Below are 57,178 nucleotides of genomic sequence, written 5' to 3'. Positions count from 1 at the left end.
GGTCACCGGAGCGCGACGGTACAACCGAATACGGGGCTATGGCGCAGCTGGTAGCGCACCACACTGGCAGTGTGGGGGTCAGGGGTTCGAGTCCCCTTAGCTCCACAAGATCGCTACAGGCGGGAGTTCACGCTCTCGCCTGTAGTCTTCGGTGGCGGTCCCCGTCAGGGCCGTGCAAGGGGCTATGGCGCAGCTGGTAGCGCACCACACTGGCAGTGTGGGGGTCAGGGGTTCGAGTCCCCTTAGCTCCACCCTTCGGAAGACATTCCTCGCGGGAAACTCCTCGCAGCAGCTCTTCTCGTCGTTCTGCAGCGGCCCCGTGCGTCGCGAGGCCGCTGCATTCTCACGATCTCAGCCCGCCGAGCCGGTGGACGTGTACAGCGTCATGCCCCAGCCCACCGTCGTGCGCTCGGGTTCCGCGAGGCCGGCCGCCTCGAACAGTGCCACGTGGTCCTCGTGCGTACGACCACCGCCACCGGTGAGTGCGAAGTCGATGAGATCGTCCTCGTAGTCGTGCTCACGGGCGACGTCGTCGAGCACATTGCCGAAGACGAGGATCCGGCCGCCCGGCTTCAGTCCGGCCGCCGCCTGCTGCAGCACGTGCACGGCGTCGGCCTCGGGCAGTTCGTTCAACCGCCCGCTCAGCAGCACCGCGTCGACCGGCTCGGGCCGGGCTTCGAGCATGCTGCCCGGCGTATAGCCGACGCGCTCGTGCTCGCCGTGGACGCGACGCAGGACCTCGATCTCCGACGGCGCGGCCACCACGGTCGCCCGTGCCGACTGATTCGCCGTGACGAGGGCGTGGGCATAGGAACCGGCCGCCTCACCGGAGACCACGATCGTCGAGACCTCGGAGGGCACCTTCGCCGCGAGGGCACCGGCGAAGTAGACGGCCATCTCGGCCTCCTGCTCGTACCGGTCCGTCAGCAGAGCGGTGTCGTCCGCGACGCGCTGCGCGAAGCTCTTCCCGAACCGCTGCGCGTCGTCCCCGCGACCCGTGCGGACGGCGGCGAGGAGCGCGAGCATGCCTGCCAGTTCCCGCTGCGCGTGCACACCGTCGAGTCGCAGTTCCTCGATGTGGTGGTCGTCCTCGAGTTCACGGCCGACCCCGGTGAGCCGGAACCGGCTCTCGCCGAGATCCTCGGCCACCCCCACGGCGACGAGATAACGGAGCAGTTTGCCCAGGCCGGTGCGGTCGGTCCCGGTCTTGGCCACGAGCTCGTCGAGGGTGCGCGGCGACGCGTCGAAGGCCGTCGCCAGTCCGATGGTCGCTGCGACCCGCAGCGCGAAACCCGGTGCGATCTCGGCCAGTTCGTCGAAGCGGTCGCGTTCGTCCTCGGTCGCCTCGAAATCGGGGAGGGACGCGTCGGCCTCCGACACCGCGACCTCCTGACGACGCCAGTAGCCGGTGACCTCCACCTGTTCCTTGGGCAGGCCCTTCTCGTTGCGCAGCCACCGCCGGATCGGGGTGAGCGTGAGGGCCTCACCGGCCACCCACGCGAAGACCGTGCCCTCCCACCACTCGGCGGCCCGGAGGGCATCGAACAACAGGGTCGTCGTGCCAGGCTCGGCGCCGTCGCGGCTCAGCCAGGTCAGCTCCACCCCGTCGGGAACGGGAAGATCCTGCCGATGCGAGTCGTCGGCGATCTCGACGAAGATCCGGCCGCGTGCACCCGCCGGCCAGTTCTCGAGCCAGCGCCCGATGGCGGGTAGCGCCGTCTCGTCGCCCGCCACGAGCGTCCAGTCCACGCCCTGCGGGTGTCCGGCCGATGACTTCGGTCCGGCGATCTGAATCGTCTCACCGGGCTCCGCACGGTACGACCAGCTCGACGCGGGACCCACGCCGTGGCGCACGAAGTCCACGTCGATCTCGCCGGCGACCGGATCCCAGCGCCGGACGGTGTAGGTGCGCATGAGCAGCTTCGGATCGCGCGGCCAGTTCACCACGCCGTCGGCCTGGGTGGGGCCGAGGGCCTCGTCGAGTTCGGGATGCTTGAACATCAACTTGAACTCGTCGTCCACACCGTCGGACCGGAACGCCTCCACCGGGAATCCGTTCGACGCGACGTGCGCCTGCAACTGTTCGCCTCCGAGGGTCACCCGCCGCATCCCGGGGCTCACGTCCGTCACGCGGAGCACCTTCAGGTACCGGGTGGTGATCGGGAAGACCTCGATGGGGCGAAGACTACGGGCCATGGGTGCGTTCTCCTCGGCAGGGGATCGTGGACGGCGGAACGACCGGTCTTTCCGGCCGTGCGGTGACCTGCGTTTAGGCGAACCTTACTTCAGACGGCATTCGACTGCCGCGACCCGTCCTGGCCCGCGCGACGACCGTTCGCGTACATCTCGTCGACGAGACGGGCGTACCGCGCGAGCACGCGATCCCGGATCGGACGCCCGGCCGGGTCGAGATCGTCGGCCTCCGGCGGCGCGCTCACCGTGACGAAACGACGGATGCGTTCCCACGGATCCGAGCGGGCGTCGAGCTGCTCCAGCGCGGCCGCGACGACCGACTCCGGCGCGGTGGTGAACACGAGGCCGACGCAGTACGGGCGCAGCTCCCCGGCCACGACGAGTTCGCTGCCCGGACACACCCGCCGCCAGCGGTCGGCGAGCGCGGTGGGGCCGACGTACTTTCCGGTGCTGGTCTTGAAGGTGTCCTTGCGGTGACCGGTCACGACTACGAATCCGTCGGCGTCGATCTCGGCGAGATCGCCCGTGTGGAACCAGCCGTCGGCGTCGAGCGCGGCGGCGCTTTCCGCGGAATCGTCGTGGTACCCGGTCATCACTCCGGGACTCCGGATGAGGAGTTCGCCGGTATCGGCGATCCGGACCTCCGTGCCGCGCAGCGGCCGGCCGACCGTGCCGGGGCGGTGCGCGCCGAGCAGGTTCGCGCACGACGGTCCCGACGTCTCCGTGATTCCGTAACACTCGAGCACCGGTACACCGAGTTGCTCGAACCGCCGGGCGACCGCCTCGGACAGCCGCGCCGATCCGGAGATGACGAAGCGGAGCCGACCTCCGAGCTCGTCCCGTTCCAGCCGGGCGACCTTCTCGAGCACGTGCGGGACCGATCCCAGGAAGGTCGGCCGGACCGTCCGCAGATTCGCGGTGACCCGGTCGGCGCGACCGTCGACGGCGGTGCTCACACCTGTGTGCATGGCCATGAGCAGCAACGACCGCCCGAAGACGTGCGCGAGCGGCAACCACAGCAACTGACGGTCGGACGAGGAGATCATGCCGGTCTGCGCGATGGCACGGGCACCGTAGGTCGTGCCTCGGTGGGTCAGGCACGCGCCCTTGGTGCGGCCGTCCTCGCACGCCGTGTAGATCAGCGCGGCCTCGTCGTCCGGGGACAGCGCAGCGATCCGTCGCTCGACGACGTCGGGGTCGGTGCGCAGCAGACGACGACCTTCGGCGGCGAGCTCGTCGAGTCCGTCGATGCCCAGGATGTCGGTGACGGCGACGGGCCGGTCGGCGACGGTGAGGACGGCGTGCGCACGCCGGATCTGCGACCGCACCTCGTCGTCGCGGGTCGCCGGGTAGATCGGGACGGTGGCACCGCCCGCGCACGCGATCGCGAGGTCGGCGACGACGGTCCGATAACAGGTCGTCGCGCAGATCGCGACCCGCGATCCGGCTTCCACACCCCGGCCGATCAGTCCCGCCGCGAGGTCGAAGACCTCCCGTCGTACGTCCGTCCACGTCGAAGGTCGCCACCGTTCACCGTCCGGACGCAGGTAGGCGACGGAGTCGGGGGAGCGGGACACCCGGTCGAGCAGCAGACCGGGCACGGTCGCGGGGAACCCGTCGCGACCGTCGATCGCGGTCGCGGTGCCCGTCGTCGAGCGGGGGTCCGCCACTGTTCGCAGCACCTCCCACGGACGAGGAATCGAAGTCGCCCCAGTGGTCGGAATGTTACCGCCGGTCGGGGTCCGAGGGGCCGAAGTGGCGCAGTACGCGATGCACGCGTCGGCTGGGGCCGGGGCTCCTCCGGGAGGGCGCAGGTGGACGCCGATATCGTGGGCACGTGAGTCCCGCTGCCCGTCGCCCTGAGGTCCTGATCGCCGAGCTGCGTGACGTCCTCACCGGTCCGCTCGCGGAGATCGCGCAGCGATTCTCCCCCTATGTCGACGACCTCGCTCCGCACAGCGCCCTGGTGATCTTCACGAGGGAATGCACCGGCCGGCCGCGGAAGGTGGCCGGCGACCCGTCGATCGTCGACCGGGTGACCATCGCCGAGCTGGATCGGGTGCGGAACGAACTCGCCGCGGGGGAGATCCGCCGCGGCAGCTTCCGTCTCGCCGGTCGCGATCGTGAGGTGTGCGCGATCCTCGACGGCACCGACACGCTCCTGGTGCTCGTGCCGCGCGGGGGCCGGGCCACCTCCGCGGCCCTCGATCTCGTGCGGGCGGCATTCGGCGTGGTCGCCACCGGCATCCGGTTGCAGGTGCACACCGCCAGCCCGGCCTATCTCGCGGAATCGCGGGCCGCCTCCGCGGAACGGGCCCGCACCGTCGCCGAGCTCACCGAATCCCATGCCGTGACCCTCGAGACGATCCTCGCGACCCTGCGGTCGAAGGATCTCGACGACACCCGTGCCCGGACCACGGCGCGGGAGACGGCGACCGAGGCCTTGATCGGCCTGCGATCGGCGGTGGACCTGCACCGCGAACTCGCGGAGGAGGCGCTGACCACCGCGTTCGCCCGACTCCACGGCGAGCTGCGCGATCTGGTGCGGCACCGTCCGCTCGACCTGCAGATGGTCGCTCCGCCAGTGGGTGGACGGGGACTGCCCGGCGAGGTCGCACACGCGGCCCGCGCGATCGCCCGGGGCGCGGTGCTGGCGATGTCCGGTCAGGCCGACGCGACGCGGGTGCGCGTCGCGTGGACCTGCGACGACTCGACCCTGCTGGTGGACGTGCGCGACGACGGCCACGGCGAGATCGACGTCGTCGAACTCGAACGCCAGCTCCGCGACCGCGTCGAAACCCTCGGTGGTGGAATCGAATCCGAGTCGACGCCCGGTTGGGGGACACGGATCGCGGTGAGCTTCCCGCTCGACCTGCCGATCGCCGCGACGGACGGCCCCGCGCTCGATGCGCTCGCCGCGCTCGCGCCCCGGGAGATCGAGGTCCTCGAACATCTCGTGGCCGGACGGCGCAACCGCGTCATTGCCGAACGCCTCGGTGTGAGCGAGTCGACGGTGAAGTTCCACGTGGCCGGCGTACTACGAAAACTCGGCGTCAGCACTCGCGGTGAGGCCGCGGCTCTCGGTGCAGAGGCCGGGGTCCGCGCCGCGGGCTGACGCCGAGTTCTCGGTCGTCGGGTGGCCCGTCGAGGAGGGTCAGGCGGCCGGTGCCGGCGACGTGGTCGTCGTCGGGGCGACGGTCGTCGTGGGCGTTCCGGAGGAGGTGGTCGACCCGGCGCCCGTGGTGGTCTCGCCCGTGGCCGGAGTCGTGGTCTCCGACGGGGTGGGGACCGGAGCCGTGGTGGTCACCGGGGTGGGCGTGGCTGCCACGCCCGCTTCGGGTGCCGGCGGGGCCACCGGTGCAGCGGGGTCGCCTGCGGGAGCCGGGGCGCCGTCGACGGGGGCGGGCACGCTGCTGTCGGCGACCGTCGCATCGTCGGTCACGGTCGAGGACGGCGAGGTCCCCGGCGTGGTGGACGCCTCGGCGGTCTCGGCCTTCGCCGTCTCCTCGGCGATCATGAGCACCGCGGCCTGGTCGACCTTCTTCGGATCGACCTTCTTGCCCTCCTTGGCCTCGCGGGCCAGGTGCTCGAGCCAAGCGGCGGCGTACTCGACGGTGGACGTGCCCTTGCCGTCGATGTCGTCGTCCCAGTAGTCGAAGTGGTGACCGTAGTGGTCTCGGGTCTCTTCGTTGTAGCCGAAGGTCTGGTCGTACGGGTCGGCGAGCACCACCGCGAGGGTGTTCTCGTTGCTCCGGATGAACCCGACGACCTCCTTGACGATCTTCTCCGGCAGGTACGCGAGGTTCGACAGACGCTCTGCGGGGATGGGCGCCTCGGCACCGTCCTCACCACCGGTGGCGCCGGAGTCGGCGTCGGCAGCCACAGGCGTGGTGGGGCGGGCGGCGGCGGGATCGTAGCTCGGGTCGGAGACCTTGATCAGCACCTCGAGGAAGGTCTCGTCGGACCGCATCCAGTCCGGATTCGCCGAGATGTCGGCGAGGGCGAGCAGCGCGACCCGGCCGACGACCTGGGCCAGGTCGGCGCCGGTCGCGGGGGTGAGACCCTCGCGTTCCAGGGCGTCGCCGTTGACCTGACGGCCCACGTTCGCGAGCAGTTCGATCAGCGCGATGTTCTCGGGTGCCGAGCACGTGAAGTCGCCCTCGGAGCAGAACGACGCGACCTTGCCGGCGAGATGACCGAAACCGCCGTTCGTGTCGGGGAGGACGCCGCGGCCCGGGACGGGGTCGCCGCCCGGCTGGTAGGGGCGATCGAAGCCGTCGGGGTTCGCGCCGTTCTCCGCGCCGGGGAAGAAGCCTTCTCCGGCCTCGCGGCCTGCGTCGGAGAGGATGACCACGCCGCTGACGGCACCGGGATCGATGATGTCCCAGGAACCGTCCTCGCCCTGCTCCTGCGCACCGATCTCCATCGCGGCACGGCGCGCGACGTCGGCGCCCTCGCTGAAGCCGACGATGGCGAACTGGGTGTCCGGGCAGGACCGCCGGATGGCCTTCATGACCTCGATGGTGTTCTCGGCGCCCTTGTTCACGGCGTTCTCGTAGCTGGCGAGGTCGGCCGGGTACTCGATGTAGATGGCGGCGTAGCCCTCGCCGGCCTCGTGGTTCTCGAGCGGTGCGCTGATGACCGGCTCGACCCAGTGGCTGCTGTAGGCGCCCTGCTGGGCGGCAGGAAGGCGGTTGCCGTTCTCGTCGACGAGCATCTTCGACTCGTCGCGAGGGATGTCGCCGCGACCACCGATGCCCAGGCTGACCATGTCGTGACATTCGGTGGTCTTCGCCAGGCCGGCGAGATACGGGTCGGCAACGGTGGGGGTGTCCTGTTGCGGAAGCACGATCGCGGCCGCGGCCACGACTCCGAGCGCGGTGGGGGCGAAGACGCCGGCGAGAATCCGCCGACGCGACAGCGACTTTCGAAGTGCCATGGGCCTCTACCAATCCGTTTCTGACCGAGGAATTGCCGGCCCGTCGAAGTGCGACGGGTCGTAACGGATTTCGTGAAGGTCGCTCGCGGCGTTACATCGACACGAGTTTTCCGAGGTGGCGACGGAGAAATGCCGCCCGAGCGTCGAGTCGCAAAATCCAAGGGAAATGCGTTAATCGGACAATTCGAGTTCGCCGCTCAGCGCCTGGCCGTTCGGCCGGGTCGGGCCCGCCGAACGATCAGGAGCAGAGCGCCGCGGGAGTGGCTAGGGTCGGAATCACCGGAAGTCGGAAACACCGGACACTGCCGGTCGCATCACGAAACGGAGACACCATGTCGCAAACAGTCCGCGGAGTCGTCGCTCGCTCGAAGGGAGCGCCCGTCGAGGTCGTGCCCATCGTGATCCCCGATCCCGGACCCGGTGAGGTCGTCGTCGCGATCGCCGCGTGCGGCGTGTGCCACACCGATCTGCACTACCGCGAGGGCGGCATCAACGACGAGTTCCCGTTCCTGCTCGGCCACGAGGCCGCCGGTGTCGTCGAGTCCGTCGGTGAGGGTGTCGACTCGGTCGCCGTCGGCGACTTCGTCGTCCTGAACTGGCGCGCGGTGTGCGGCCAGTGTCGCGCCTGCAAGCGCGGTCAGCCGCAGTACTGCTTCGACACCTTCAACGCCACGCAGAAGATGACGCTCGAGGACGGCACCGAGCTCTCCCCGGCGCTGGGCATCGGCGCGTTCGCCGACAAGACCCTCGTCCACGCCGGCCAGTGCACCAAGGTCGACCCGAGCGCCGATCCGGCCGTCGTCGGCCTGCTCGGCTGCGGTGTCATGGCCGGTCTCGGTGCCGCCGTGAACACCGGCGGGGTCACCCGCGGCCAGTCCGTCGCCGTCATCGGCTGCGGCGGTGTCGGCGACGCCGCGATCATGGGTGCGCGCCTGGCGGGCGCCGGCACGATCATCGCCGTCGACCGCGACGACAAGAAGCTCGAGTGGGCCACCGACCTCGGCGCCACCCACACCGTCAACTCGACCTCGACCGACGCGGTCGAGGCCATCAAGGAATTGACCAACGGTTTCGGCGCCGACGTCGTCATCGAGGCCGTGGGCCGCCCGGAGACCTACAAGCAGGCCTTCTACGCGCGCGACCTCGCCGGCACCGTCGTCCTCGTCGGCGTGCCCACCCCGGACATGACCCTCGAGATGCCGCTCATCGACTTCTTCTCGCACGGCGGCTCGCTCAAGAGCTCGTGGTACGGCGACTGCCTGCCCGAGCGCGACTTCCCGACCTACGTCGACCTGTACCAGCAGGGACGCCTGCCGCTCGAGAAGTTCGTCACCGAGCGCATCGGCATCGACGACGTCGAGAAGGCGTTCGAGACGATGCACTGCGGTGAGGTCCTCCGTTCGGTGGTGGTCTTGTGAGCACCTCGCCGATCCGCGTCGACCGGGTCGTCACGTCGGGCACCTTCGCGCTCGACGGCGGTGAATGGGAGGTCGACAACAACATCTGGCTCGTCGGCGACGACTCCGAGGTGGTCGTGATCGACGCCGCGCACACCGCGCAGCCGATCATCGACGCCGTCGGTGGGCGGAAGGTCGTGGCGATCGTGTGCACGCACGCGCACAACGACCACATCACCGTGGCACCGGAACTGTCCGAGAAGCTCGACGCGCCGATCCTGCTCAACCCGGCCGACGACGTGCTGTGGGAGATGACCCACCCGGGCGTCGCGCACGGCACGCTCGAGGACGGGGAGCGGATCAGCGTGGCCGGCACCGACATCCAGGCGATCGCCACCCCGGGTCACTCGCCGGGCTCGACCTGCCTGTACCTGCCGGAAGCGGGTGAGCTGTTCACCGGCGACACCCTGTTCTCCGGTGGACCGGGCGCGACGGGCCGCTCGTTCTCGGATTTCCCGACCATCATCGGGTCGATCCGCGAGAAACTGTTCGTCCTGCCCGCGGAGACGAAGGTGCACACCGGGCACGGTGACGGGACCACGATCGGCACCGAGTCGCCGCATCTCGAGGAGTGGATCAAGCGCGGTAGCTGACGCCGCCGGTGCGCGGTTCCGGTGGCGATCGCCGCCGGAACCGCGCACGAGCGCACGACTAGTCTCACCATCATGGCGAAGAAGCAGATCCCGGTGATCGTGGTGGCCGGATTTCTCGGCGCGGGGAAGACGACGCTGCTCAACCATCTGCTGCGCAACACCCGGGGTGCGCGGATCGGCGTGATCGTCAACGACTTCGGTTCCGTCAACATCGATTCGATGATGGTGGCGGGGCAGGTCGACTCGATGGTCTCGCTGAGCAACGGATGTCTGTGCTGCGCAGTCGATGTCAGCGACATGGATGCGATGCTCGACAAGCTCGCCCACCGCTCGTCCGATCTCGACGTGATCGTCGTCGAGGCGAGCGGACTCGCCGAGCCCCGCAACATGATCCGGCTCGTCGCCGGCTCGGAGAACGAATACGTCTCCTACGGTGGCCTCGTCCTGGTCGTCGACGCGGTGGAGTTCGACGCGACCGCGGAGCAGCATCCCGAACTCGAACAGCACGTGGCGCTCGCCGATCTGGTGCTGCTCAACAAGACCGACCGGATCGACGGCGACGCCCACGACGATCTGCTGACCCGCCTGTGCCGGCTCAACTCCCGCGCCGCCGTCGTCTCGACCGATCACGGTCGCATCGACCCGGCGTTGCTGTTCGACATCCCGGAGCGGCCGGGGCCGCAGCCGGGGGAGCAGCTCACCCTCGACCAGTTGCTCTACGAGCAGGACGACCACGAGCACACCCATCTGCACGACGGCTACGACGCGATCACCTTCGAGTCCGCAGATGCACTGCACCCCCGCGTGCTGGTGGATTTTCTCGAGAACCAGCCCGCAGGGGTGTTCCGTATCAAGGGATACGTGCGAGTCGCTGCCGGATTGGACACCGGCAGCTATCTGTTGCACACCGTCGGCGACCACATCCGGTTCGAATCGGCGGGTCGCGGCGACGACGTGCCCGACGGGACGCAACTCGTCGTCATCGGTGCCGATCTGGACTCCGACGACGTACGCGAGCGCCTACGCCGCTGTGTGCCGACCGAACCGGTGTCCGCGGACGCGATGTACGCGATACACCGATTCACGCCCCGCTGAGGCGGAAGGCCGATTCACCCGGCTGACGCGGGAGGCCGGCCCTTCGGCTCAGCGAGCGGCGGAGGTACGGCGCTGGGGGCGACGACGGCCACCGGTGGCAGCTGCAGCGCCCTGACCGGCCGAACGCTGGCCGCCTGCCGCGCGCTGCCCACCGGAGGATCGCTGACCACCGGCGGAACGCTGTCCGCTCGACGAGGAACGCTGACCCGAACCGGAGCCCTGGCGGGGAGCCGACGAACGGCGGCTACCACCGTTGCGCTGCGGACGCGACGGCGCGGCAGCCTGCTTCGGGGCCGGCGCGACGTACGGCGCGATCTCGCCGACGAGCTTCAGCACGTGCTCGGAATCCGCCGTCACCTTGACGGGGGTGACGTCGATGGCGGCCTTGCGCATGATGGCCGCGAGATCCCGGCGCTGGTCGGGCAGGACGACGGTGACGACGTCGCCGGTGCTGCCGGCACGGGCCGTGCGACCGGAGCGGTGCAGGTACGCCTTGTGCTCGGCCGGGGGATCGACGTGCACGACGAGTTCGACGTCGTCGACGTGGACACCGCGTGCGGCGACGTCCGTCGCCACGAGCACCCGGGCCTCACCCGACGAGAACGCGGCGAGATTGCGGTCGCGGGCGTTCTGGGAGAGATTGCCGTGCAGGTCCACCGCCGGGATGCCGGAGTCGGTGAGCTGCTTGGCGAGCTTGCGGGCCTGATGCTTGGTGCGCATGAACAGGATTCGGCGACCGGTTCCCGAGGCGAGGGCGCGGACGAGGTCCTTCTTCGCATCCATGCCCGCGACGTCGAAGACGTGGTGGGTCATCGCGGCGACGGGGGAGGTGGCCTCGTCGACCGAGTGCATGACCGGGTTCTTCAGGAACCGCTTGACGAGCTTGTCGACGCCGTTGTCCAGGGTGGCCGAGAACAGCAGGCGCTGGCCGTCTTTCGGCGTCGCCGTGAGGATGCGGGTGACGCCGGGCAGGAAGCCGAGGTCGGCCATGTGATCGGCCTCGTCGAGCACGGTGACCTCGATGTCGTCGAGCACGACGAACTTCTGGCGCATGAGGTCCTCGAGGCGGCCCGGGCAGGCGATGACGATGTCGACGCCGCGACGGAGGGCCTCGACCTGGCGCTTCTGCGACACGCCACCGAAGATCGTGGTGACCTTCAGGCCGGACGAATGCGCGAGCGGTTCGATGGCCGCGGCGATCTGGGTCGCCAACTCGCGGGTGGGAGCCAGGATCAGGCCGCGCGGACGGCCGGCCGCCCGGGTGCTCCGGCCGGCGAGGCGAGCGGCGAGCGGGATCGAGAAGGCCAGGGTCTTACCGCTACCCGTACGTCCGCGTCCGAGCACGTCGCGACCGGCGAGGGTGTCGGGGAGGGTGTCCACCTGGATGGGGAAGGGGCTGGTGATCCCGGCGTCGTTCAGCGTGGCGACGAGCGGGCGGGGCACCCCGAGATCGGAGAATGATGTGGTCATGGAACAGCGCTGCCTTTCGATGCGGCGTGTGTGCACTCGACGGGCCGTGTGCCCGTGGTGCTGTGCGATCGCCGCAAGGAAGGCCGGTGCATCTGTGCGTACTGCATCTGTGCGTGCGGGCCGGGCACGATCCCGGGCCGCCGGTATCCCACGACGGTGGGCGTCGTCGTGACGCCCGAACCATGTCACCCTACCGCACGGGGTGCGTCGGTCCCCTGATGTGACTACAGACCTACCCATTCCGAGGCGCCCTCGGTGAAGTGCTGACGCTTCCAGATCGGCACCTCGGCCTTGATACGTTCCACCAGTTCGGCGCAGGTGGCGAAGGCTTCGGCGCGGTGCGGGGCGGCGACCGCCGCGACCAGCGCGAGATCGCCGATGGTGAGATCGCCCACTCGGTGCACCGCCGCGACCGGGAGCCCGGACTTCATCGCGACGTCCTCGCAGCACCGCCGCAGGAACGCTTCGGCATCCGGGTGGGCCTGGTACTGTAGCGCGGTCACCGACTGTCCACCGTCGTGATTGCGGACGACACCGGTGAAGAGCACCACCGCACCGTGTTCGGCGCCTGCCACCGCGGCGTCCACCGCTGCGGGATCGAGCGGCTCCGAGGAGATCCGGGCCAGTAGTTCACTCATGAGCGCCGCCTCCTGCGACTTGTGCCAACAGATGGTCGAGGATCGGGTCGAGGGCGGCGAGACCGTCCTTCACCCCGCCGGGCGAGCCGGGCAGGTTCACGACGACCGTGTGGCCGACGAGACCGGCGACGCCGCGCGAGAGCACGGCGTGCGGGGTGACCTCGAGTCCGCGCTGCCGGATCGACTCCGCGATGCCGGGCAGTTCACGATCGAGCAGGGCGAGAGTCGCTTCGGGGGTCGCGTCGGTCGGCGACGCCCCGGTTCCGCCGGTCGTGACGACCAGGGCAGGGCCGGGACGGACCGCGTCGGCGAGACCTGCCGCGATGTCGGCGTCCGCGTGGACGAGGGGGCCGCGGACCGTGAATCCCTTGTCCTCGAGCCACGACCGGATGAGCGGTCCGGTGCGGTCCTCGCGGGTGCCCGCGGCGACACCGGTCGACGCGACGACCACCGCGGCGGAGCGTCCGGTCTCCTCCACGGGCTGTTCGTCGGTGCCGGTGGTCTCGTCCCGGCCGGGTGCGTCGTCGCGGGTCCAGTGGCCGCGCTTGCCGCCCTCCTTCGAGATCAACCGCACACCGTCGAGAACGGCGGCCGGATCCACAGCCTTGACCATGTCGTGCAGGGTCAGGCCGGCGACGGCGACCGCGGTGAGCGCCTCCATCTCGACTCCGGTCGGGCCCTTGGTCTTCGCGGTGGCCTCGATCGTGATCGAGGTGTCGGTGAAGTCGAACATCACCTTCACCGACGACAGCGCCAGCTGGTGGCACAGGGGGATGAGCTCCCAGGTGCGTTTCGCCGCCGCGATGCCGGCGATGCGGGCCGTGGCCAGGACGTCGGCCTTGGGCATGTCGTCGGCGCGGACGAGCGCGACCACCTCGGGAGTGGTGACGAGTTCGCCTGCCGCCACGGCGATCCGTGTGGTGTCGGTCTTCGAGGAGACGTCCACCATGCGGGCGCGTCCCTGGTCGTCCAGGTGGCTGAGGTCGGTCACAGGATCCGTACTTTCACGAGGTCTCCGGCTTCGAGGGAGGTGGTGTCGGCGGGGATGTCGAGGAGCACGTCGGCGGCGGCGAGTCCGGCGACGAGATGCGACCCGTGCCCGCGGAAGGGGGTCACCCCGTTCTCGTCGAGTCGCCCGCGCAGGAACTGCCGGCGTCCCGGGATCGACGTGAGATCCTCGGTGAGCGGCAGGCTCTCGCACACGACGGGCGGATAGCCGGCGGCGGCCCGCAGTGCAGGTCGCGCGAACACCTCGAACGAGACGAGCGCGCTGACGGGATTGCCGGGGAAGGTCAGGATCGGCACGCCGTCGACCACGGCGGTGCCCTGAGGGCCGCCCGGCTGCATCGCCACCGAGACGAACTGCCCGCCCCGCGGCGCGAGCGTGTCCTTCACGACCTCGAAGTCGCCTTTCGACACTCCGCCCGAGGTGAACACGACGTCGGCGACGCCCACGGCGTGTTCGAGCATCGTCACGAACTCCTCCGGATCGTCGTGGCAGTGGTCGATGGTCACGACGTCGGCACCGTTGGCCGACGCGCTCGCGGCCAGCGCCGGTCCGTTCGAGTTGAAGATCTGGCCCGGCCCGAGTTCGCTCCCTGCGGTGACGAGTTCGCTGCCGGTCGAGATGATCGCGACCCGCGGTCGTGCGCGGACGGGGATCGAGGTCAGGCCGACGGCGGCGAGCGCGGCGATGTGACGGGCAGCGAGGACCGTGCCCGCGGGAAGCAGCAGATCGCCCTTGCGGACATCGGTTCCCGCCTCACGCACATAGGTGCCGGGCGTGACGCTGCGCTCCACGGTCACCGTGCCGACGCCGTCCGAGTCGGGAGTGGTCGCACGGGTGTCCTCGACCGGGACGACGGCGTCGGCGCCGTCCGGGACGGGCGCGCCCGTCATGATCTTCAGCGCGTGTCCCGGTTCGAGTGCCGCGACGGTGTCGCCCGCAGCCAGCACGCCCTGGACGGGCAGGTCGGTGGGGGTCGACGCGAGATCGCCGGCGCGGACCGCGTAGCCGTCCATCTGGGAGTTGCGGAAGGGCGGCAGGTCCAGCGGCGACTCGATGTCCTCCGCGAGGGTGCGGTGCAGCGCGTGCGCGAGCGGCACACGCAACGGGCTCTTCTTCCGCAACGGGTCGAGCAACGCCGCCACGTGCTGTTCGTGTTCCTCCACGGACCGCCTGCCGCTCGTCATGCCGCCATCCTAGGCACACGGGGGCCGTGTCCCGCCGCCGACGACGCGCCGCGTGTGCCCCGTCTGTCCGGATGCGATGTCACGGTCGGCGGTTGTGGGCATACTGGGCTGTATGAAAGCGATGGTCGTATGACAGCGGTGGACATGGGCATCCCGGTCGTGCGCGATCGCGCAGACGACGTGTCCGATCGGCCCGACGTGCCCGAGCTGCTCGATCGCTTCGGGCGCATCGCCCGCGACCTACGTGTGTCCCTCACCGAGAAGTGCTCGTTGCGCTGCACCTACTGCATGCCGGCCGAGGGACTTCCGGAGATTCCGCGCGACCAGCTGCTCACAAGCGCCGAGATCGTGCGTCTGGTGGGCATCGCGACCGGTCGACTCGGTGTCCACGAGGTGCGCTTCACCGGTGGGGAACCGCTCATGCGCCGCGATCTCGAGGAGATCGTCGCCGGATGTGCGCAGCAAACCCCGGGGCTGCCGATCGCGCTGACCACCAATGCGGTCGGTCTCCGGCACCGTGCGCGGGCGCTGGCGGACGCCGGACTGACCCGCGTGAACATCTCCCTCGACACCATCGACCGCGAGCACTTCGCGCGGCTCACGCGCCGCGACCGGCTCGATTCGGTGCTCGACGGCATCCGCGCCGCGGTGGCCGCCGGGCTGGGACGGGTCAAGGTCAACGCCGTCCTGATGCCGGAGACCCTCGACGGCGCGGCCGACCTGCTCGCGTGGTGCCTCGACGAGGGCGTGGAACTGCGGTTCATCGAGCAGATGCCTCTCGACGCCGATCAGAACTGGGCGCGCTCGCAGATGGTGCCGGCCCAGCAGTTGCTCGACGTGCTCGGGCAGCGGTTCACGCTCACGGAGACCGAACGCGAGGACCCGTCCGCGCCGGCCGAACGCTGGCTCGTCGACGGCGGACCGGCGACCGTCGGCATCATCGCGTCGGTGACGCGGTCGTTCTGCAGCGACTGCGACCGCACGCGGTTGACGGCCGAGGGAACGGTCCGGTCCTGCCTGTTCAGCGACCGGGAGACCGACCTGCGCGCCGCTCTGCGGGGCGGCGCCACCGACGACGAACTCGCCGCGCTGTGGCGCGGGGCGATGTGGAACAAGTGGGCCGGACACGGCATGGACGCGGCGGACTTCGCGCCGCCGCAGCGGAGCATGGGAGCTATCGGTGGCTGAGGTGACGACCGGGATCGAGGTGCGGTACTTCGCGGCCGCAGCGGATGCGGCCGGACGCGAGAAGGACACGATCGACCTGCCGGAGGGCGCCGATCTCGGCGCGCTGCGCGCGGTCCTCGTCGACCGCTACGGCGCCGATATGGAGCGGGTCCTGTCGGTGGCGGCCTTCCTGCTCGAACCCGGTGACGGCGGCACGGGCGAACTCACCCGGGACCTCGGCCGGCCGGCCGGGTCCCGAGTGGACGTCCTGCCGCCCTTCGCGGGTGGCTAACCCTCGCGCCACCAGGTGTCGAAGGGCGCCACGGGCATCACGCGCTTGTGCCGCGTGTCGAGGAACTTGGCCTCGAGGCGCTTGGCGAGGTCGTCGGTGACGTCCTTGCCCTCGAGATAGTCGTCGATCTCGCTGTAGGTCATGCCGAGCGCTTCCTCGTCGGGCAGCGCGGGACGGTCGTCCTCGAGATCGGCGGTGGGGATCTTGATCCAGGTGCTCTCGGGTGCTTCGAGTTCGCGCAGCAGCGCCGCACCCTGCCGCTTCGTGAGACCGGCCAGGGGAGTGATGTCGACGCCGCCGTCGCCGTACTTGGTGTAGAAGCCGGTCACCGCTTCGGCGGCGTGGTCGGTGCCGACCACAAGGTAGCCGAGTTCTCCGGCGATCGCGTACTGGATCATCATGCGTTCGCGGGCCTTGATGTTGCCGCGCACGAAGTCGCGCAGACGGGTCTCGGTGCCGTACAGCGCGCGAGCCGCTTCCGAGGCGGTCGCGTCGGCGCCGGGCTTCACATCCACACCGAGAGTGCGGTCGGCTCCGATGAATTCCAATGCGACGAGGGCGTCGTGCTCGTCGGCCTGCTTGCCGTAGGGCAGGCGGACCGCGACGAACTCCGCCGTGTGGCCCTCGGCGCGGAGCTTCTCCGCGGCGAGCTGGGCGAGCTTGCCGGCGAGGGTGCTGTCCTGCCCGCCGCTGATGCCGAGCACGAATCCCTTCGCGGGAGTGCTGCGCAGGTAGTCGGCGAGAAACTGCACCCGCGCGTCGATCTCGGCGCGTGGGTCGATGGAGGGTTTCACCCCGAGTTCTTCGATGATCCGATCGCGAAGGTTCGTCATCTTCACGACCCTAGCGTTCCCGTGTTACTGCTGCGATACAACGGAGAAGAGGGCGGGGCGAAGTGTGCGGTCGGGCAGACTCTTCGGGGTGAGCACCGGAGACGTCTTCCGCAAACACGACCCGCACGCGCATCCGGATTTCTTCCGGGCCGAAGCGGCCGGTCTTTCCTGGCTCGCCGAGGCCGGTATGCCGGTGGCGGCGGTGCGGTCGGTGAGCCGGCACCACATCGAACTCGAGCGCATCGTCGAGGCGTCCCCGTCCGCCGCGGCCGCGCGGGAGTTCGGTGCGGCACTCGCCCGGATGCACGACGTGGGCGCCGCCGGTTTCGGCGCGGCACCCGACGATTACGACGGACAGCTGTTCATCGGCCGCCGCCCCATGAGCCGCACCGTGCACGACACCTGGGGATCGTTCTACATCGCAGAGCGGGTGCTGCCCTTCCTGCGCATCGCGGTCGAGGCGGGCAGCGTCACCGACCGTCAGTGCCACGACATCGAGGCCGCGTGCGATCTCGTCGCCGCGGGAGCCTTCGACGACGAGGATCCGCCCTCGCGCCTGCACGGAGACCTGTGGAACGGCAACGTGCTGTGGTCGCCGCGCGGCGTCGTCCTCATCGACCCGGCCGCGCACGGCGGCCACCGCGAAACGGATCTGGCGATGCTCGCGCTCTTCGGTTGCCCGCACCTGGGCCGGGTCGTCGACGGCTACGAGTCGGCGCATCCGCTACGCGTCGGGTGGGAGCATCGGGTGCCCGTGCACCAGCTGCATCCACTGGCGGTGCACGCCGCGGGATACGGTGCCGGGTACGGGCGGGAGCTGCACCGGGCGGCACTCGCGACCCTCGAACTCGGAGGCAGTACGTGAACGGGATCCTCGTCGTATCCGCAACCCGCGCCGAGGCGGCGCACGTCCCGGAACGCTACGAGACGGTGATCACCGGGATCGGGAAGGTCGACGCAGCGGTGGCCGTCACCGCGGCGCTCGCGGCGTATCCGGCCGACACGCGGCCGCTCGTCGTGAACATCGGCACCGCCGGCGCATTGCACACCCACCACTCGGGACTGTTCCTGCCGTCCGCCGCGATCAACCACGACATCAGCAGCGAGATCCTGAAGAGCCTCGGTCACCCTGTGCAGGACGTCGTGCAGATCGACGACGGTGACGGCAGCGTGCTCGCCACCGGTGATTCGTTCGTCTCGGACGCCCAGATCCGCGACGCGCTGTCCGCGCGCGCCGATCTCGTCGACATGGAGGGCTTCGCGGTCGCCTGTGCCGCCCGCCGCATGGGCGCGCGGTGCCGGCTCGTCAAGCACGTGAGCGACCGGGCCGACGATTCGGCGCTCGACTGGCCGAAGCAGGTCGACCGCAGCGCACAGGAACTCGCCCGCTGGCTCGTCGAGCGTTACTGAACGATTCGCCCTCGAACGATCTCAGCGCCCGTCCGTACGTTCGGTGAGGGTGACGGTCACCGCGCCGGTGGTCAGGGTGAGCACCTCCCCGTCGAGAGTCCACCGGGGTGTGCCCGCGAACAGCGTCCGTACCCAGTCGTCGGCGCCGTCGCGCGGGGGAGGACACGCCATTCTCGTGGACGCGAGCGTCCCGGCGCGGATCCTGCTCCCGGACAGGTCGGCGGTGCCGGTGAACCGGTTGCATCCGGCGGACGCCGCGACCCGCTCCCGGGCGGGGAACGACAGCTGGAGCGGACCGCCGCCGGGGATCGGCCGCCCCTCGACCTGGGTCGAGACGTAACGGCGACCGATCGGGTCGGACGGCGACGACCCGAACATTCCGCACCCGGACAGCAGCGCACCGAGTGCGAGGACGACGACCACGCGGACTGCTCCCGGCATGGGTCTCACGGTACCGAGGAGGGATCAGCGGGCCGTGAACTCCAGTCCGTCGGTGCCGTTCGCCGCGGTGAGGGTCATCGACGAGCCTTGGACGGTGTAGGTGGTCTCACCTGCGAGCACGTTCAGGACGTGCGTCTCGATGTCGGCGAGCTCGGGATCGGCGCACGCCGCGCGGGTCATGGTGAGCGGTTCGAACAGGATGACATCGTCGCCGACCTCGGCGCTGCCGCCGAACTCGTTGCACCCCGTGTTCCCGGTGAGGGTGCCGTCGTCGGCCAGGGTGAGTGTCGGCGCGGCGTTCTCCAGGGCGACCGACCTGACGACGGCGTCGGCGGTGCGCAGCGAGGTCACCACCCACTCGGTGCCGGTGATCGGCAGATCGGGGTCGACGACCTTCTCGTCCTCGAGCGAGACCGTGATGTCGTCGCCGGTGAGCGTGAAGGTGTTCCCGTCGAGCGACCAGCGCGGCTCGGCGTCGAACAGCGTTGTGAGCCAGGCGTCGGCTCCCTCGCGTTCCGGCAGGCAGGCCATCATCGTGCTCGCCAGGTCCGATGCCTTCACTCGGCCGTCGGCCAGGTCCACGCCGCCGACGAAGCGGTTGCAGCCGGCGGTCGCGGAGATGCGTCCGTCCTCCGGGAACTCGACGACCATCGGTCCGTCGCCCGGAATCTGCGTGCCGGTCACGCTCGTCGAGACGAAGGTGCGGCCGGTGAGGTCCTCGGCGGAGTTGCCGTCGGCCGAATCCGACTCGGTGGTGCACGCGGCAGCCATCGCCGCCAGGGAGACGACCGTGAGCACCCGGAATGTGCGAATCATGCCGTTACGGTACGGCGCTCGACCCGGTTTCGTGGATACCTCGGCCGGTCACGACACGGTGTGCCAGTTCGGCCCAGTTGTCGGCGAGTCGGCGGAGCGGATGTCCCAGCTCGCGCCACTGGTGGAGCACGAGGGTGGCCTCGAGCGACGCGACCAGCGAGGTCGCCAGCAATCGGGTGTCGCCGGCGACTCCGGCGGCACGCAACAACGCGTCGATGTGGGCGAGCGAGACCAGGTGGGCGGGAGCGGTGTAGCGGGAGTCGGTGGCGGATTCGGCCGCGCGGAGCAGTTCGCCCTGCACCTCGACGAGTTCGATGCGCGCACGACCGAAGGCGATGAGCCGGTCCAGGGGATCGGCGTCCGGGCCGAGCGGCGGCGGGCCGAACAGGAAACCCTGCTGGAACTCGCGCTCGCTGTGGTCGAGCAGTGCCCGGACGAGCCCGGCGCGGGAGCCGAACCTGCGGAAGACGGTGCCCTTGCCGACCCCGGCCCGCGCCGCGACGGCGTCCATCGTCACGGCGTCGACGCCGCGCTCGGCGACGAGCAGGGCGGCGGCGTCGAGCAGACGGGAACGATTGCGCGCTGCGTCGCCCCGTTCGGAGAGTCGCTCGTCCGCCAGAGGAAGGGCCCGGCTGTTCGCCGCAGGCAGCGCCCGACCGTCCGCGTGTGGGAGGGGGCGAGTGTTCACAAGGTCACACTCTAGCGGGGCGAGGAATAAAGCGGACCGCGGTCCGTTTAACATTGCGTAGTCAACCACTTCGACCCGAGGATGTTCCCATGACCCGAGTTCTCGCCCTCGTCGGCAGCCTGCGTGACGGCTCCGTCTCCCGCCAGCTCGCCGAGACCGCCGCTGCGGTCGCTGCCGAGAACGTCGAGGTGACCCTCTACGAGGGCCTCGCCGACGTTCCCTTCTACAACGAGGATCTCGACGGCGAGGCTGCCCCCGCTGCTGCCGTGGCCCTGCGTGACGCCGCTGCCGAGGTCGATGCCGTGCTGGTCGTCACCCCCGAGTACAACGGCACCGTCTCCGCGGTGCTCAAGAACGCCGTCGACTGGCTGTCGCGCCCCTACGGTGCCGGCGCACTGAGCGGCAAGCCCGTCGCCATCGTCAGCCAGTCGCCCAGCCAGAACGCTGCGAAGTGGGCGCTCGAGGACGCGGTCAAGGCCATCGGCATCGCCGGCGGAACGATCGTCGAGGGCGGCTCGCTGTCGATCGGCGAGACCTTCGGCAAGTTCGGTGGCGTGCACGCCAAGGAGCACGCCGAGACCGCGCAGCAGATCGCAGCGGTCGTCACCGCACTGGCCGACGCCACCAAGGTGCTCGCCAACGCCTGATCGAGACGTCCGTCGTCCCTGCCGGTACCGCCGGCACCGAGAGCGGCCGGCGGACCGACCGACACCCCGGTGCCGGAGACCCGCGAGGTCTCCGGCACCGCGCGTATCCGCAGGGTCCGGCCGAGCCGCGGACGCTCCGCTCGTCGCATCTCGACGGTTCGATGACGCCTGCAGCGGGAATGCCCCGAACACAGCCCACTGTTCGGAGGTTTGCCCATGACAAGCGGGGATACGAGGACCGATACCGGCCACCGACCCGATCTCGACATAGTTCTCCACGTCGACGGGGTGGAGCGTCGCGTCCCGATCGACGTCCGCACCACCGTGCTCGACGCACTGCGCGACCGCCTCGGGATCACGTCCCCGAAGAAGGGATGCGATCTCGGTCAGTGCGGAGCGTGCACCGTGCTGATCGACGGCCGGCGCATCCTCTCGTGCCTGGCCCTCGCCGCCTCGCACGACGGCGCCGAGATCGTCACCGCCGCCGGACTCGGCGACGGGGAGATGCATCCGCTCCAGGCGCAGTTCATCGAGGACGACGCCTTCCAGTGCGGCTACTGCACCCCCGGCCAGATCTGTTCGGCCGTCGGCATGCTCGACGAGTTCGCCGACGGGGCACCGAGTCACGTCACGGCCGATCTCGACCGGGCACCCGAACTCGACGACGACGAGATCCGGGAACGCATGAGCGGCAATCTGTGCCGCTGCGCCGCCTATCCCAACATCGTCTCGGCGATCCGCACCGTCGCCGCCGGCGACAGCCGAATCGGTGCAGGCGACAGCCGACTCGATACGGAGGAGACGCGATGAGTTCTCTCCGTTACGAGCGACCGGCAGATCCCGCCGCCGCCGTCGCCGTCGTGCACGAGACACCGGGTGCGGTCTTCCTCGCGGGCGGCACGAATCTGGTCGACCACCTCAAACTCGGCGTCGCGAACCCGGACGTCCTCGTCGACGTCTCGCACCTTCCGCTCGACACCGTGGAGGAGACCGCCGACGGGGGAATCCGGGTGGGCGCCAATGTCCGCAACAGCGACCTCGCGGCGCATCCCTTCGTGCGGCGCAACTATCCGGTGCTGTCGCGCGCACTGCTCGCCGGTGCCTCACCTCAGCTCCGGAACACCGCGACCACCGGCGGCAACCTGCTCCAGCGCACGCGGTGCTCGTACTTCCGGGACGTGAGCACCCCCTGCAACAAGCGCGAACCCGGCAGCGGCTGCTCCGCCATCGGCGGATACACCCGCTACCACGCGATCCTTGGCGCCTCGGAGCACTGCGTGGCCACCCATCCGTCCGATATGGCGGTCGCCCTGCTCGCGCTCGACGCCGAAGTCCTCGTTCTCGGCCCGGACGGTGAGCGCGCCATCGCGGTGGAGGACTTCTACCGACTCCCGGGCGACACACCCGAGCGCGACACCGTGCTCGAACGCGACGACCTCATCGTCGGCGTACAGATCCCCGCAGCGCAGAGTTCGCTGTCCACCTATCGCAAGGTGCGCGACCGGGCGTCCTACGCCTTCGCGCTGGTCTCCGTAGCGGCCGAGACGACCGTCGCGGACGGGACGATCACCGGGTGCCGCATCGCATTCGGTGGGGTCGCCCACCGGCCCTGGCGGGCACACCGCGCGGAGGAAGCACTCCTCGGGCAACAGCCCTCCGACGAGGTCTTCGCCGCGGCGGCCGAGGCCGAACTCGCCGACGCGAGCCCCCTCGACGGCAACGCCTACAAGATCCCGCTGCTGCGGCGCACCGTGGTGGCGACCCTGCGCGAACTCGACGAACGACGGGAACGAGGTGGATCCGCATGAGCCCCGAGCCGATCCGAGCAGGTGGACGCTCCACCGCGCGAATCGACGGACCGGCGAAGGTCGCCGGGACGGCGCCGTACGCCTACGAGCACCCGGTCGACGACCCCGCCTACCTCGTACCGCTCACCTCCACCATCGCCCGTGGACGCGTCGACCGCATCGACACCGCCGCCGCAGAAGCGGTGCCCGGGGTGCTGAAGGTCCTCACTCCCTGGAACGCCCCACGTCTCACCGAAGAGGCCGAGGGCGAGTACTCCGTCCTGCAGACACCCGACGTGCTGTACCGGGGCCAGATCATCGGCGCGGTCGTCGCGGAGAGCTTCGAGATCGCCCGGGAGGCATGCTCGCTCCTGAAGGTCGAATACAGCGAGGAACCGCACGACGCGCTCTTCCGCGCCGACCATCCCGACGCGTACACGCCCGAGACCGTCAACGGCGGCTACGAACCCGACACCGACCGAGGGGACGTCGACGCGGCGTTCGCCCGCGCCGAGACGGTCGTCGATCAGTGGTACTCCACCCCCGAGGAACACAACAACCCGCTCGAACCGCACACCGTCGTCGCGATCTGGCGGAACGACGTCGTGCCGTCGAACAGTGAGACCGACGCACACACCCTGACGCTGTGCACCTCGACGCAGCATCCGCACGGTGTCGTCGAGACCCTCGCGCCGGTCTTCGGTCTCGACGCGGCCCGGATGCGGGTGGTCTGTCCGTACATCGGTGGGGGATTCGGTTCCAAGGGCGGTCCTCACGCGCACGACGTCCTCGGCGGACTCGCGGCGCGGGCCCTGCCGGGGAAGGCGGTCAAGTTCGCGGTCTCCCGGCCCGACATGTTCGGTTACGTCGGTTACCGCGCTCCGACCGCTTCGCACATCCGGCTCGCGGCCGACCGCGACGGCAGGCTCACCGGTCTCGTGCACGAGGCGTTCGCCCAGTCGTCCCGGGTCACCGAATTCGTCGAACAGGCGGGGGTGCCGCTGCGCAATCTCTACGACGTCGCCAACGCCCGTACGTCGCATCGCGCGATCACCCTCGACGTGCCGGCGCCGTTCTGGATGCGTGCCCCAGGCGAAGCGCCGGGCATGTTCGCCGGCGAGGTCGCGATGGACGAACTCGCCGCCGAACTCGGGATCGACCCGATCGAACTGCGCATCCGCAACGAACCCGAGTCCGATCCGGAGACGGGAAAGCCGTGGTCGTCGCGCCGGCTCGTCGAATGCCTCCGCGAAGGAGCACAGCGATTCGGATGGGATCCGTCCGACCGCGAACCCGGCACCCGGCGGCAGGGCAACACCCTGATCGGTACCGGCATGGCGGTCGCGACCTATCCCCACATGGTCAATCCCGGTTCGGAAGCCCAGATCCGGCACCTCGGGGAGGGGCGCTACTCCGTCCGCATCGGAGCCACCGACCTCGGTACGGGTGCGTGGACGACCCTGACCCTCATCGCAGCCGACGCACTCGGATGCCGACCGGAGGACGTGGACCTCGAGATCGGCGACAGCGCACTGCCCAACGGCACGGTGGCCGGCGGATCGTCGGGCACCTCGTCCTGGGGTACCGCGATCGTCACGGCCGCAGAGCAATTCGGCAAACGCTTCGGCGACGACCCACCGGTGGGTGCCGAACTGTCCGCGTCGGCAGCCGAGAACCGCGAACTCGAGCACTACACCGCGCAGTCCTTCGGTGTGCACTTCGCAGAGGTGTACGTCGACGCCGACACCGGCGAGATCCGGGTGCCCCGGATGTTCGGTCTGTTCTCCGTGGGACGGGTGATCAACCCACGTACGGCGCGTTCGCAGTTCATCGGCGGGATGTCGTTCGGGATCTCGATGGCCCTGTTCGAGGAGAGCATCCGCGACGCGCGTTTCGGGCACGTCGTCAACCACGACCTGTCCGAATACCACGTGCCGACACACGCCGACATCCGTGGGATCGAAGCCGATTGGCTCGACGACGAGGACCTCCACGCGACACCCATGGGGTCGCGGGGGATCGGTGAGATCGGGATCGTCGGCAGCGCCGCGGCGGTCGTCAACGCCCTGTGGCACGCGACCGGAGTGCGGGTCCGGAACCTGCCGGCCCGCCTCGACGACCTACTGCCCGGCCTGCCCTGACGCGTCGGACCGGTAACAGACCAACAGCCAGCGATTGGTGCCGGCCTGCCGCCGGTACCGAAGTTCGTCGAGCGCGGCGAGGGCGATGGCAAGTCCTCGACCGCGCTCGGCGAGGACATCCGGAAGTTCGACCGAACGCAGATCCACCCGGGCCGGGGCGCCGTCGTCGACGAACACGGCCTCCAGGCGCTCCGGATGGAGTTCCAGGGTCAGCGTCACCGAGACCGCGTCTCCCCGGCCGGCATGCTCGATGATGTTCGCGCCGATCTCGGCGACCGCGATCTCGAACTGCATGCGGTCGGACTCGTCGAGCTCCTCGGCGGCGAACATCTCGGCGACCAGGTTCATGATCCTGTCGAGGGTGCCTTCACTCGTCGTGGCCGACAGCTCCCACCGCATCGAGGGGCCCTGGGCCGGTTGCGCTTCGGGTGGCCGGTCAGTCGCCATCGAACGCCGTGTCCGCGGAATCGTGTGTCGTCAGCACCCGGTCGAGCCGGGTGAGCGCGAGGACGCTCTGTACCTGGGCGGTCGGTGCGGCGATCCGCAGGTCGCCGCCCGCCTGACGGGCGGCCTTCAACCCGGAGACGAGTGCGCCGAGACCGGAGGAGTCGATGAAGTCGGTCCGGCTGAGATCCACCACGAGCCGGCTGGATCCGTTCTCGACGAGACCACGTAGCTGCTCGCGAAGGCGTGGCGCCGCAACCATGTTCAGACGACCGGTGGGTTGCACGACGGTGCTCGTTCCGACCGTGCGGGTTTCATAATGGCTCATCGAACTCCTTCGTTCTCGGGTCCACGGTAGCGAGCCGCGCCGATCACCACCGACAGAATCAACAGGTCGAACACGACCCAGACGAGGTTCGCGGTCACGCCGAGAACCGAGATGTCGCCGAGGAACAACCGCACCGCGCCGACGACCGCCGCCACGACCAGCAGTGCCATGACGAGCAGTTGCTGACGGAACAGATACCAGGGGACACCCTCGCCACCCTGGCGCGTCTTCGGGGTGACCGCGAAATCCAGCGGCTTGTCGAAGTACACGTTGAGGAAGGCCGTCCAGCACGCCCTGATCCACACCGGGAACAGCGCGAGGCTGTACTGCTGGCCCCGCCAGGTCGGTGTGCCGCGGCCCACGATGAAGAACAGCAGCTGACTGAGGATCAGGAACGGGACGAGTCGCGCGAAGAAGTCGAGGCTGAACGCTTCGACCGGCAGGATCCCGAAGACGAGATAGATCACCGGCGCGGCGAAATAGGCGAGGGCTGCGAAGCCGGAGAGATAACTCCACATCGTCGACCAGTACATCAGGCGCTGCGCGACGGTCATGCCCTTCTGGACGAGCGGGTTCTCCCGGAGCATCACCTGGATCGTGCCCTGCGCCCAGCGAAGTCGTTGGGTGACCATCGTCTTCGGATCCTCCGGGGCCAGCCCGTAGGCCAGGATCTCGTGGTGGTAGACGGACTTCCAGCCGGCGCCGTGCAGGCGCATCGAGGTGGCCATGTCCTCGGTCACGGAGATGGTCGCCAACGCGAGCATCGGTTCGGCCTCCTCCGCGCGGTCGACGTCGACCGCGCGGATCATCGCGCGGATCGATTCGAGCGCACCGAGCGGCGACCATTCGCGATCGGCCAGGCGTTCGAGCACGGTGTCGTCGATGGTGAGCGCGTCGGTACCGTGTGCGTCGAGCGCGGCGATCTCCTCGAGATCGGCGCGGATACCACCGAAGTCGGCGTCGACGATGCTGCGTGCAGCGGCGTCGACCGTCTGCTGGAAGCGGAAGGTGACGTCGGCGAGTGCCACACCGGTCCGGAGTTCGCTGCGTGCCGTGCGCACGGCACGGCGCACCGAGTCGAGTGCCGCGGCCACATCGGGCTGATCGGCGGGCACCTTCCGGCGCGCGCGATCGACCACCTTTCCGGCGGTGCGCAGGGTGCGTTCCACACCGTCCTCGACGGCCTGGACGTAGCCGGCGATGCCGAGCTGCATGAGTGCTTCACGTCGCAAGATCGCGTTGGACCCGCAGAAGAAGGCCGCGTTCCAGCCGTCCTTGCCCTGCTGGATCGGGCCGTAGAACAACGGGGCCTGACTGCCGAGGGGATCGGAGTCGGGGACATTGGTGAAGTACTGCGGGGTCTGGACCAGCGCCATGCTCTCGTCGGTGAAGTATCCGAGTGTGCGGTCGAGGATCTCGGGTTCGGGCACCTGGTCGGCGTCGAGGATCAACAGGAACTCGCCGTCGGAGTGCAGCAGGGCGTTGATGAGATTGCCGGCCTTGGCATGACGGGGCTTGTTCGTCCAGCTCGCCGCCCGCGTCATATAGTCGACACCGAGTTCGACTGCGGCCGCGGCGAGTTCGGGCCGGGCTCCGTCGTCGAGGATCCACGTCCGGTGCGGATAGCGGATCCGCTTTGCTGCTGCGGCAGTGCGCAGCACCAGGTCGACGGGTTCGTTGTAGGTGGTGATGAAGACGTCGACCGTCATCCCTTCGGGTGCCGCCGGCGGCTCGGGGCGTCTCCGCAACCGCCACATCGTCAAGGCGAAGAGCAAGGAGTCGATCAGGCTGTATGTCTCGGCAAGCACCAGTGGCACCGCGATCCACCAGGCGTCCCAATTCACCGAGAACAACCAGCGCCAGACGATGTAGTTCAGACCGACGACGACCGTGAGGACGATGAGGACACGCAGGAACGGGGATGGGTAGCCCTCTTTCGTGACGGCGTTCACAACACCTCGTTCCGTCGTATCGCGACGACCGTGACGTCGTCGAGCGGTGGTTCGCTCTCCGTCAAGGCTTGCGCAGCGTCCACCAGTGCCTCCGGGGTGGTATGAGCCGCAACGAATCGGCACAGTGCCGCAGGGTCGCTCTGCTCGTCGAGCAGGTCGAGGAGACCGTCCGAGCAGACCACGAGAGTGTCGCCCGGATTCAGCTGCGCGGTTGCCGATATCCACGTGGTCTCGGGGAGTATCCCGAGCGGAGGGCCGCCGCCGTGGAGCGGTTCGACCTCGCCGTCGGCACGCCGGATCGCGGCCAGACCGTGGCCGGCATCGGCGAACTCGATGTGCCCCGTCGAGAAGTCGATCGCGGCGACGAAGGCGGTGACGAACGTCCCGGTGTGCTCGAAGTCCTCCGCGAGGTGTTCCGCGGCGACCGACAGCGCCAGTCCGGTCTCGAGGACACCTTCCGGCCGCCCGAACCGGTCGAAGACTCTTCCGACCCCGCGCAGCGAGGAACGTACGGCCGACGACAGTATCGCAGCACCGAGTCCTTTGCCCATGACGTCGGCGACGGTGATCACGACCCCGTCGCGGAGTCGGTAGTGGTCGAAGAAGTCGCCGCCCACCATGTAGGCGGGCAGGCACACCGTGGCGATCCCGTAACCGGGAAGATCCGGGAGCGGCCGGGGCAGGAGTTGCCGCTGGATCTCGGCGGCCCGCTCGAGTTCGTCGGAACGATCGAGTTCGCGTTGAGCCCACTCGGCCAGCTCCGCGAATGTGTCGAGCTGATCCGGATCGAGGCTCCTCTCCTCGGTGTCATAGATGCAGAAGGTGCCCACGGGGTGACCGGTGGGGCCGAACAGGGGATAACCGGCGTAGAACCGGATCCCACCCTCACCACCGATACCGGGGATGTCCATGAAGGCGGGATCGGTTGCGGCATCGGGAAGGACGAGTGCGGGGTCGTCCGGCCGCTCGTACGCCCGCGCGATGGTGGTGCGGCACACCGTCCTCTCGCGAGGAACTTCGGAGAGTTGCAGTCCGAGGATCGACTTGAACCACTGCCGGTCGTGGTCCATCAGCGACACCGACGCCATGGGGACGCCGAACACGCGGCACGCCATGCGGGTGATCTTGTCGAAGCGCTCTTCGTGAGGGGTGTCGAGCAGCTCGAGCCGCTCGACGTCGCGCATGCGCTCGCCCTCGAGATGGTCGGGGAGCAGCGGCGCCTCGGATGTCATCGTGCGGTGTGTCTCCTGTGCAGAGCGTCGTCCAGGGCCGCCGCACACTCGGCCGTGCTGGTCAGGCGCCAGTCGGTTTCCTTGTTGTGATGGAACCACACGAACGTCGTCACCGCGGGGTGACTGTCCAAGTAAGCCACCAGATCCCGGATCCAGTCCGGCTTCGACCCACCGGCCTCCGCGCTCGCGACCTCGGTGACTGCGACGGGACGACCCGGGGCGAGCCGACCGAGCTCGTCGAAGGTCGGTCCGAACAGATCCTCGGGGGACTGCCAGCGACTCCACGGCCGGGTGGTGCCCCAGTTGTAGCCGTCGACCCCGATGACATCGACGTAACCGTCGCCCGGATACAGGGGGGCGATGGGGCTGCTGCCCTCGTGCGGGGCGTTGACCGTCCAGATCCAGCGCACGTTGACGGCTCCCTTGGAGGCGAACAGGTCGTGCACATGCCGCCACGCCGCGACGTAGGTCTCCGCTGAGGTACCGCCGGCGGGACCCCAGGGGTACCAGTCGCCGTTCGGCTCGTGCGCGAAGCGCAGGAACACGGTCCCGCCCCAGGCGGCGAGCTCGTCCGCCCATCGGTAGAGATGGTCGTCGTGGATCCCCGCGGCGATGTCGGTCATCGAGATCGACGTCCGGTCGTACGTCCCGTCGTCGCGCTGCAACCAGGGCTCCCACGTGACGATCGGGTCGGCGCCCGAGGCGCGCACGATGTCGAGGGCCCCGAGGGGTGGCGGGGAGAGGAAGTCGACGAACCACAGCACCGCGCCGGGGGCGGTGCCGACCGCCTCGGTGACCGCGCGGTACTCGTCGACGGCCACCGGGCCACCGGGGGTGCTGATGCCGAAGCGGGGACACGCGGTGCTCGTCTCGTCGAGCGGGGCGGAGATCGGTTCGCAATCACGGCGCGAGTCGCAGGCGGCGCACAGGGACAGTGCCAGCAGTGCGGCAAGCATCGCGCGAACCGGGTGCACGAGGAGTCATTCTTCCCGCCCGGAGCTCCCCGCGCAGGCCCTCCGGAGGGTGTTCTCGCGGTGACCTCGCGAAGTTGTCGGTGGTGCCCGCCACACTGTGCTCGAGGTCTCTCTCGGACGCGCTGCGGCGACACGCCGAGACACGCCCGAAACGCCGTGGAGGGAGGGTCGCGACCTGGGAATATCACCTTTGTAAGTCACAACATCCTGGGTTCTGTGTATCCGACGGACACAAGGTGTAGTGTCTAGACCGCTGGAGGGCCACAAGTGCCGACGATCTCTCGGGGAAGCGGGATCGGACGGATGAGTGGGCTTCCGGGTAACGCACAGCAGTCAGTCGTCAGGCCGCCCACGGCCGTCGGAAAAGGGGCATTCATGAACATCACCGTCTACACCAAGCCTGCCTGCGTCCAGTGCACCGCCACCTACCGCGCCCTCGACAAGGCCGGCATCGAGTACGACGTCGTCGACATCAGTGAGAACCCCGAGGCCCGCGACTACGTCATGGCGCTGGGATACCTCCAGGCGCCCGTCGTCGTCGCCGGCGACGACCACTGGTCGGGCTTCCGCCCCGACCGCATCAAGGCGCTCACCGTCGCTGCCTGAGCCCGGGCCGCGTTCGCGGCGGCCCGATCGTCGTCGTCTCCGGGCGGACGTGTTCTTCCGTGTCCGTCTCGGGCCGGTCTTCGCAATCGAATGAAGAGTGGTGACTACCGATGGCTTCGCTGGGGTCGATCCCGGGAACATCGCTGGTGTACTTCTCGAGTACATCCGAGAACACCCACCGATTCGTGCAGAAACTCGGGATTCCGGCCAGCCGTATCCCGCTGCACGATCGTGAGGGGAATTTCGAAGTCCACGATCCGTACGTGCTGATCGTGCCGACCTACGGTGGCGGGACGACCGCCACGGGCCGTGATACCCGCTACGTTCCCAAACAGGTCATCCGATTCCTCAACAACGAGCACAATCGGGGCCTGATCCGCGGTGTCATCGCGGCGGGTAACACCAACTTCGGCGACTCGTACTGTTTCGCGGGAGACATCGTCTCGCGCAAGTGCAAGGTGCCGTATCTGTACCGGTTCGAGTTGATGGGCACGACCGACGACGTCGAGCGTGTCCGCGACGGTCTCGCCCGATTCTGGGAGTCCGTTCTCCAGAACGCCTGAGCCACATCCGTATCCGTATTCGACGCGCGTCGCGGACGTGACTGCGCGGCCGTTTCCTAACTCCGACAAGTGGGGACAGCACTGTGACCATTACCGATCCCGCTCCCGCCACGAGCGCACACCTCGACGATTCGATCAAGGATCTCGACTACCACGCGCTCAACGCGATGTTGAATCTGTACGGCCCCAACGGCGAGATCCAGTTCGACAAGGATGTGGCCGCCGCCCGCCAGTACTTCCTGCAGCACGTCAACCAGAACACGGTCTTCTTCCACAACCTCGACGAGAAGCTCGACTACCTCGTCGAGGAGAACTACTACGAGCCCGAGGTGCTCGAGAAGTACTCGCGTGCGTTCGTCAAATCGCTGTTCGACCATGCGTATTCGAAGAAGTTCCGGTTCCCGACCTTCCTCGGTGCGTTCAAGTACTACACCTCGTACACGCTCAAGACGTTCGACGGCAAGCGTTACCTCGAGCGCTTCGAGGACCGCGTGTGCATGGTCGCACTGACGCTGGCCGACGGCGACGAGATCCTCGCCCGTCACCTCGTCGACGAGATCATCTCCGGTCGTTTCCAGCCGGCCACCCCGACCTTCCTCAACTCGGGCAAGAAGCAGCGCGGCGAGCCCGTCTCGTGCTTTCTGCTCCGCATCGAGGACAACATGGAGTCGATCGGCCGCTCCATCAACTCCGCACTGCAGCTGTCCAAGCGCGGTGGCGGTGTCGCCCTGCTGCTCAGCAACATTCGTGAGCACGGCGCCCCGATCAAGAAGATCGAGAACCAGTCCTCCGGCGTCATCCCGATCATGAAGCTGCTCGAGGACTCCTTCTCCTACGCCAACCAGCTCGGTGCCCGTCAGGGTGCCGGTGCGGTCTACCTGCACGCGCACCACCCCGACATCTACCGTTTCCTCGACACCAAGCGCGAGAACGCCGACGAGAAGATCCGCATCAAGACCCTCTCGCTGGGCGTCGTCATCCCCGACATCACGTTCGAGCTGGCGAAGAAGAACGAGGACATGTACCTGTTCTCGCCGTACGACGTCGAGCGCGTCTACGGCAAGCCCTTCGCCGACATCGATGTCACCGAGAAGTACTACGAGATGGTCGACGACAAACGCATCCGCAAGTCGAAGATCAAGGCGCGCGAGTTCTTCCAGACCGTCGCCGAGTTGCAGTTCGAGTCGGGCTACCCCTATGTCATGTTCGAGGACACGGTGAACCGGGCCAACCCGATCGCCGGAAAGATCACGCACTCGAACCTGTGCTCGGAGATCCTGCAGGTCTCGACCCCCTCTGAGTTCAACGACGACCTGTCCTACAGCCATGTGGGCAAGGACATCTCGTGCAACCTCGGCTCGCTGAACATCGCGAAGACGATGGACTCGCCCGACTTCGCGCAGACCATCGAGGTCGCCATCCGCGGCCTGACGGCCGTCTCCGACCAGACGACGATCTCGTCGGTGCCGTCGATCGAGCGGGGCAACAACGAATCCCACGCCATCGGCCTCGGCCAGATGAACCTGCACGGCTTCCTCGCCCGCGAGCACATCTTCTACGGGTCCGAAGAAGGCGTCGACTTCACGAACATCTACTTCTACACCGTGCTGTTCCACGCCCTGCGTGCGTCGAACAAGATCGCGATCGAGCGCGGCTCGTACTTCAAGGGCTTCCCGGAGTCGAAGTACGCCTCGGGTGAGTTCTTCGACAAGTACACCGATCAGGTGTGGGAGCCGGCCACCGAGCGGGTCCGTCAGCTGTTCACCGAGTCGAACATCGCGATCCCCACGCAGCAGGACTGGCGCGAGCTGAAGGAGTCCGTGCAGAAGCACGGCATCTACAACCAGAACCTGCAGGCGGTTCCGCCCACCGGTTCGATCTCGTACATCAACCACTCGACGAGCTCGATCCACCCGGTCGCGTCGAAGATCGAGATCCGCAAGGAGGGCAAGATCGGGCGTGTCTACTACCCGGCGCCCTACATGACGAACGAGAATCTCGAGTACTTCCAGGATGCCTACGAGATCGGCTACGAGAAGATCATCGACACCTACGCTGCCGCGACGCAGCACGTCGACCAGGGGCTGTCGCTGACGCTGTTCTTCAAGGACACCGTCACCACCCGCGACGTGAACAAGGCCCAGATCTACGCGTGGCGCAAGGGAATCAAGACCCTGTACTACATCCGCCTGCGGCAGATGGCGCTCGAGGGCACCGAGGTGGAGAACTGCGTCTCCTGCATGCTGTGAGGCGAAGGATTTCGCCGCCAGATCGGCGGTGAGAAAGAAGTGAGGGGTTCGACTGCTCCAACAGTCGAACCCCTCATAGCCTCGGCGCGCGAGACTGCATATCCAGAAGTTGAGCGTACACGAGTTGAACCTGGGAAGCGTCCCGGGGCTCAGTCGAGGCGTAACCACCTCAGGAGGTGGTCGGTATGACTCGACGAGTCAACCGAAGCGCAATAAGTGGTCGATTTGTCAGTAAGGCTTCCGCCGCCAGATGGCCTTCGAGAACCATCAACGAAGCGGTCGGAAGTGGCACGTCGAACCAGCGTTCGGTTACGAGGTCGGCTGTGACCGGCCGGTTCGTGACCAAGCGTAAGGGTGGCGACGACCCACACGGGACGGTCACCCAGCGCGTCTGATGTAACCCGTAGGTGGAGGATGGGGTGCTCCCATCCTCCACCTACTCCTGTCTCAACCCCGAAAACCGTTGGCGAACTCGAATGGCATTACTGGCAACGACTTTCGCTGCAAGATTCGCGGAATACTTGCCTGTGGGGCTACTATCCGTAGTACTACTACGTCGAGCCGGATGCTGCATGAATCCCGGCTTTCGTTCGGATGGCGCGGTCGATTGGCTACGCCACAGTGAGCAAGTTGAGCCAACAGGGAAAGGTAAATGACTACTTCCGCACCCCGTGCGCATTCGCCAGCCGACGGCACACGCGTAAAGCTCATCGATCGCGTCTCCGCGATCAACTGGAACCGCGTCCCCGACGACAAGGACGCCGAGGTCTGGGATCGTCTCACCGGCAATTTCTGGCTCCCGGAGAAGGTGCCCGTCTCCAACGACATCCAGTCGTGGGGCACGCTCACCGAGTACGAGCAGGAACTGACGATGCGGGTCTTCACGGGCCTGACGCTGCTCGACACCATCCAGGGCACGGTCGGTGCGGTCTCACTCATTCCCGATGCGGTCACCCCGCACGAGGAAGCGGTGCTGACGAACATCGCGTTCATGGAGTCGGTGCACGCGAAGAGCTACTCGCAGATCTTCTCGACGCTGTGCTCGAGCCGGCAGATCGACGACGCCTTCCGGTGGTCGGAGGAGAACGAGCACCTGCAGCGCAAGGCGCAGATCATCCTCGACTACTACAAGGGCGACGACCCGCTCAAGCGCAAGGCCGCCTCGACACTGCTCGAGTCGTTCCTGTTCTACTCGGGCTTCTACCTGCCGATGTACTGGTCGTCGCGGGCCAAGCTCACCAACACCGCCGACATGATCCGCCTGATCATCCGTGACGAGGCCGTCCACGGCTACTACATCGGCTACAAGTACCAGCGCGGCCTCGAGACGATCACGCAGGCCGAGCGCGACGAACTCAAGGACTGGGTCTTCGAACTGCTCTTCGAGCTGTACGACAACGAGACCCACTACACGGCCGACCTCTACGACCGGGTGGGGCTCACCGAGGACGTCAAGAAGTTCCTGCGCTACAACGCGAACAAGGCGCTGATGAACCTCGGTTACGAGGCGCTGTTCCCGAAGGACGAGACGGACGTCAACCCGGCCATCCTGTCGGCGCTGTCGCCGAACGCCGACGAGAACCACGACTTCTTCTCGGGCTCCGGCAGCTCCTACGTGATCGGCAAGGCCGTCGTCACGGAAGACGACGACTGGGACTTCTGAGCCCGGCGGGCTGTACGCATCGATCCCGCACACCGGTGCAGCAGCGCCCGTGTGCGGGATCGCGTGCTTTTCGCGGCCCGGCCCGTCCCCGATAGCATCGCTCCTCGTGACCGAGACAAGAGAAGCGTCGGGCTCGCCTCGGCCGGTGACAACCGAACGCGCGCCGTCGGGCGGGCGGGCGGTCGAGCAGCGGACCCGTCTGTGGGCGGTGCTCGTCGCCGTCGTGGGGATTGCCGCATCCATCGCGATGCCGTTCCTGCCCGTGACGCAGACCACTGCGACCATCGACTGGCCGCAGAGCGAGAGCAATGCCGGCATCTCGGCGCCGCTGGTGTCCTACGCACCGGTCGACCTCGACGCCACGATCGAGTGCCGGTCCGTGCGCGACGCGCTGCCGGACGGCGGCACCGTCTTCTCCACACTTCCCGCAGGAGCCCCCGACCGCGAGCGCTACGGGCTGATCGCCCGTGTCCGGGCGGCCGGTGACGACGGGCCGGCGATGTTCGAGGTCATCTCCCGCAACACGTTGCTCGCCTCGGCACCGGTGGACGACCTGTCCGGGGACTGCTCGGTCACCCTGTCCTCGAACTCCGAACGCACCGTCGCGGCGATCACCGGCTCGGCCGCGGCGTCGGGGGAGCGGACCTTCGACCGCGACCTGCGACCCCAGCTGGTCGGCATCTTCACCGACCTGCCCGGTCCCGCACTCGACGGCGTCTCGGTCACCGCGACCGTCGACACCCGCTTCACGACGTCGCCGACGGTGCTGAAGATCGTCGCGATGATCGTCGCGGTGGTGGCCACGGCACTCGCGCTGTGGACACTGGCCCGGTTCGACCGCGCCGACGGTCGTCGCCACCGCCGCCTGTTGCCGGCGTCGTGGTGGTCGTTCACCCGCATCGATGCGCTGGTCGTCGGAACGTTGCTCGTCTGGCACGTCATCGGGGCGAACACCGCCGACGACGGTTACCAGCTCGGGATGGCCCGTGCCGCGGGCGAGGCCGGGTACATGGCGAACTACTTCCGGTGGTTCGGTGTGCCCGAAGCACCCTTCGGCACCCCCTTCTACGACGTTCTGGCCCTGATGACCCAGGTCTCGACGGCGAGCATCTGGATGCGGTTACCGGCACTGACCGCCGGAATCCTGTGCTGGTGGGTGCTCAGCCGCGAGGTCGCTCCACGGCTCGGCGTCGCGCTACGCCGCAACGGGCTTCCGCTGTGGACCGGGGCGCTGGTCTTCCTGGCGTTCTGGCTGCCGCTCAACAACGGACTGCGCCCCGAACCGATCGTCGCGACGGGCGTGGTGCTCACCTGGTGCTCGGTCGAACGCGCGATCGCCACCCGGCGTCTGCTGCCCGCGGCGGCCGCGATCCTCGTCGCCGCGCTCACCGTGACCGCGGGACCGTCGGGCATCATCTGTTTCGCCGCGCTGATCGCCGGTGCCCGCCCGATCGCCCGCATCCTCCATCGGCGTGCGCAGACCCTGGGATGGCTGCCGGTTCTCGTGCCGATGATCGCGGCCGGACTGGTGATCCTGGTGCCGGTCTTCGCCGACCAGACCCTCGCGGCGGTGCTGGAGATGCAGCACGTGCACGGCGTCGGCCCGAACGTGCCGTGGTTCCAGGAGTATCTGCGCTACCAGTACCTGCTGCAGATCACCGTGGACGGCTCGCTGGCCCGCAGGTTCGCGGTCTTCACCCTGGTGCTGTGCCTGGCGGTGGCGATCGTGGCGATGCTGCGCCGCGGTGGGCACATCCCCGGCACCGCGCAGGGGCCGTCCCGCCGCATCGTCGGCATCACCCTCGGGGCGCTGGTGCTGATGATGTTCGCGCCCACCAAGTGGACCCACCACTTCGGTATCTACGCCGGTCTGGCCGCCGCGGTGGCGATGCTCGCCGCCGTGGCCACCGGGCCCGCGGTGCTGCGTTCGCGACGCAACCGCGCCCTGTTCGCCGCGGCGGTGTCGTTCGTGGTGACTATGTCGTTCATCGGCCCCAACGGCTGGTGGTACGTCTCGAGCTACGGGGTTCCGTGGTGGGACAAGCCGCCGTCGGTCGCCGGATTCGGTTTCTCCACCGTCTTCTTCGCCGTGACCGTCGTCGCGTTGCTGCTCGCCGCGTGGTGGCACATCCACCCCGTCGCGTCCACCCGCACCGACACCCCGTCGCGGTTGTGGGCGGCGCCGCCGTTGACCGTCGCCGCCGCAGCGATGGTGCTGTTCGAGGTGCTGTCACTGGCCAAGGGCGCGATCTCGCAGTACCCGGGTTATTCGGTGGCACGGTCCAACGTCGACACGCTCACCGGCAACTCGTGCGCACTCGCGAACGACGTGTTGCTCGAAACGAACCCGAATGCCTCGTTGCTCACCCCCATCGGCGCCGACGCGGCCTCCGCTCTCGATGCCGGGGGAGGGGACGGGTTCACGCCGGGCGGTGTCGCGCTCGATCTGACCCCGGACGACGACTCGGCCTCGGCCGGCACCGCCAACACCGTCGACACGAACGACGACCAGACCTCGACCGGCGGTACCGGTGGCACCGGCGGCGGTACCGGCAGAGTCGGAATCAACGGCAGCACCGTCGCATTGCCGTTCGGCCTCGATCCGGCGACCACACCGGTGCTGGGCAGCCACGGATCGTCGCTCGGCGACGTCACGAGCGCCTGGTTCCGGCTGCCCGAGCCCGACGCGACCGGATCGCGCGGGGATCTCGTCACCATCGCCGCGGCCGGCCGGATCTTCTCCGTCGACGCCGACGGTACCGAAACCTACGGTCAGCGACTCGAACTCGAATACGGGACCACCGCGGCCGACGGCAGCGTGACCGCGCTGGGACGGGCGTTGCCGATCGACATCGGTCCGTCGCCCTCGTGGAGGAATCTGCGTGTCCCGATGGACACACTGCCGGGCGAGGCCGACGCGGTGCGGATCGTCGCCTCCGACAACGACCTCGCGCCCGAACAGTGGCTGGCGTTCACCCCGCCGCGTGTGCCGCAGACGCAGACCCTGCAGCAGGTCGTCGGGAGCGACACACCGGTCCTGCTGGACTGGGCTGTCGGTCTCAACTTCCCGTGCCAGCGGCAGATGGTGCACCGCAACGGCATTGCCGAGATCCCCGAGTACCGGATCCTGCCGGACCGGATCGGTGCCATCTCCACGGATCTGTGGCAGGACCACAACGGTGGCGGTCCTCTCGGCTGGACCGACCAGTTGTTGCGGGCCCGCACGATCCCGTCGTATCTCGATCACGACTGGGACCGCGACTGGGGAGCGATCGAGCAGTACACACCGATCGATCCGTCGACGGAGACCGCGGAGCTCGACACCGCCACGGTCACGCGCAGCGGTCTGTGGAGCCCCGCTCCGATCAACACCGCCTACTGACGGAACCACGCCTCCGCACGACCGGCGAGGGCCTTCCCGAGCCGCAGACGCGACGTCTCGGTGAGGGGCTCGGGAAGGTCGTCCGGCGCGAACCACGCCACCTCGAGGTTCTCGTCGTCGGCGACGCGTGCGTCCCCGCCGGTCGCGCGGAGCAGGAAACACACGTCGAGGTACTGCGCGACGTCGCCGTTGGGATAGGTGATCGGTGCCGTGACGTCGACGCTCGTCAGCCGCACGATCTCGGCGGCGACACCCGTTTCCTCGAGCACCTCCCGAACCGCGGCGACGGCGGGCTCCTCACCGGGTTCGAGGATGCCGGATACCACGGCCCACATGCCGTTGTCGGCGCGGCGGGTGAGCAGGACGCGGTCGTCGTCGTCCGTGACGATCGCGCTCACCCCCGGCAGCCACAGGGGAGCGGTTCCTACGTGTGAGCGGAGCTGGACGACGAAATCGGGTATCGGCACGCCCTCGTTTCTATACCGGCAGGCGTGCTGCCGCCGGTCGAGCCGGCGATCAGTTCGAATATCCGTTGAGGGTGTACGTCAGGTCGGTGAGGATCGCCCGCGCGGCGACCGGTCCGGGGGTCGACCACACGTCGTCGGTCACGGAGAACAGACGGTTGTCGCGCACGGCCCCGAGGTCGAGCCACTCGTCGGTCTGCATGTAGTCCTTGCCGGCTTCGAGCCCGTCCTCACCGGCGAAGCGGACGAAGATCACATCGCCGTCCGCCGGGGCCGGGTCCTCCGTGTCGACGGCCTGCCACGGTTGTCCGTCGATCACCGCGAACCGCTGGGCCGGGGGCCGGGCAGCGCCGACGTCGCCCAGCACCTGTCCCGCGAACGACGCGGTGCCCTCCACCCTGGGGCCGTCGGCCGTGAACCGGACGATCGACGCCTGTGTCTGGGACGACACGAGCTCGCGGCCCAGATCGCGCGCAGCCGTCGCGTAGTCGTCGAGCACGCGACGTGCGGCCTCCGTGCGCCCGAGCGCCTCACCGACCCGCACGAACTGTTCCCTCCAGAAGACCGGATCGGACCCGACCAGCACGGTGGGTGCGATGCCGCTGAGGGAGGCGTAGACGTCCGGGGCGGTGGAGGAGCCGAGGATCACATCCGGCTGCGCGCGTTCGATCGCCGCGACATCCGGGTTGCCCGCGGCACCCACGGGCGGGAGTTCGCCGATCCCGTAGCCGAGATATTCCGGCCGGCCGGTGACCTCGGCGCTCGCTCCCACGACGCGCTCCCACAGGCCCAGGGCGCACACCGCGTCGAGCGCCGCGGGGTCGAGGACGACGATCCGCTGCGGGTCGGCAGGCACATCCGACCGGCCTGCGGTGTGCAGGACCGGTCGGGTGCCGGTGGTGGGCTGTCCCGGATCGAGCGGGGAGGGGAGTGCGCACGCGGTCGACGTGTCCCGGTCGATGCCCACGACCGACGCACCGGCGATGCGGGTCGTGGTGCGCACGATCTCCGATGCGTCGTCGTCGGGAGGTGTGGAGCATCCGGCCAGGGCTGTCGTCACCGCAGCGACGGCTGCGACGAGCACTGCTCGTGACCGGTGCACGGAAAACACGTCGGACCAACTCCTGTAGGACGCTGCTCGGATCGGACGGCTCAGGCTATCCGGTCGTGTGACGGTCGACGCCGAAGGTGTCCGCGAGGTCGTCGAGGATGCGGTGCGCACCCTGGATGCTCACCGGCATCATCCACACGCTGTCGTCGACCTCGACCTTCCGTCCCTGCAGGTTCTCCCACAGCGGATTGGTGACGAAGGGTTCGGCCGCCGCCTGCGCCTTGCCGTCGCCGAGGTCGTAGGTGGTGACGAAGATGACGTCCGCCTCGGCCTCGGTGATCAGTTCGGGGCTGATGGCATTCATGATGCTCGACGGATCCGACGGATCGGGACCCTGGCTCGCGGGGCGGGCGAGACCGGCGTCCTCGAGCACGATGCCGCTGAACGAGGTGGTGCGGTACAGCCTGGCCGTCGGTTCACCGGCGAAGCGCACGATCGAGATCGTCGGGTTGCCGGCCTTTTCGTTGATGTCCGCACCGATGGCCGCGGCGCGCTCCTCGTACTCGGAGATCTTCTGCTCGGCGAGGTCCTCCTTGCCGATGGCCTGCGCGACGAGACGGATGTTGTCCTTCCACGTCGGTCCGGTCGACTGGGAGAAGACGGTCGGGGCGATGGCGGACAGTTCCTCGTAGTTCTCTCCGTCGCGCACCTCCGCCGAGAGGATGAGGTCGGGTTCGAGCGCGGCCACCTGTTCGAGGCTCACATCCGCGGTCTTGCCGACGGACACGGCGTCGGTCGCGTACTGCCGCGAGTCGCCGAGATAGTCGGGGAACTCGTCGGTGCGGTAGTCGACGTACCCGACGAGAGGTGCCTCGAGGAGGAGCACGGCGTCGGAGTAGCTCGTGTCGAGCGCGACGATGCGGGTCGGCTCACTCTCGATCGTGGTGGAACCGCGGAAGTGTTCGACCGTCCGGGGGAAGCCGGCGGCCGGGTCGGACGCGGTGTCGGTGGACGCGTCGTCGGAGGTGTCGGCCGAACTGCAGCCGGCGACGAGCAGTCCGGCGGTCAGCAGTGCTGCCGCGAACCGGACGGGGCGGGAGGAGAGAACGGGCACGGGTCGTCCTTCTGTCATACGGGGGGAAGTGCACCCTAACCCGGGCTGTTCGCGTGTGGTGAGGTCACCTGTTGTCGTCCCTGCGTGTGAAGTGCAGCACAGGCTCCGATTGTGGTTGTCGGCTCCGCTCCAGGTAGCCTCGCGAGTCGAGTACGACAGTGAGTAGGACCCGGAGGGCGACCGTTTCGGGCAGGGTCTACGATTCGATGAGCGCAAGCCAGAGACCGTTCGCCTCCAGCCCGAGGTCGAGCGCGCATTCAGGAGGATTAGTGACTGCCGTAGCGCCCCAGCCAGTCCCAGAGATAGCTGCAGCAAGGCCGTACCCGCCGCGGCAGGGACCCAAGGGTTCGTTCATCTACAAGATGATCACGACCACAGATCCCAAGATGTTGGGGATCATGTACATGGTCACCTCGTTCGCCTTCTTCCTCATCGGCGGCCTGATGGCCCTGCTGATGCGCACCGAGCTCGCGGTCCCCGGCCTGCAGTTCCTGTCGAACGAGCAGTTCAACCAGCTGTTCACCATGCACGGCACGATCATGCTGCTGATGTACGCGACGCCGGTCGTGTTCGCCTTCGCGAACTACATCCTGCCGCTGCAGATCGGCGCCCCCGACGTCGCCTTCCCGCGCCTGAACGCCTTCAGCTACTGGCTGTACCTGTTCGGCGCAACGATCGTCATGCTCGGCTTCGTCACCCCCGGCGGTGCCGCGGACTTCGGTTGGACGGCGTACACGCCGCTCACCAGTGAGATCCACTCCCCGGGTGTCGGTGCCGACTTCTGGATCCTCGGCCTCGGCGTGATGGGTCTGGGCACCATCCTCGGTGGCGTCAACTTCATCACCACCGTGGTGTGCATGCGTGCACCGGGCATGACCATGTTCCGGATGCCGATCTTCACCTGGAACATCCTGATCACCAGCCTGCTGATCCTGCTCGTGTTCCCGCTGCTGACCGCCGCCTTCATGGGCCTGTTCGTCGACCGTCACCTCGGTGGCCACATCTACGACCCGGCCACCGGTGGTGTGCTCCTGTGGCAGCACCTGTTCTGGTTCTTCGGTCACCCCGAGGTGTACGTCATCGCGCTGCCGTTCTTCGGCATCGTCTCGGAGATCTTCCCGGTCTTCTCCCGCAAGCCGATCTTCGGTTACACCGGTCTGGTCTACGCCACGATGGCCATCGCGGCGCTGTCCATCGCCGTGTGGGCGCACCACATGTACGCCACCGGCGCCGTGCTGCTGCCGTACTTCTCGTTCATGACCTTCCTGATCGCCGTCCCGACCGGTGTGAAGTTCTTCAACTGGATCGGCACGATGTGGAAGGGCCAGATCACCTTCGAATCGCCGATGCTGTTCTCGGTGGGCTTCATCGTGACCTTCCTCTTCGGTGGTCTGACCGGTGTCATCCTCGCGAGCCCGCCGCTGGACTTCCACCTGCACGACTCGTACTTCGTGGTGGCGCACTTCCACTACGTGCTCTTCGGCACCATCGTGTTCGCGACCTACGCCGGCATCTACTTCTGGTTCCCCAAGATGACCGGACGCATGCTCGACGAGCAGCTCGGCCGCTGGCACTTCTGGCTGACCTTCATCGGCTTCCACACCACCTTCCTGGTGCAGCACTGGCTCGGTAACGAGGGCATGCCGCGTCGCTACGCCGACTACCTGCCGTCCGACGGCTTCACCACCCTGAACACGATCTCCACCATCGGTGCGTTCGTGCTCGGTGCCTCGACGCTGCCGTTCCTGTGGAACGTCTTCAAGAGCTACCGCTACGGCCAGGTCGTCACGGTCGACGACCCGTGGGGCTACGGCAACTCGCTCGAGTGGGCCACCAGCTGCCCGCCCCCGCGGCACAACTTCACCGAGCTGCCGCGGATCCGCTCGGAGCGTCCCGCCTTCGAGCTGCACTACCCGCACATGGTCGAGAAGATGCGAGCCGAGGCGCACGTCGGCCCCGGCAGCGACAAGCACAACGTCAACGTCCTCGAGGGTGCCGACCGTACCCCCGGCGACCATCCGCGCGCCTGAGCGCAGATCGACGATCGACCGAAGCCCCACCCGTTCCCCGGGTGGGGCTTCGGCCTTTCCGTGGGTCCGGACCCGCGAACGGGAGCGACGGTTCGACCTGCAACAATGAACGAGCGAGCCGGTACGCGCGTGCGTCCGTGTGTACCTCGACAGACAAGCGATCGGAGACGTAGTGGCGTCTGACAGCACGGTGCTGGTGACCGTGACCGGACCTGACCATCCCGGCGTGACCTCGGTGCTCTTCGCAGCGCTGACACGGCACGACGTCGACCTCCTCGATGTGGAACAGGTCGTGATCCGCGGCCGGCTCACGCTCGGTGTCCTCCTCGTCTGCCCGACCGATGTCGAAGCGATGCAGGACGAGGTCGAGTCCGCGATGGCCACCATCGGCATGCACGCCGACGTCCAGATCGGTGCCGAACGCGGCGCCCGCACCGTCTCGACCCACGCGGTCGTCGTGCTGGGCAGCCCGGTCAGTGCCAAGGCGCTGCGATCGGTGGGCCGCACCCTCGCGGCCCAGGGCGCGAACATCGATTCGATCCGCGGCATCGCCGACTACCCGCTCACCGGCCTCGAACTGATGATCACCGCGCCCGACACCAGCGTCGAGGCCGACGCCGCCCTGCGGCACGCCCTCGTCGAACTCGCCGCGGGCCTCGACGTCGACATCGCGGTGGAGCGCGGCGGTCTCGCCCGTCGTTCCAAGCGCCTGATCGTCTTCGACGTCGACTCCACGCTCATCCAGGGCGAGGTCATCGAGATGCTCGCCGCGCACGCCGGTGTCGAGGACAAGGTCCGCGAGGTCACCGAGGCTGCGATGCGCGGTGAGATCGACTTCGCGCAGTCCCTCGAACAGCGCGTCGCGACCCTCGCGGGTCTGCCGGCCAGCGTCATCGACGAAGTTGCCGAGCAGCTCGAACTCACTCCCGGTGCCCGCACCACGATCCGGACGCTGCGCCGGCTCGGCTTCCGCTGCGGCGTCGTCTCGGGCGGCTTCCGTCAGGTCATCGACCCGCTCGCACACGAACTCGAGCTCGACTTCGTCCGCGCCAACACGCTCGAGATCGTCGACGGCACGCTCACCGGACGAGTGGTCGGCGACATCGTCGACCGCGCCGCCAAGGCACGCGCCCTCCGCGAGTTCGCCGACGAGGCGGGCGTTCCGGTCGAGCAGACCGTCGCGGTCGGCGACGGTGCCAACGACATCGACATGCTGTCGGCCGCGGGCCTCGGCGTGGCATTCAACGCCAAGCCGGCCCTGCGCGAGGTCGCCGACACCGCCCTGTCGTATCCCTACCTCGATGCGGTGCTCTTCGTCCTCGGTGTCACCCGCGAGGAGATCGAGGCGGCCGACCGCGTCGACGGAACCCTGCGGCGCGTCCCGATCGACGGCAGTGTCTGAGCTGCACTCCGACTTCGCGGACGCGGCACCCGAGCCGGTCTTCGGGGCCGCATCCGATCGGGTCTTCGACCCGGCATCGGATCCTGGTTTCGCCGAGCGCCACGGCGTACTCACCCGCGGCTACGGGCACCGACCCGACCCCGACGATCCGGCGAAGGTGCAGGCGATGCCGATCGTGCTGCACATCCCCAAGGTCGATCCGCCTGCCCGCAGCGCGGTGCTCGAGGCAGCCGCGACGGCCACGGTGGCACTGTGTTTCGACCCGAGGGTCGGTCCCGGCCCGGACGGTGAACCCGGTCCGTGGCAGGAGCCCTTCCTCGCGTGGAACGACGCGCGGATCCGGAAGGTCGCCCGCCGCGCCCGTGGAGCGCACTGGCGTGCGGCGCAGGACGTCGACGGTGTCACCGTCGACCACGCCGGTGCCCAGGCCCGGGCGTTCGTGCCCGGCCCGGTGGGGGAGCTGGACCCGCGTATCTCCCGCCTGCAGATCGGTGGCACCGACCTGCCCCACGACGATCCGCTCCCACCGGCGGACGGCGTTCCGATCCTCTGGGTGCAGAAGGACCTCGAGATGACCGTCGGCAAGGCGGCCGCGCAGGTCGGCCACGCCGCGATGTTGTTCGCCGGAGCACTGGACGTCGACACCGCACGCGCCTGGGCGACCGACGGATTCCCGTGTGCCGTCCGCGATGCGGACGAGGACACCTGGCGCGAGCTGCTCGCCCGCGTGGAGGCGGGCACGGCTGTCGCGGTCCGCGATGCGGGCTTCACCGAGGTGGCGCCGGGTTCGATCACCGTGATCGCAGTGCCGGGTACGGTCAACGCACGAGCCTGACCTCGACCAGCGTCGTGCCGGGAAGGACCATCTCGGCCCCGTCGGGCCGGAAGCCGTTGCGCCGGTAGAAGGTGTGGGCGCGAGGGTTGTCCTCGGCCACCCACAGCTGCGCCGGTTCCGCGCCCACGACCGCGTCGAACAGTGCCTGTCCCGCACCGCATCCGTGGTGCTCGGGCAGCACGTACAGGGTGTGGAGCTGGAGCGCGCGAACGGGAGCATCGTCGCCGATGGGGTCGCCCGCCGACGCGAACCCGACGATCCCGCCTTCGATTTCCGCGACGCGCACGCGCAGGGTCTGCGGACGGCGTCGGAGGATCGACCGCCACAACGCCGCGTTCTGTTCGAACGCGTGGTGGTCGTAGAACGACGCGGGAAGCAGGTGGCCGTAGGTGGCGCGCCACGTGACGTTCCGGACGCGCGCGATCGCCTCGGCCTCGTCGGGAGCGGGAACACGCACGCGGAATCCGGCCGCGCCGTGAATCATTCGCGCTCGAAGGGTTCGTCGTCCGCGATCCGGAAGATCAACACCGTCGGACCGTCGACCGGGTACGAACTGCCCACCCGCATCGGGGAGGTGTCCGCGGGTCTGCCGTCGGGGGCACTCGAATCGAAGACACACACGATGTCGCCGCGATACCACTCGGGTCCGGCGAGGGTCACTGCGGCGGCGTCGCCCGAATGCAGAACGAACAGGCCACTGCTGTCCTCGAGAGTGACGCCGGTGCGGGTCACGGTGCCGAGTTGCGAGCCGTCGACCCAGCCCTGCAGCGTGCGGCGACTGTCGTCGTGCCACGCATTCTCGTCGAGTTCGATCCCCTCGATGCCGAACCACACCAGATCGGGATAGCCCACGGACCGGGCGCGGCCCTCGAAGAAGCGTCGCTGCCGCAGCACCGGGACGCGCTTGCGCAGGCGGAGCAGTTCGCGAACGTAATCCGTTCGCGCACGGTCGGAGTCCGCCCAGTCCAGCGGCCAGGCGTCGCGGACGGGGACGTCCTCGGGGACGCAGTAGGCGTTGTTGTTGCCGTTCTGCGTGTGCCCGAACTCGTCGCCGGCGAGCAACATCGGTGTGCCCGTCGACAACAGCAGCGTCGCGAGCATCGCTCGAATGTGCCGGTCGCGGGCGGCGAGGATCTCCGGATCGTCGGTCGGCCCTTCGACTCCGTGGTTCACCGACTCGTTGTTGTTCGACCCGTCCCTGCCCTCCTCACCGTTCTCGTCGTTGTGCTTGCGCTCGTACGAGACCGCGTCGGCGAGGGTGAAACCGTCGTGGGCGGTGACGAAGTTGACCGACATCCACGGCTGCCGGATGTTCCGGTCGTAGAGGTCCTCCGAACCGGTGAGCCGCGATGCCATCTCGCGGATCCCGGAGCGTCCCGCCCAGTAGCGGCGCACGGTGTCGCGGTAGCGGTCGTTCCATTCGGCCCATTGCGCCCCGAAGTTCCCGAGCTGGTAACCGTGCGCGGTCGCGTCCCACGGTTCGGCGACGAGCTTGACGTCGCAGAGGACGGGATCGGTGACGATCGCGGTGAGCAGCGCCGCCCGCGGATCGAACGCCCCACCGCGCGGACGGGCCAGCGCACTGGCGAGATCGAAGCGGAAACCGTCCACCCCCATCACGTCCGCCCAGTACCGCAGGCTGTCGCACACTATCCGCACGACGATCGGTGAGGACGCGTCGAGGGTGTTGCCGCACCCGGTCAGGTCGACATCCCGCCCGTGCGGGTCGAGCAGGTAGTAGCCGGGTGCGTCGAGACCGCGCCAGGACAGACTCGGACCGTCGACCGATGCTTCGCACGTGTGGTTGTAGACGACGTCGAGCAGCACCTCGAGCCCGGCGCTGTGGAAGGCGTCGACCATCGTCCGGAACTCGGCGATCTCGTTGCCCGCAGTGACGGCGTAGGCGGGGTGCGGCGCGAAGTACGAGGCGGTCGAGTAGCCCCAGTGGTTGCGCATCCCCCGCGCACGCACCGACGGCTCGGTCACGAAGGCCTGCACGGGCAGCAGTTCGACGGTCGTCACCCCCAGCCCCACCAGATGGTCGATCACCGACCGGTGGGCGAGCCCGAGATAGGTGCCGCGCAGCTCCGGCGGCACGAGCGGATGACGAGCCGTGTACGAACCGACGTGCAGTTCGTAGACGACGGTGTTCTCCCACGGCACGCGGGGTTTGTCGTGCATGGGTGTCAGGACGGGGGTCACCACCGACAGAGGTGTGTGGCCGAGCGAGTCGGTGCTCGACATCGCACCGAACGGGTCGCCCTGGTGGGGGATCAGCCGGTCCGGATCACCGACGTCGCCGACGATCCGGCGGGACCACGGGTCGAGCAGGATCTTGTGCGGGTTGGTGCGCAGCCCCCACTGCGGTTGCCACGGCCCGTAGGCGCGGTAGCCGTACCGTTGTCCGGCGCCGACGCCGGGGACCACCCCGTGCCAGACCCCGTAGGTGCGGTCGGGCAGGTCCACGCGGTGTTCGCTCCCGTCGTCGTCGACGAGGCAGACCTGGACGCGGTCGCTGTGCGGGGCGTGGACGGCGAAGCGTGTCCCACCGTCGACCGGGGTGGGGCCGAGTGGGAAGGCGGCCCGGTCGGGGAGCGCGACCGAGCCGGACACGACAGCAGATTCGGATGCGGAGGACGACACGGGAACCGATCCTGCCGCGTTTCGGGCTCGGGCGTAAGAGAAGATGGTCCGCGTGGCACAACCTGATCCCGATTTGCTCATCGAATTCGACGACGTAGTGGTCCGACGCGGCGGAAACGTCCTCGTCGGTCCCGTGACCTGGAAGGTGGAACTCGACGAACGTTGGGTGGTTCTCGGACCCAACGGGGCAGGAAAGACCTCGCTGCTGCGGATCGCGGCGGCCGAGACGTTCCCCACTTCCGGCACCGCGCACGTCCTCGCGGAGACGTTCGGAAGGACGGATCTGTCCGAACTGCGACCCCGGATCGGATTGTCCTCCGCGGCCCTGGCCAACCGGGTGCCGAACGACGAGAAGGTCACCGATCTCGTGCTCTCCGCGGGCTACGGCGTTCTGGGCCGGTGGCGCGAGCAGTACGACGACATCGACACGAGCCGCGCGGTGGAAATGCTCGAGAGTCTCGGCGCGGAACATCTCGCCGACCGCCTGTACGGGACGTTGTCGGAAGGCGAACGCAAGCGTGCGCTCATCGCCCGGGCGCTCATGACCGATCCCGAACTGCTCCTGCTCGACGAGCCCGCGGCCGGTCTGGACCTCGGCGGTCGCGAGGAACTCGTGGCCCGGCTCGGCACGCTCGCGGCCGACCCGGATGCCCCCGCGATCGTGCTCGTCACCCATCACGTGGAGGAGATCCCGCCGGGCTTCACGCACGCCCTGCTCCTGAAGGAGGGTGGTGTGGTCGCCCAGGGCCTGCTCGACGATGTGATCACCGCCGAGAACCTCAGCGCGGCGTTCAGCCAGTCCATCTCGCTCGACAAGGTCGACGACCGGTTCTTCGCCCGCCGCACCCGCCAGGCAGGTCGGCACCGCAGGTAACTCCGGGTCGGTGGTGCCGGGACCGATCGGTTAGGTTGAGGCCATGTCCAACGATCGCTCGGCATCCACCTTCGATCCCACCGCGGTGCCCATCCGCGACGCGTCCACCGTGATGCTCGTGCGGGACTCCGCGCGCGGCGTCGAGGTGTTCCTGCAGCGTCGTGTCGTCGGCATGGACTTCGCCGGCGGCATGACCGTCTTCCCCGGCGGCGGTGTCGACCCCTCCGACACCGACGCCGAGGTGCGGTGGACCGGCCCGGACGTGACCTGGTGGGCCGAGCGGTTCGGTATCGGCGAGGCGCAGGCACGCGCGCTGGTGCTCGCGGCCGTGCGCGAGACCTTCGAGGAGTGCGGCGTGCTGCTCGCCGGCCCCACCGCGGATTCGGTCGTGGCCGACACCGGTGACTATGCCGAGGCGCGTCGTCTGCTCGAAGCGCGCGAGCTGTCCTTCGGCGACTTCCTGGAGAAGGAACAGTTGGTGCTGCGCGCCGACCTGCTGCGTCCCCAGGCGAACTGGATCACCCCGCTGGGGGAGCGGCGCCGCTACGACACGCGCTTCTTCGTCGCTGCGGTACCGGAAGGACAGCGGGCCGACGGCAACACCAGCGAGACCGATCTGGTGCAGTGGCAGACCGCGGAGGAGGCCCTCGCCGACTGGCGGTCGGGCCGGTGCATCCTGCTCCCGCCCACGTGGAGTCAGTTGTCGATCCTGTCCGGCTTCGCCACGGTCGCCGACCTCATGGCGGCGGACCCGGTCATCGAGCCGATCCTGCCGATCATGAGCCGCCGAGACGGTGCGGTCCACATCGCGTTCGACGGCGACGAGGGCTACTACGAGGTCGGTACTCATCCATGGGCCCAGCGCTCCGACATCTAGGCTGAGGACCATGGCTGAATTCGTGACCCTCGACGTCTCCGACGGCATCGGCACCATCCGTCTCGACCGCCCCCCGATGAACGCATTGAACCGGCAGCTCCAAGAGGAGATCCGGGCCGCTGCGCGCGAGGCGACCGTCCGATCCGACGTGAAGTCGGTGATCGTCTACGGCGGCGAGAAGGTGTTCGCGGCCGGCGCCGACATCAAGGAGATGGCCGACCTGAGCTACGTGCAGATGAGCGAGATCGTCGACGACCTGCAGTCGGCCCTCGGGTCGATCGCCGACATCCCCAAGCCCACCGTCGCCGCGATCACCGGTTACGCCCTCGGCGGTGGCCTCGAACTCGCCCTCGGCGCCGACCGGCGCATCGTCGGCGACAACGTCAAGCTCGGCACGCCCGAGATCCTGCTGGGCATCATCCCCGGTGGCGGTGGCACCCAGCGACTGGCTCGGCTCGTCGGCCCGGCGAAGGCGAAGGATCTCGTCTTCACCGGTCGTTTCGTCGGCGCCGACGAAGCGCTGTCGATCGGTCTGGTCGACGAGGTCGTCGCCCCCGACGACGTCTACGAGGCTGCGCGTCGCTGGGCCGGGCAGTTCACCGGTGCCGCCTCGCGCGCGCTCGCCGCTGCGAAGGCCGCGATCGACCAGGGCCTCGACACCGATCTGGATACGGGTCTGAAGATCGAACAGCACGTCTTCGCCGCGCTGTTCGCCACGAAGGACCGCACCATCGGCCTCGAATCGTTCATCGAGAACGGGCCGGGCAAGGCGAAGTTCGTCGGTGAGTGATGCCGACCGGCACCTGCACTTGTCCACAGCTTACCGATGAGTAGGATCACCGCATGACTGCCAGCAGGACCGACGGGGTCGACCCCGCGCCGAATCCGCACGCCACTGCCGAAGAGGTCGCAGCCGCGCTCGAGGACACCAAGCTCGCCCAGGTGCTCTACCACGACTGGGAAGCCGAGACGTACGACGAGAAGTGGTCCATCTCGTACGACGAGCGGTGCATCGACTACGCCAAGGGCCGGTTCGTCGCCGCGGCCGGCGATCAGCCGCTGCCCTACGAGCGCGCACTCGAACTCGGCTGCGGCACGGGTTTCTTCCTCCTCAACCTCATGCAGGGCGGGGTCGCGAAGACCGGTTCGGTGACCGACCTGTCGCCCGGCATGGTGAAGGTCGCGCTGCGCAACGCCGAGAACCTCGGGCTCGACGTCGACGGCCGCGTCGCCGACGCCGAGACCATTCCGTACGACGACGACACCTTCGACCTCGTGGTCGGACATGCCGTGCTGCACCACATCCCGGACGTCGAGCAGTCGCTGCGCGAGGTGCTGCGCGTGCTCAAGCCCGGCGGCCGGTTCGTCTTCGCCGGTGAGCCCAGCACGATCGGCAACTTCTACGCCCGCATGCTCGGCCGGGTCACGTGGGAGGCCACCACCAACATCACCAAGCTGCCCTTCCTGCGCGACTGGCGTCGTCCGCAGACCGAGCTCGACGAGTCCTCCCGGGCGGCCGCCCTCGAGGCCGTCGTCGATCTGCACACCTTCGATCCTTCCGATCTCGAGAAGCTGGCCTCCTCGGCCGGAGCCGTCGAGGTCGAGGCATCGAGCGAGGAGTTCGCCGCGGCCCTGCTCGGCTGGCCGGTGCGCACCTTCGAGGCCGCCGTCCCGCAGGAGAAGTTGGGCTGGAACTGGGCGAAGTTCGCCTTCGGTGGCTGGAAGACGCTGAGCTGGGTCGACGAGAACATCCTCAAGCACGTCGTGCCCCGCAGCTTCTTCTACAACGTCATGATCACCGGTGTGAAGCCCGGCAAGTAGTTGGGCTACGACTTCACCCTCGCCGACGTCGAGTACCTGACGTCGGACGGCGGCCGCGACGCTCTCGCGAGCGTCGCCGACCGGGAACTGTCGACGCGTACGCGTCTTGCCGACATCGGCTGGGCGCGTACGCGTTTCGGTGATCGTGCCGGAATGCTCGTCGAAACCGTCATTCTGCGGCGCAAGGCGCAGGCGAAGATCGCCGCCGGCGCAGGGTGGGTGCTCACCGACGACGCTCTGCAGCAGTCGACGCCCACGCGCGTCGCCGCCCACCGCGCTCGACGGTTGCGCGGCCGCACAGTGCACGACGTGACGTGTTCGATCGGCGCCGAACTCACCGAACTCGTCGGGGTCGCCGAGACCGTGATCGGCAGCGATCTCGACGACGTGCGTCTGGCGATGGCCGCGCACAACGTCCCCGGGGCGTACCTCCTGCGTGCCGACGCCCTGCGTCCGGTCACGCGGGGCACCACGGTCATCGCCGATCCCGCACGCCGTTCGGGCGGGCGACGAACTCACGATCCGGCGGCGTTGCAGCCACCGCTGCCCGACCTCCTCGACGCCTACGCGGGCCGCGATCTCGCCGTGAAGTGCGCACCGGGACTGGATTTCGATTCGCTCGACTGGGCCGGTGAGGTCGAGGTCGTCTCGCTCGACGGCGGAGTCCGCGAAGCGTGCCTGTACTCGCCGGGACTGAGCACTCCCGGTGTGCGCCGACGGGCTGCGGTACTGCGTTCGGACGGAACCGGTTTCGAGATCACCGACGCCGCGGACGACGACATCCCGGAACGGGAGCCGGGGGAGTGGATCGTCGACCCGGACGGTGCGATCGTGCGTGCCGGTCTCGTCCGCCACTACGCCGCAGCCCACGGACTGTGGCAACTCGACCCGCGGATCGCCTATCTCACCGGCGACAGCCTGCCCGACGGAGTACGGGGTTTCCGGATCGTCGAGCGTCTCAAGTACAGCGAGAAGACGCTCCGTCAGGCACTCGTCCGCCACGATTGCGGCGCGGTCGAGATCCTCGTGCGGGGCGTCGACGTCGACCCGGCGGTGTTGCGTCCGCGCCTGAAGCTGCGCGGGTCGGCATCGCTCAGCGTGGTGCTCACCCGCATCGGCCGGACGCCGGAAGCCTTCGTCTGCACGCCGTCGCGCTGACCGCCCTCACCCGGGCGGCTGTCCTCACACGGACTGCGGTTCGCGCAGCACCACTACGTCGCCGTCGAGGGTCGTGATCACGAACTCTCCGCCCGGGCCGACGCCGGTGCCGACCGGCAATCCGGTGGAGGGATCGAGCGGTTCCTCCTCGAGCGTCGCGCCGTCCGCGAGATCGAGCACCGCCGCTGCGAGACCCCGATCGCCGTCGACGACCACATAGGCCCGGCCGTCGGCGGTCACCGCCGGCGCACCGTACGGAGTCACGTCCGTCCGCTCCCACTCGACCTCGACGCTGTCGCCGGCGTCGCGCAGCGCGGTCAGCGGGGCGCTGCCGTCGGCCGACGCAAGGAGCAGCAGTCCGTCCTCGGTGACGGCGGGACCGAGCGCCGTGGGACGGCCGGTCTCGTGGGTCCATCGCGCTTCGCCCGTCTCGGCGTCGAGCGCCCACAGGGCACCTTCACCGTCGTGGACGTAGACGGTCGAACCGTCCGCAGACAGAACCGGACTCGTCACCGCACCTCCGGGGAGGTCGGGTACCGACCACTCCTCGGACACCACGGCGTCGTCACCGGCCGTGTAGCGCAGCGCCACGAGCGCGGACCTGTCCGCACCCGGACGCCACACGGTGACGAAGACGCGGTCGGTGGCGGTGTCGACGGCCGGGGTGGTGGCGACCGGGCAGTCCTCCGAGCCACCGAAGCAGGCAGGGAGGCCGTGATCGCTCGCGAGTCGAGGCAGGTTCTGCCCGTCCTCGACGGTCGGCACCGGCACGAGATCGAACAGCGGTGCCTCGAGGTGTCCCGTCTGCGGGTCGACGACGTTGACCTGACCGAAATGCGTGACCACCAACAGACTTCCGTCGGAGGTGAACTGTGCGCTGCGGGGGCTGCCGCTCACGGGAATGCGCCAGCGACGCTGGCCGTGCTCGTTGAACGACAGCAGTCCGCCGTCCTCACCGACGTAGATGTTCGCGACCCCGTCGGAGACGGGCGTGATCGTCGTGACGGCCGGGGCGAGCCGCGTGCACCAGCGCTTGCGGCCCGTGTCCATCTGGAAGGAGAACAGATTGCATCCGGCCTCCGTCGCGGCCGCCACCGAGACCTGGCCGTTGGCCGCGATGCCGGCGGGGGAGCCGACCGGGCCGCCCAGCGGACGCGTCCAGCCGGGCGCGAGGTCGTCGACACTTTCGGCGGTCGCGGTGTTGCTGTTGCGGGCATCGGAGTGCCGTCCCGGCCAGCCACCGCTCGACAACACGTCGTCGGTGCCGGCCCCACCGCCGCACGCGCTCAGCGCGAAGACCACCGTCAGCGCCGGGACCGCGGTCCGCAGGACACCCCGCATCACTCAACTCCTCCACAGGCGAACGATTCGACGTGTCAGCGTATCGGGCCGGGGGTCGTGAGCCGCGAACGAGGCGGACCGTAGGCTGCCCCTATGACGAGCATGTGGGGTGCACCTCTGACGGCGAGGTGGCGCGGGTCCCGTCGCAGGGATCCCGAACAGGCACGATTCCTGACGCTGTCCTCTCTGAAGTGGGTGCTGGACAACAAGGCGTACACGCCCTGGTACCTGGTCCGGTACTACCGCCTGGCGAAGTTCCGGCTGGCCAATCCGCACGTGGTGCTGCGCGGCATGGTCTTCCTGGGCAGAAACGTCGAGATCCACGCGACGCCCGAACTGTCGCGCCTCGAGATCGGCCGCTGGGTCCACATCGGCGACGGCAACGCCATCCGCTGCCACGAGGGTTCGCTCCGGATCGGCGACAAGGTCGTCTTCGGCAAGGACAACGTCGTCAACACCTATCTCGACATCGAGATCGGCGCGTCGACGCTGGTTGCCGACTGGTGCTACATCTGCGATTTCGACCACCGCACCGAGGACGTCACCTACCCGATCAAGGACCAGGGCATCGTGAAGAGCCCCGTCCGGATCGGTCCGGACACCTGGATCGCCGCGAAGGTCACCGTGCTCCGCGGCACCCGGGTCGGCCGCGGTTCGGTGCTCGGAGCGCACGCCGTCGTCAAGGGCGACATCCCCGATTTCAGTATCGCGGTGGGTTCGCCCGCCAAGGTCGTGAAGAACCGTAAGGTGGCGTGGGAGAGCGCCGCTGCCGAGCGTGCCGCCCGGGAGGCGGCGCTCGCCGATATCGCACGGAAGAAGTCGGGAGACACGCCCGCGGACGTGCACCAGTAGCGACGCGGGCCGGACACTGTCGGGGGACAGCAATGGAGTACTCGGAGTATCGGAGTCACGACGCGACCGGCCTCGCCGAACTCGTCGCGACGGGGCAGGTGTCGGCGAGCGAACTGCTCGAGACCGCGATCGCGCGGCTCGACACGGTCGAACCGACACTGAACACCGTCGTCCGCAGGCTCGACGACAAGGCCCGTGTCCGGGCACGCGAACCGCTCGACGGTCCGTTCGCCGGGGTGCCGTTCCTGCTCAAGGATCTGGGGCAGGATCTGGCCGGTGAGCCGACCTCCTGCGGTTCCCGCGTCCTCGCGGACCTGCCGATGGACGAGAACTCGGTGATCGTCGACCGGTGGCTCGGAGCGGGCCTGGTCCCGTTCGCCAAGACCAACACCCCCGAGTTCGGGGCGAAGGGCATCACCGAACCCGAGGCCTTCGGGACCACCCGCAACCCGTGGGATCCGTCGGTGACGCCGGGCGGGTCGTCGGGTGGTTCCGCTGCCGCGGTCGCGGCCGGGGTCGTCCCGGCCGCCGGAGCGAGCGACGGAGGCGGCTCCATCCGCATTCCCGCCGCCTGCTGCGGGCTCCTCGGGCTCAAGCCCGGTCGCGGACTCGTGCCCACCGGTATGCGCGGCGGGGAACCGCTGCACGGGGCGGCCACCAACGGGGTGATCTGCCGGACGGTGCGCGACGCCGCTGCCTTCCTCGACGTCATGGCGGGTCCGTATGCGGGTGGGCCGTATCTCGTCGAGCGTGCGCAGTCGTACGCGGAGGCCGCGCGCTCGGCGCCGAAGCGGTTGCGGATCGGATACGAGACCGCGTCACCGATCGGGACGCCGGTCGACCCGGAGGCGGAGGCCGCGGTCGATGCTGCCGTCGCGGTGCTCGAGGAACTCGGCCATCACGTCGAACCCGCCTCGACGGGTATCGACGAACGGCGTCTCGCCGAGGACTTCCTCACGATGTGGTTCGCCACGGCCGCCGCGGAGGTCGCCGAGGCCTGCCGCCTCACCGGGGCACGACCGGAGGACTTCGAGTTCGACACCCGCATCATCGCCGCCGTGGGCAAGTCGACCTCGGCGTCGGACTACATTGCGGCCCACGCCCGCTGGGCCGAGTACGCGAGCGGTCTCGCGCAATTCCACGAACGCTACGATCTGCTGCTCACGCCGACACTCGCCTTCCCGCCCTCGCGCATCGGCGAACTCGACACGCCCCGCTGGATGCGGCGCGCCGGCGAGGCGCTCCTGCGGACCCGCACCGCATGGATCGCGACCCGGGCCGGTTTCATCGACCGGGTGGTGGACGACAATCTGGGTCGCACCCCCTACACGCAGCTGGCCAATATCACCGGACGACCGGCGATCTCGGTGCCGTTGCACTGGACGGCGTCCGGTCTGCCGCTCGGGGTGCAGTTCGTCGGCCCGCTCGGTGGGGAGGGCGTGCTTCTCGCGCTCGCCGGCGAACTCGAACAGGCCCGGCCGTGGTTCGATCGGCAGCCGCCGCTCGCTCCGGCCGAGTTGTCCGCTGCGTCGTGAGCCGAAGGTCGACTCAGGAGCGGCGCAGAGGCTTCCGGTACACGACCGTCTCACATGGAACCGCAAGAGCCGGAACGAGTTCCGGATGGCGTGTATCGAGCGGCGCGGGGTCCTCCGGGACGTACCCGAGCCGGGTGTAGAGCCGGTCGAGGAACACCTTCGACCCGTGCGAGGTGTCGCGCGGGCGGATCACCTCGAGTTGCATCGCCTCGAAACCCCGCTCGGCGAACTCCGCCTCGACCGTGTCGATCAGGAGGCGGCCGACGCCGGTGCCGCGGACCTTCGGGTCGGAGGCGAGCATCCCGAACTCGGCCGTCGTCGCGTCGACCGGAGTCACGCGGATGCAGCCGACCACCCGGCGGTGCGAGCGGGCGATGCGGATGCTGCCCTCCCGCGCGTACCGGGTGATCTCGTCCGTGTCGGTCCGTGTGGTGCCCGGTACCCACATGCCGTCCTCGGCCACGGCGTAGACGGCGTTGAGCAGTTCGGTGACGGCGACGATGTCGGATTCGTGCGGCTCGAGGCGCTCGACCTGGACCGTGTGCTGCTCGTTCATCCGCGATCCGGAAGGGGGCGTTGGGGGATTGCGGGGCGTGCGAGTGGGTGACGCACCCGCCGCTTCGCCGACGAGTAGACCTGCGCTGTCTCCTCGGCGACGCGGCGCCAGTCGAAGTCGTCGGTCAGTCGTGCTCGGGCGGCCCGCGCACGTACCTGCGCGGCCTCGGGATCGTCGAGGGTCTCCCGGACGGCCGAGACGAGTCCGGCCACGTCGCCGGGCCGGAACGACAGTCCGGTCACGCCGTCGACCACGGCTTCACCTAGACCACCGGCGGTGGAGGCGATGAGCGGGGTACCCGCCGCCGCGGCCTCGAGGGCGATGATGCCGAACGGCTCGTACCGGCTCGGCAGCACGATCGCGTCGGCGCCGTGCAGCCAGCCGAGCAGTTCGGTGTGGTCGAGGTTGCCGAGGAAACTCACCGAGCGCGCG

At 68.8% G+C, this 57,178-nt stretch carries 51 protein-coding genes and 2 tRNA genes (1 of these 53 cut by a window edge); 29 read left to right on the top strand and 24 right to left on the bottom strand.

Translation table 11 applies throughout. From position 1 onward, the window contains the following. Positions 1-32: 32 nt before the first annotated feature. Both ACWPOC_RS17310 and ACWPOC_RS17305 read left to right on the top strand, forming a co-directional pair. A tRNA-Ala gene (locus ACWPOC_RS17310) sits at positions 33-105 on the top strand. A 73-nt stretch (positions 106-178) separates the two neighbouring features. Continuing rightward, positions 179-251, top strand: a tRNA-Ala gene (locus ACWPOC_RS17305). A gap of 100 nt (positions 252-351) precedes the next feature. Here ACWPOC_RS17305 and ACWPOC_RS17300 read toward each other — a convergent pair. Both ACWPOC_RS17300 and ACWPOC_RS17295 read right to left on the bottom strand, forming a co-directional pair. Continuing rightward, complete coding sequence (locus ACWPOC_RS17300; RefSeq protein WP_455409017.1) at positions 352-2,196, bottom strand: SIP domain-containing protein; 1,845 nt, start codon at positions 2,194-2,196, stop codon at positions 352-354. A gap of 89 nt (positions 2,197-2,285) precedes the next feature. Then, positions 2,286-3,863 carry an AMP-binding protein gene (locus ACWPOC_RS17295; protein ID WP_120279805.1) on the bottom strand — a complete coding sequence of 526 codons (1,578 nt, stop codon included), beginning with the start codon at positions 3,861-3,863 and terminating at the stop codon, positions 2,286-2,288. Positions 3,864-4,030: 167 nt separating this feature from the next. Here ACWPOC_RS17295 and ACWPOC_RS17290 point away from each other — a divergent pair, with 167 nt between their 5' ends. Next, the gene (locus tag ACWPOC_RS17290) at positions 4,031-5,308 is read left to right on the top strand and encodes a LuxR C-terminal-related transcriptional regulator (RefSeq protein ID WP_120279804.1); all 1,278 of its coding nucleotides are present in this window, start codon (positions 4,031-4,033) and stop codon (positions 5,306-5,308) included. Between the two features lie 39 nt (positions 5,309-5,347). Here ACWPOC_RS17290 and ACWPOC_RS17285 read toward each other — a convergent pair whose 3' ends face one another. After that, positions 5,348-7,132 (bottom strand): cutinase family protein, encoded by a 1,785-nt coding sequence (locus ACWPOC_RS17285; RefSeq protein ID WP_455409016.1) that lies wholly within the window; start codon positions 7,130-7,132, stop codon positions 5,348-5,350. A 332-nt stretch (positions 7,133-7,464) separates the two neighbouring features. Here ACWPOC_RS17285 and ACWPOC_RS17280 point away from each other — a divergent pair, with 332 nt between their 5' ends. From ACWPOC_RS17280 to ACWPOC_RS17270, 3 genes are all read left to right on the top strand, one after another. Beyond that, positions 7,465-8,550 carry an S-(hydroxymethyl)mycothiol dehydrogenase gene (locus ACWPOC_RS17280; protein ID WP_455409015.1) on the top strand — a complete coding sequence of 362 codons (1,086 nt, stop codon included), beginning with the start codon at positions 7,465-7,467 and terminating at the stop codon, positions 8,548-8,550. After that, positions 8,547-9,182, top strand: a complete 636-nt coding sequence (locus ACWPOC_RS17275) for an MBL fold metallo-hydrolase (RefSeq protein WP_120279802.1) — start codon at positions 8,547-8,549, stop codon at positions 9,180-9,182. The genes ACWPOC_RS17280 and ACWPOC_RS17275 overlap by 4 nt, the downstream gene beginning before the upstream one ends. A gap of 72 nt (positions 9,183-9,254) precedes the next feature. Continuing rightward, a complete protein-coding gene (locus tag ACWPOC_RS17270) occupies positions 9,255-10,277 on the top strand; it encodes a CobW family GTP-binding protein (protein WP_145693129.1) in 1,023 nt (340 codons plus the stop codon). A gap of 48 nt (positions 10,278-10,325) precedes the next feature. Here the strand turns inward: ACWPOC_RS17270 and ACWPOC_RS17265 are convergent, their stop codons facing one another. The 4 genes from ACWPOC_RS17265 to ACWPOC_RS17250 form a co-directional block, all read right to left on the bottom strand. Further along, a complete protein-coding gene (locus ACWPOC_RS17265) occupies positions 10,326-11,747 on the bottom strand; it encodes a DEAD/DEAH box helicase (protein ID WP_159417925.1) in 1,422 nt (473 codons plus the stop codon). 224 nt (positions 11,748-11,971) lie between these two features. After that, positions 11,972-12,385, bottom strand: coding sequence for a molybdenum cofactor biosynthesis protein MoaE (locus ACWPOC_RS17260; RefSeq protein ID WP_120279800.1), 414 nt, complete (start codon positions 12,383-12,385; stop codon positions 11,972-11,974). Continuing rightward, the gene (gene moaCB, locus ACWPOC_RS17255; RefSeq protein ID WP_159417926.1) at positions 12,378-13,376 is read right to left on the bottom strand and encodes a bifunctional molybdenum cofactor biosynthesis protein MoaC/MoaB; all 999 of its coding nucleotides are present in this window, start codon (positions 13,374-13,376) and stop codon (positions 12,378-12,380) included. The genes ACWPOC_RS17260 and moaCB overlap by 8 nt, the downstream gene beginning before the upstream one ends. Beyond that, positions 13,373-14,578 (bottom strand): molybdopterin molybdotransferase MoeA, encoded by a 1,206-nt coding sequence (locus ACWPOC_RS17250; protein ID WP_159417927.1) that lies wholly within the window; start codon positions 14,576-14,578, stop codon positions 13,373-13,375. Before ACWPOC_RS17250 ends, moaCB begins: the two co-directional genes overlap by 4 nt. 129 nt (positions 14,579-14,707) lie before the next feature. Here ACWPOC_RS17250 and moaA point away from each other — a divergent pair, with 129 nt between their 5' ends. Continuing rightward, entirely contained in the window at positions 14,708-15,766 is a 1,059-nt protein-coding gene (moaA, locus tag ACWPOC_RS17245) for a GTP 3',8-cyclase MoaA (RefSeq protein WP_455409014.1), read from the top strand. Continuing rightward, positions 15,759-16,037, top strand: coding sequence for a MoaD/ThiS family protein (locus tag ACWPOC_RS17240; RefSeq protein ID WP_397518282.1), 279 nt, complete (start codon positions 15,759-15,761; stop codon positions 16,035-16,037). Before moaA ends, ACWPOC_RS17240 begins: the two co-directional genes overlap by 8 nt. Here the strand turns inward: ACWPOC_RS17240 and nadE are convergent. Further along, a complete protein-coding gene (gene nadE / locus ACWPOC_RS17235; RefSeq protein WP_455409013.1) occupies positions 16,034-16,870 on the bottom strand; it encodes an ammonia-dependent NAD(+) synthetase in 837 nt (278 codons plus the stop codon). The two genes, ACWPOC_RS17240 and nadE, sit on opposite strands and share 4 nt — an antisense overlap. Before the next feature lie 64 nt (positions 16,871-16,934). On the opposite strand from nadE, the gene ACWPOC_RS17230 reads away from it, so the two are divergent. Next, positions 16,935-17,735, top strand: a complete 801-nt coding sequence (locus tag ACWPOC_RS17230; protein WP_455409012.1) for a fructosamine kinase family protein — start codon at positions 16,935-16,937, stop codon at positions 17,733-17,735. Continuing rightward, on the top strand, positions 17,732-18,280 hold the full coding sequence (locus ACWPOC_RS17225; protein ID WP_455409011.1) for a nucleosidase: 549 nt from the start codon (positions 17,732-17,734) through the stop codon (positions 18,278-18,280). Before ACWPOC_RS17230 ends, ACWPOC_RS17225 begins: the two co-directional genes overlap by 4 nt. Before the next feature lie 21 nt (positions 18,281-18,301). Here ACWPOC_RS17225 and ACWPOC_RS17220 read toward each other — a convergent pair whose 3' ends face one another. Genes ACWPOC_RS17220 through ACWPOC_RS17210 form a run of 3 tightly spaced genes read right to left on the bottom strand, consistent with a single transcriptional unit; the run spans position 18,302 to position 20,225 of the window. After that, entirely contained in the window at positions 18,302-18,721 is a 420-nt protein-coding gene (locus ACWPOC_RS17220; protein WP_455409010.1) for an META domain-containing protein, read from the bottom strand. A gap of 24 nt (positions 18,722-18,745) precedes the next feature. Beyond that, positions 18,746-19,537, bottom strand: coding sequence for an META domain-containing protein (locus ACWPOC_RS17215; RefSeq protein WP_455409009.1), 792 nt, complete (start codon positions 19,535-19,537; stop codon positions 18,746-18,748). A 4-nt stretch (positions 19,538-19,541) separates the two neighbouring features. Continuing rightward, positions 19,542-20,225: a TetR/AcrR family transcriptional regulator gene (locus ACWPOC_RS17210; RefSeq protein WP_271036746.1), complete on the bottom strand. Its 684-nt coding sequence runs from the start codon at positions 20,223-20,225 to the stop codon at positions 19,542-19,544. Positions 20,226-20,314: 89 nt separating this feature from the next. Between ACWPOC_RS17210 and ACWPOC_RS17205 the strand changes: the two genes are divergently transcribed. From ACWPOC_RS17205 to ACWPOC_RS17190, 4 genes are all read left to right on the top strand, one after another. Then, complete coding sequence (locus tag ACWPOC_RS17205; protein WP_060651405.1) at positions 20,315-20,872, top strand: NAD(P)H-dependent oxidoreductase; 558 nt, start codon at positions 20,315-20,317, stop codon at positions 20,870-20,872. 216 nt (positions 20,873-21,088) lie between these two features. After that, positions 21,089-21,682, top strand: coding sequence for a 2Fe-2S iron-sulfur cluster-binding protein (locus tag ACWPOC_RS17200; protein ID WP_455409008.1), 594 nt, complete (start codon positions 21,089-21,091; stop codon positions 21,680-21,682). Beyond that, positions 21,679-22,680: an FAD binding domain-containing protein gene (locus ACWPOC_RS17195; protein WP_455409007.1), complete on the top strand. Its 1,002-nt coding sequence runs from the start codon at positions 21,679-21,681 to the stop codon at positions 22,678-22,680. Before ACWPOC_RS17200 ends, ACWPOC_RS17195 begins: the two co-directional genes overlap by 4 nt. Next, positions 22,677-24,800, top strand: coding sequence for a xanthine dehydrogenase family protein molybdopterin-binding subunit (locus ACWPOC_RS17190; RefSeq protein WP_455409006.1), 2,124 nt, complete (start codon positions 22,677-22,679; stop codon positions 24,798-24,800). The genes ACWPOC_RS17195 and ACWPOC_RS17190 overlap by 4 nt, the downstream gene beginning before the upstream one ends. Here the strand turns inward: ACWPOC_RS17190 and ACWPOC_RS17185 are convergent. From ACWPOC_RS17185 to ACWPOC_RS17165, 5 genes are read right to left on the bottom strand one after another with little or no spacing between them, the layout of a single operon-like run. Continuing rightward, the gene (locus tag ACWPOC_RS17185; RefSeq protein WP_455409005.1) at positions 24,780-25,247 is read right to left on the bottom strand and encodes an ATP-binding protein; all 468 of its coding nucleotides are present in this window, start codon (positions 25,245-25,247) and stop codon (positions 24,780-24,782) included. The two genes, ACWPOC_RS17190 and ACWPOC_RS17185, sit on opposite strands and share 21 nt — an antisense overlap. Continuing rightward, a complete protein-coding gene (locus ACWPOC_RS17180; RefSeq protein ID WP_455409004.1) occupies positions 25,237-25,572 on the bottom strand; it encodes an STAS domain-containing protein in 336 nt (111 codons plus the stop codon). Before ACWPOC_RS17180 ends, ACWPOC_RS17185 begins: the two co-directional genes overlap by 11 nt. Further along, complete coding sequence (locus tag ACWPOC_RS17175) at positions 25,569-27,524, bottom strand: glycosyltransferase family 2 protein (RefSeq protein WP_455409003.1); 1,956 nt, start codon at positions 27,522-27,524, stop codon at positions 25,569-25,571. Before ACWPOC_RS17175 ends, ACWPOC_RS17180 begins: the two co-directional genes overlap by 4 nt. Continuing rightward, entirely contained in the window at positions 27,521-28,756 is a 1,236-nt protein-coding gene (locus ACWPOC_RS17170; RefSeq protein WP_106199295.1) for a PP2C family protein-serine/threonine phosphatase, read from the bottom strand. Before ACWPOC_RS17170 ends, ACWPOC_RS17175 begins: the two co-directional genes overlap by 4 nt. Further along, the gene (locus ACWPOC_RS17165; protein WP_455409035.1) at positions 28,753-29,712 is read right to left on the bottom strand and encodes a glycoside hydrolase family 26 protein; all 960 of its coding nucleotides are present in this window, start codon (positions 29,710-29,712) and stop codon (positions 28,753-28,755) included. The genes ACWPOC_RS17170 and ACWPOC_RS17165 overlap by 4 nt, the downstream gene beginning before the upstream one ends. A 393-nt stretch (positions 29,713-30,105) precedes the next feature. Between ACWPOC_RS17165 and ACWPOC_RS17160 the strand changes: the two genes are divergently transcribed. From ACWPOC_RS17160 to ACWPOC_RS17140, 5 genes are all read left to right on the top strand, one after another. Next, positions 30,106-30,336: a redoxin NrdH gene (locus ACWPOC_RS17160; protein WP_006550390.1), complete on the top strand. Its 231-nt coding sequence runs from the start codon at positions 30,106-30,108 to the stop codon at positions 30,334-30,336. A 110-nt stretch (positions 30,337-30,446) separates the two neighbouring features. Further along, positions 30,447-30,899 (top strand): class Ib ribonucleoside-diphosphate reductase assembly flavoprotein NrdI, encoded by a 453-nt coding sequence (gene nrdI / locus ACWPOC_RS17155; protein ID WP_106199297.1) that lies wholly within the window; start codon positions 30,447-30,449, stop codon positions 30,897-30,899. 83 nt (positions 30,900-30,982) lie between these two features. After that, positions 30,983-33,148 carry a class 1b ribonucleoside-diphosphate reductase subunit alpha gene (nrdE, locus tag ACWPOC_RS17150; protein ID WP_120279788.1) on the top strand — a complete coding sequence of 722 codons (2,166 nt, stop codon included), beginning with the start codon at positions 30,983-30,985 and terminating at the stop codon, positions 33,146-33,148. Positions 33,149-33,800: 652 nt separating this feature from the next. Next, positions 33,801-34,811, top strand: a complete 1,011-nt coding sequence (gene nrdF / locus ACWPOC_RS17145; RefSeq protein ID WP_120279786.1) for a class 1b ribonucleoside-diphosphate reductase subunit beta — start codon at positions 33,801-33,803, stop codon at positions 34,809-34,811. Positions 34,812-34,956: 145 nt separating this feature from the next. Next, positions 34,957-38,193, top strand: coding sequence for an arabinosyltransferase domain-containing protein (locus tag ACWPOC_RS17140; RefSeq protein ID WP_455409002.1), 3,237 nt, complete (start codon positions 34,957-34,959; stop codon positions 38,191-38,193). Here the strand turns inward: ACWPOC_RS17140 and ACWPOC_RS17135 are convergent. The 3 genes from ACWPOC_RS17135 to ACWPOC_RS17125 are packed head-to-tail and all read right to left on the bottom strand — an operon-like array spanning position 38,187 to position 40,822. Beyond that, positions 38,187-38,660, bottom strand: coding sequence for an NUDIX hydrolase (locus ACWPOC_RS17135; protein ID WP_159417938.1), 474 nt, complete (start codon positions 38,658-38,660; stop codon positions 38,187-38,189). The two genes, ACWPOC_RS17140 and ACWPOC_RS17135, sit on opposite strands and share 7 nt — an antisense overlap. Positions 38,661-38,709: 49 nt before the next feature. Beyond that, complete coding sequence (locus ACWPOC_RS17130; RefSeq protein WP_372473355.1) at positions 38,710-39,768, bottom strand: iron-siderophore ABC transporter substrate-binding protein; 1,059 nt, start codon at positions 39,766-39,768, stop codon at positions 38,710-38,712. Positions 39,769-39,814: 46 nt separating this feature from the next. Continuing rightward, a complete protein-coding gene (locus ACWPOC_RS17125; protein ID WP_120279783.1) occupies positions 39,815-40,822 on the bottom strand; it encodes an iron-siderophore ABC transporter substrate-binding protein in 1,008 nt (335 codons plus the stop codon). Positions 40,823-41,091: 269 nt separating this feature from the next. Between ACWPOC_RS17125 and ctaD the strand changes: the two genes are divergently transcribed. The 3 genes from ctaD (at position 41,092) to ACWPOC_RS17110 (ending at position 45,089) form a co-directional block, all read left to right on the top strand. Next, positions 41,092-42,852: an aa3-type cytochrome oxidase subunit I gene (gene ctaD, locus ACWPOC_RS17120; protein WP_072740429.1), complete on the top strand. Its 1,761-nt coding sequence runs from the start codon at positions 41,092-41,094 to the stop codon at positions 42,850-42,852. A gap of 172 nt (positions 42,853-43,024) precedes the next feature. Beyond that, positions 43,025-44,254, top strand: a complete 1,230-nt coding sequence (gene serB / locus ACWPOC_RS17115; protein WP_120279782.1) for a phosphoserine phosphatase SerB — start codon at positions 43,025-43,027, stop codon at positions 44,252-44,254. Beyond that, the gene (locus ACWPOC_RS17110) at positions 44,247-45,089 is read left to right on the top strand and encodes a peptidyl-tRNA hydrolase (protein ID WP_120279781.1); all 843 of its coding nucleotides are present in this window, start codon (positions 44,247-44,249) and stop codon (positions 45,087-45,089) included. Before serB ends, ACWPOC_RS17110 begins: the two co-directional genes overlap by 8 nt. On the opposite strand, the gene ACWPOC_RS17105 is transcribed toward ACWPOC_RS17110, so the two are convergent. Next, positions 45,073-45,546 carry a GNAT family N-acetyltransferase gene (locus tag ACWPOC_RS17105; protein WP_120283501.1) on the bottom strand — a complete coding sequence of 158 codons (474 nt, stop codon included), beginning with the start codon at positions 45,544-45,546 and terminating at the stop codon, positions 45,073-45,075. The genes ACWPOC_RS17110 and ACWPOC_RS17105 overlap by 17 nt on opposite strands. 23 nt (positions 45,547-45,569) lie before the next feature. After that, positions 45,570-47,702: a glycogen debranching protein GlgX gene (gene glgX, locus ACWPOC_RS17100; protein ID WP_455409001.1), complete on the bottom strand. Its 2,133-nt coding sequence runs from the start codon at positions 47,700-47,702 to the stop codon at positions 45,570-45,572. Positions 47,703-47,775: 73 nt separating this feature from the next. On the opposite strand from glgX, the gene ACWPOC_RS17095 reads away from it, so the two are divergent. The 5 genes from ACWPOC_RS17095 to ACWPOC_RS17075 are packed head-to-tail and all read left to right on the top strand — an operon-like array spanning position 47,776 to position 52,462. Beyond that, positions 47,776-48,606 carry an ABC transporter ATP-binding protein gene (locus ACWPOC_RS17095; protein ID WP_120279779.1) on the top strand — a complete coding sequence of 277 codons (831 nt, stop codon included), beginning with the start codon at positions 47,776-47,778 and terminating at the stop codon, positions 48,604-48,606. A 43-nt stretch (positions 48,607-48,649) separates the two neighbouring features. Next, the gene (locus ACWPOC_RS17090; protein ID WP_455409000.1) at positions 48,650-49,483 is read left to right on the top strand and encodes an NUDIX hydrolase; all 834 of its coding nucleotides are present in this window, start codon (positions 48,650-48,652) and stop codon (positions 49,481-49,483) included. A 10-nt stretch (positions 49,484-49,493) separates the two neighbouring features. Further along, positions 49,494-50,273 (top strand): enoyl-CoA hydratase-related protein, encoded by a 780-nt coding sequence (locus tag ACWPOC_RS17085; protein WP_120279777.1) that lies wholly within the window; start codon positions 49,494-49,496, stop codon positions 50,271-50,273. 53 nt (positions 50,274-50,326) lie between these two features. Next, positions 50,327-51,304 carry a class I SAM-dependent methyltransferase gene (locus ACWPOC_RS17080; protein WP_120279776.1) on the top strand — a complete coding sequence of 326 codons (978 nt, stop codon included), beginning with the start codon at positions 50,327-50,329 and terminating at the stop codon, positions 51,302-51,304. After that, positions 51,305-52,462 (top strand): THUMP-like domain-containing protein, encoded by a 1,158-nt coding sequence (locus ACWPOC_RS17075; protein WP_455408999.1) that lies wholly within the window; start codon positions 51,305-51,307, stop codon positions 52,460-52,462. Positions 52,463-52,486: 24 nt separating this feature from the next. On the opposite strand, the gene ACWPOC_RS17070 is transcribed toward ACWPOC_RS17075, so the two are convergent. Next, positions 52,487-53,803 carry an outer membrane protein assembly factor BamB family protein gene (locus tag ACWPOC_RS17070; RefSeq protein ID WP_455408998.1) on the bottom strand — a complete coding sequence of 439 codons (1,317 nt, stop codon included), beginning with the start codon at positions 53,801-53,803 and terminating at the stop codon, positions 52,487-52,489. A 93-nt stretch (positions 53,804-53,896) separates the two neighbouring features. Between ACWPOC_RS17070 and ACWPOC_RS17065 the strand changes: the two genes are divergently transcribed. Beyond that, complete coding sequence (locus tag ACWPOC_RS17065) at positions 53,897-54,655, top strand: acyltransferase (RefSeq protein ID WP_277369892.1); 759 nt, start codon at positions 53,897-53,899, stop codon at positions 54,653-54,655. A 32-nt stretch (positions 54,656-54,687) separates the two neighbouring features. After that, positions 54,688-56,190, top strand: coding sequence for an amidase (locus ACWPOC_RS17060; protein ID WP_455408997.1), 1,503 nt, complete (start codon positions 54,688-54,690; stop codon positions 56,188-56,190). Between the two features lie 13 nt (positions 56,191-56,203). Here the strand turns inward: ACWPOC_RS17060 and ACWPOC_RS17055 are convergent, their stop codons facing one another. Together ACWPOC_RS17055 and ACWPOC_RS17050 are read right to left on the bottom strand one after the other, a co-directional pair. Then, positions 56,204-56,746 carry a GNAT family N-acetyltransferase gene (locus ACWPOC_RS17055; protein WP_455408996.1) on the bottom strand — a complete coding sequence of 181 codons (543 nt, stop codon included), beginning with the start codon at positions 56,744-56,746 and terminating at the stop codon, positions 56,204-56,206. Next, on the bottom strand, positions 56,743-57,178 hold the 3' portion of the coding sequence (locus ACWPOC_RS17050) for a glycosyltransferase family 4 protein (RefSeq protein ID WP_120279771.1). It continues 812 nt past the right edge of the window; the window shows 436 of its 1,248 coding nt (coding positions 813-1,248); the start codon falls outside the window, past its right edge — the gene reads right to left on this strand; it ends in the stop codon at positions 56,743-56,745. Before ACWPOC_RS17050 ends, ACWPOC_RS17055 begins: the two co-directional genes overlap by 4 nt.

Source organism: Rhodococcus sp. 5G237 (genome assembly GCF_053764735.1).
This window is presented reverse-complemented; position numbering and strand designations above follow the sequence as displayed.

Bases quoted from the DNA above. Each gene is read 5' to 3' on its own strand.
- ACWPOC_RS17185 (WP_455409005.1), bottom strand. From the start codon at position 25,247: ATGGCGACTGACCGGCCACCCGAAGCGCAACCGGCCCAGGGCCCCTCG.
- ACWPOC_RS17280 (WP_455409015.1), top strand. From the start codon at position 7,465: ATGTCGCAAACAGTCCGCGGAGTCGTCGCTCGCTCGAAGGGAGCGCCC.
- ACWPOC_RS17070 (WP_455408998.1), bottom strand. From the start codon at position 53,803: ATGCGGGGTGTCCTGCGGACCGCGGTCCCGGCGCTGACGGTGGTCTTC.
- ACWPOC_RS17250 (WP_159417927.1), bottom strand. From the start codon at position 14,578: ATGACGAGCGGCAGGCGGTCCGTGGAGGAACACGAACAGCACGTGGCG.
- ACWPOC_RS17055 (WP_455408996.1), bottom strand. From the start codon at position 56,746: ATGAACGAGCAGCACACGGTCCAGGTCGAGCGCCTCGAGCCGCACGAA.
- ACWPOC_RS17090 (WP_455409000.1), top strand. From the start codon at position 48,650: ATGTCCAACGATCGCTCGGCATCCACCTTCGATCCCACCGCGGTGCCC.
- ACWPOC_RS17060 (WP_455408997.1), top strand. From the start codon at position 54,688: ATGGAGTACTCGGAGTATCGGAGTCACGACGCGACCGGCCTCGCCGAA.
- ACWPOC_RS17095 (WP_120279779.1), top strand. From the start codon at position 47,776: ATGGTCCGCGTGGCACAACCTGATCCCGATTTGCTCATCGAATTCGAC.
- ACWPOC_RS17300 (WP_455409017.1), bottom strand. From the start codon at position 2,196: ATGGCCCGTAGTCTTCGCCCCATCGAGGTCTTCCCGATCACCACCCGG.
- moaA (WP_455409014.1), top strand. From the start codon at position 14,708: ATGACAGCGGTGGACATGGGCATCCCGGTCGTGCGCGATCGCGCAGAC.
- ACWPOC_RS17270 (WP_145693129.1), top strand. From the start codon at position 9,255: ATGGCGAAGAAGCAGATCCCGGTGATCGTGGTGGCCGGATTTCTCGGC.
- nrdI (WP_106199297.1), top strand. From the start codon at position 30,447: ATGGCTTCGCTGGGGTCGATCCCGGGAACATCGCTGGTGTACTTCTCG.
- ACWPOC_RS17165 (WP_455409035.1), bottom strand. From the start codon at position 29,712: ATGCTTGCCGCACTGCTGGCACTGTCCCTGTGCGCCGCCTGCGACTCG.
- ACWPOC_RS17200 (WP_455409008.1), top strand. From the start codon at position 21,089: ATGACAAGCGGGGATACGAGGACCGATACCGGCCACCGACCCGATCTC.
- nadE (WP_455409013.1), bottom strand. From the start codon at position 16,870: ATGACGAACCTTCGCGATCGGATCATCGAAGAACTCGGGGTGAAACCC.
- ACWPOC_RS17265 (WP_159417925.1), bottom strand. From the start codon at position 11,747: ATGACCACATCATTCTCCGATCTCGGGGTGCCCCGCCCGCTCGTCGCC.
- ACWPOC_RS17080 (WP_120279776.1), top strand. From the start codon at position 50,327: ATGACTGCCAGCAGGACCGACGGGGTCGACCCCGCGCCGAATCCGCAC.
- ACWPOC_RS17190 (WP_455409006.1), top strand. From the start codon at position 22,677: ATGAGCCCCGAGCCGATCCGAGCAGGTGGACGCTCCACCGCGCGAATC.
- ACWPOC_RS17065 (WP_277369892.1), top strand. From the start codon at position 53,897: ATGACGAGCATGTGGGGTGCACCTCTGACGGCGAGGTGGCGCGGGTCC.
- ACWPOC_RS17180 (WP_455409004.1), bottom strand. From the start codon at position 25,572: ATGAGCCATTATGAAACCCGCACGGTCGGAACGAGCACCGTCGTGCAA.
- ACWPOC_RS17170 (WP_106199295.1), bottom strand. From the start codon at position 28,756: ATGACATCCGAGGCGCCGCTGCTCCCCGACCATCTCGAGGGCGAGCGC.
- ACWPOC_RS17260 (WP_120279800.1), bottom strand. From the start codon at position 12,385: ATGAGTGAACTACTGGCCCGGATCTCCTCGGAGCCGCTCGATCCCGCA.
- nrdF (WP_120279786.1), top strand. From the start codon at position 33,801: ATGACTACTTCCGCACCCCGTGCGCATTCGCCAGCCGACGGCACACGC.
- ACWPOC_RS17195 (WP_455409007.1), top strand. From the start codon at position 21,679: ATGAGTTCTCTCCGTTACGAGCGACCGGCAGATCCCGCCGCCGCCGTC.
- ACWPOC_RS17220 (WP_455409010.1), bottom strand. From the start codon at position 18,721: ATGCCGGGAGCAGTCCGCGTGGTCGTCGTCCTCGCACTCGGTGCGCTG.
- ACWPOC_RS17205 (WP_060651405.1), top strand. From the start codon at position 20,315: ATGACCCGAGTTCTCGCCCTCGTCGGCAGCCTGCGTGACGGCTCCGTC.
- ACWPOC_RS17215 (WP_455409009.1), bottom strand. From the start codon at position 19,537: ATGATTCGCACATTCCGGGTGCTCACGGTCGTCTCCCTGGCGGCGATG.
- ACWPOC_RS17160 (WP_006550390.1), top strand. From the start codon at position 30,106: ATGAACATCACCGTCTACACCAAGCCTGCCTGCGTCCAGTGCACCGCC.
- ACWPOC_RS17085 (WP_120279777.1), top strand. From the start codon at position 49,494: ATGGCTGAATTCGTGACCCTCGACGTCTCCGACGGCATCGGCACCATC.
- ACWPOC_RS17285 (WP_455409016.1), bottom strand. From the start codon at position 7,132: ATGGCACTTCGAAAGTCGCTGTCGCGTCGGCGGATTCTCGCCGGCGTC.